Consider the following 54,402-nt stretch of genomic DNA (forward strand, 5'->3'; position numbering starts at 1 on the left):
TACATGTGGGAGGGCGAACGGCCAAACCTGATCTATGCCAATCGCTATCGCAGGTATGAGGGCACCGATACGCCCGGGGATGAGGCATCGTGAACGGTGCTGCGCTGATAGAAACGCGGTTCACCCGCGCCTTCGGTCTGCGCGCGCCGATCGCCAGTGCGCCGATGGCCTTTGCCGCCGGTGGGCGGCTGGCCGCGGCGGTGAGCGGGGCGGGGGCGTTGGGGTTCATCGGGGGCGGATATGGCGATGCCGAGTGGCTGACCCGCGAATGGCAGGCGGCGGGCAACGCGCGCGTTGGCTGTGGTTTCATCACCTGGAAGCTGAGCGAGGCGCCGGGCCTGTTGGAGCAGGCGTTGGCACGCCGGCCGGCGGGGCTGTTTTTGTCTTTCGGTGACCTGGTGCCGCATGCCGAGCTGGTGAAGGCAGCAGGCGTGCCGCTTTTCGCGCAGGTGCAGAGCCTGGCGATGGCCCGCGAGGCGGTGGCGGCGGGTGCCGACGTGATCGTGGCGCAGGGAAGCGAGGCCGGCGGGCATGGCGCGACACGCGGCACCATGGCGCTGGTGCCCGAGGTGGTGGACGCGGTGGGCGACCGCGCGATGGTGCTGGCCGCAGGTGGTATCGCGGACGGGCGGGGCCTGGCGGCGGCGCTGATGCTGGGGGCCGACGGGGTGCTGATGGGCACGCGGTTCTGGGCGGCGGAAGAGGCGCTGGTGGCGCCGGGGTTTCACGCCGCGGCCGTGGCGGCCGACGGGGACGGTACGGCGCGCACGTCGCTGCCTGACCAGGCGCGCGGTTACCAGTGGCCGGGCGATTTCACCATCCGCACGCTGCGCAATTCCTGGGTGCGGCGCTGGGAAGGCGACATGGAGGGCCCGGTGGGCGCCGCCGCGCGCGGGGCTTATGCCAGAGCGATCGCCGAGGGCGATGCCGAAGGCGCGCCGGCGATCGTGGGCGAGGCGGTGGGGCTGGTCGAACGGGTCGCGCCGGCGGCCGATATCGTGGCGCGGGTAGTGGACGAGGCCCGCGCGGCCCTGGCCGGGGGGGCGGCGCGATGCTGATGCTGGCCCGGGTGCTTATTCTGACAGCCGCCACGCTGGCGGCCTGGCTATACGTTGTGCGCTGGCAGGAACGGCGGGCAGGGGCCGAGACCTGCCGGGTGAGCTATGTATCTGATGGGGACACGGTGGCCCTGAGCTGCGGGGGGCGCGAGGTGACCGCGCGCGTGCAGGGACTGGATACGCCCGAGACCCGCGATGCCCGCTGCACGGCGGAGCGCAAAGCGGGTGACGCCGCGACCGAGCGGCTGCGCGAGATGCTGCGCGAAGGCGCCATCGAGATCCGGCGGCGCGGCAGCGACAAATACGGCCGCTGGCTGATCCGGGTGCGCATCGAGGGGCAGGACGTGGCCGAGCGCCTGATCGGCGAGGGGCTGGCCGTGCCCTATCGCGGCGGGCAACGGATCGACTGGTGCAAGCGGCTGGAGGCGGTGTGATGGAGCTGGACGCGGCGAAAGCGCGCCATCCCGGGGCCGAGGCGTTCCGCTTTGGCGACAACGCAAAGCTGAACGCGGAGGTGCTGGCGCTGGTGCTGCGTGGTGCCAAGACGGTGACCTGCGACGCGGTGGCCGGTTTTGCCGCGCGCGGCGAACCGCTGCCCGAACCCGGCCGGGTGGACATTGCCTGTGACTGGGAGTGGCGCCCGGTCTGCGCGCTGCGAACAGTCGAGGTGCTGCGGATGCCATTCGCGGACATGCCGGATGATCTGATCGCGGCGCAGGGCGAGTTTGCCGATCTCGAGGACTGGCGGCGCGGTTATGCCGCCTATCTGGGCCGTACCGTGGGGTTCGAGCCGGGGCTGGAGATGCTGGTGGAGCGCTTCGATCTGGTGGAGGTGTTCGCATGAGCGGCGGACCCGCCCCCCGGGCCACGCGCCCGCCCACCCACCCCGCATGGCCCGGGGGGCGGCGGTCAGAGCCGTCAGCGTTCGGCCCGTGGAGGACGCGGGATTTGAGTATTTGTGACCAAGAAAGAGCGGGGTGCGCGGCATGATCGAGGTCTGGCGCGGGGATATCACGACGCTGGATGTCTGCGCGGTGGTGAATGCCGCCAATTCCTCGCTTCTGGGCGGCGGTGGGGTGGATGGCGCCATTCACCGGGCTGCAGGGCCCGGGCTTTTGCAGGAGTGCCGGGGCCTGGGCGGTTGTCCGACGGGCGAGGCGCGGGTGACTGCCGGGTATGATCTGCCCGCGCGCTGGGTGATCCACACGGTGGGACCCGTCTGGCGGGGCGGGGACGCAGGCGAGGATGAAAAGCTGGCCTCATGCTATCGCGAGAGCCTGCGGCTGGCGCGGGAAAAGGGCTGTGACAGCATGGCGTTCCCGGCGATTTCGACCGGGGTATACGGGTTTCCGAAAGAGCGCGCGGCACGGATCGCGGTGCGGGAATTGAAGGGGGCGGACCTGCGCGTGGTGCTGGTGGCCTTTGACGCAGAGACCGAGACGCTGCTGAAGGCGGCGGTGAAGGAGGGACGAGATGTTTGACAAGATCCTGATCGCGAACCGGGGCGAGATTGCCTGCCGGGTGGCATCGACGGCGCGGGCGATGGGCGTGCGCGTTGTGGCGGTTTATTCCGATGCCGATGCGGGCGCGGCGCATGTCGCAGCTGCCGACGAGGCCGTGCATATCGGCGGCAGCGCCCCCGCCGAGAGCTATCTGCGCGGCGACCGGATCATCGCGGCGGCGTTGGAAACCGGCGCGCAGGCGATCCATCCCGGTTATGGTTTCCTGTCGGAAAATCCCGATTTCGTCCGTGCCGTCGAGGCGGCTGGGCTGGTCTTTATCGGCCCGTCGGCCGAGGCGATCGACGCGATGGGTCTGAAGGATGCGGCCAAGAAGCTGATGGAGGAGGCCGGCGTGCCGGTGGTGCCCGGCTATCACGGCACCAACCAGGACCCCGAGCACCTTTCGGGTGCCGCCGATGCCATCGGCTATCCGGTTCTGATCAAGGCCGTGGCGGGCGGTGGCGGCAAGGGCATGCGGCTGGTCGAAAAGCCGCAGGATTTCATGGAGGCACTGGCCAGCGCCCAGGGCGAAGCGAAAACCGCCTTCGGCAACGCCGATGTTCTGATCGAGAAGTTCGTGTCCCAGCCCCGGCATATCGAGGTGCAGGTCTTTGGCGATGGCACGCGCGCGGTGCATCTTTTCGAGCGCGACTGTTCGCTTCAGCGGCGCCACCAGAAGGTGATCGAGGAGGCGCCCGCACCGGGCATGACCGCGGAGATGCGCGCCGCCATGGGCCAGGCGGCGGTGCGTGCGGCCGAGGCGATCGGCTACAAGGGTGCGGGCACGGTGGAATTCATCGTCGACGGCTCGCGCGGGCTGCGCCCCGACGGGTTCTGGTTCATGGAAATGAACACGCGGTTGCAGGTGGAACATCCGGTGACCGAGGCGATTACCGGTGTGGACCTGGTGGAATGGCAGCTGCGCGTGGCGGCGGGCGAAGGCCTGCCGATGCGGCAGGAGGACCTGTCGATCACGGGTCACGCCTTCGAGGCGCGGCTTTATGCCGAGGACGTGCCCAAAGGATTCCTGCCTGCGACCGGCACGCTGTCACATCTGCGCTTCGCGCCCGGCGCGCGGGCCGATAGCGGGGTGCGGCCGGGCGACACGATTTCCCCCTACTACGATCCGATGATCGCCAAGCTGATCACCCATGGCCCCACTCGCGCGATTGCATTGAAACGCATGGCGCAGGCGCTGAAGGAAACGGAAGTGGCCGGTACCGTGACCAACCTGGCCTTTCTCGGCGCGCTTTGCGCGCACGAGGGATTCGCCAGCGGCGAGGTCGATACCGGGCTGATTGGCCGCGACCTGGACAGCCTCGCGCAGGACCCAGCACCGGCGCCAGCCACGCTGGCGCAGGCGGCGATGGCTGCGCTGGGCCTGATGGCGGCGCCCGACTGGGCGCAGGGTTTCGCGCTCTGGGCCCCGGGCTGGCGGCAGCTCACGCTAGAGCATGCAGACAAACCGCAGACCGTGCGCGTGCAACTGCGCGCGCCCGGGACTGTTCTGGTCGACACGGGCGCGCAGACGGTCGAGGCGCACTGGCAGGACGGCTGGCTACTGGACGGCAGGAAAGCCGTCCCCTGGGCCTCAAGTGCTGATACCATCACGATTTTCGCCGATTTCGGCCAGGCCTTCAGGGTTGTCGACCCGCTGGAGCGGGCTGCGGCGGCAGGGGCCGGCGCGGGCGTGATCGAGGCCCCGATGCCGGGGCTGGTGAAGGCGGTCTTTGCCGAGGCGGGCCAGCAGGTGCACGAAGGTGACCGGCTGGCGGTCTTGGAGGCGATGAAGATGGAGCACGCGCTGCTGGCCGCGCGCGATGGCGTCGTGGCCGAAGTGCTGGTCGAGGCGGGGACGCAGGTCGAGGCGGGCGCGGCGCTGATCCGGCTGGAAGACGAGGCGGATGCGGCGGCATGAGCGATGTGCCGCTCTTTCTTGGCAAAAATACTCATGGCGTCCGGCGTGATCCTAGAGCAAGTTTCGCAGGCGAAAACCGCTTGATGGCAAGCCCGCGTGGCCGCGGCGCCAGCCGCGGCCATGCCCCACGGCGACGGCGCAGCCGGCGCAAAACCTGATGGAAGAGAAAGGGCGAGACATGTCCGAAACACCGATCAGACTGCACAGCGTGGCGGGGTCACGCTCGTTCCGGGTCTTGTGGCTGCTCTACGAGCTTGGGCTGGAACCCGAGGTGATCTCCTATGACATCGCGAAGGGCGATCTGCGGAACCCGGAGTTCCTGGGGCTGAGTCCGGCGGGGCGGGTGCCGGTGCTGGAAATCGGCGGGCAGGTGCTCTTCGAAAGTGGTGCCATCGTCGAATACCTGGCCGAGACGCATCCCGAAGCGGGGCTGGCACCGGGCCCGGGCGAGGAGGAGCGGGCGCAATACCTGACCTGGCTGCATTATGCCGAGACGGTGGGCGTGCTGATCCAGAACCTCAACCTGCAGCAGGTGTTCCTGCCCGATCCGGCGATGCGTTCGCCCACGGTGATCGGGATCGAGGTGAAGCGGCTGGCGATCTCGCTGAAGCCGTTGGAGCAGGTCTTTGGCCCGCAGGACTACCTGCTGAGGCGCGGGTTCTCGGCGGCGGACACGATGATGGGCTTCACCCTCGAGGCGGCGCGGCACTACGTGCATTTCGACCGTTTTCCGAACCTTTCGGCCTATAAGGACCGGATCGAGGTGCGGCCCGCCTATCAGCGCGCGCTGGAGGCCGAGGGGTTGCAGAAATTCTATGACCGGGAATTCTACGACGTGCCCGAGGCATGAGAGACGAGGGGTAAATGGCGGAATACGTTGAAATATTCGAGATGGGCCCGCGCGATGGGCTACAGAACGAGAAGCGGCGGATCCCGACGGCCGAGAAGATCGCGCTGGTCGATCTGCTGAGCGGCGCGGGGTTCCGGCGTATCGAAGTGGCGAGTTTCGTGAGCCCCAAATGGGTGCCGCAGATGGCGGATTCGGCCGAAGTGCTGGCGGGGATTACGCGGGCGCCGGGGGTGCGCTACGCGGCGCTGACGCCCAACATGCGCGGCTTCGAGGGCGCGGTGGCGGCGAAGGCCGACGAGGTGGCGATATTCGGCAGCGCCTCGGAAGGGTTTTCCAAGGCCAATATCAACGCCACGATCGCTGAGAGCCTTGAGCGGTTCGCGCCGATCATGGCGGCCGCAAAGGAGATCGGCATGCCGGTGCGGGGCTATATTTCCTGTGTGACAGACTGCCCCTATGACGGGCCGACCCCGCCCGAAGAGGTGGCGCGGGTGGCGGAAATCCTATGGAAGATGGGGGTTTACGAGATCAGCCTGGGCGACACGATCGGCCAGGGACGCCCCGAGACGATCGACGCGATGCTGGGCGCGGTGCTGAAGGTGGTGCCAGCCGAAAAGCTGGCCGGGCATTACCACGACACCGGCGGCCGGGCGCTGGAGAATATCGAGGTATCGCTGGCCCGCGGGCTGCGCGTGTTCGATGCCGCCGTGGGGGGGCTGGGCGGTTGTCCCTATGCGCCGGGTGCCGCTGGCAACGTGGCGACCGAAGCCGTGCATGACCGGCTGACGGCGCTGGGTCATGACACAGGGCTGGATCGTCAAGTGATTGAAAAGGCGGGAGAAATGGCGCGGAAAATGAGGGGTGAGCCGGATGTATGAGACGCTGAGCATCGAGACCGACACGCGCGGGGTGGCCACCCTGTGGCTGGACCGGGCCGACAAGCACAACGCCATGTCGGGCGAGATGATCGAGGAATTGTCCAGCGCCGCCAAGGCGTTGGATGAAGACGCGGGCGTGCGCGTCGTGGTGCTGGCGGCGCGCGGCAAGAGCTTCTGCGCGGGCGGCGATCTGCGCTGGATGCAGGAGCAGATGGCGGCGACGGCGGGGCAGCGGCGGGCGGGCGCGCGCAAGCTGGCGATGGCGCTTTATGCGCTCAACACCATGTCCAAACCGTTGATCGCCCGGGTGCAGGGAAACGCGTTCGGCGGCGGCATCGGCATGATGTCGGTGGCCGATGTGGCCATAGGGGCCGAGGGCGCGAAGTTCGGCCTGACCGAGGTGAAGCTGGGCCTGATCCCGGCGACGATCAGCCCCTATGTGCTGGCCCGGATGGGCGAGACGCACGCCCGCAAGGTGTTCATGTCGGCCCGCATCTTTGACGCGCAAGAGGCTGAAAAGCTTGATCTTCTGGCGCGCGTGGTGCCGGGGGATCAGCTGGATGAGGCGATCGAGGCCGAGGTACGTCCCTACCTGAGCGCCGCCCCCGGCGCGGTGGCGGAATCCAAGCGCCTGGCGCGTATGCTGGGGCCGCGGATCACGCCCGAGATCATCGATGCGACCATCGACCGGCTGGTGCAGACCTGGGAAGGTGCGGAGGCGAAAGAGGGCATTGCCGCCTTCTTCGACAAGCGCCCGGCGCCGTGGGTCGCGCCCGGGGGTTAACGCCACCGCGCGGTCGAAATCGGGGGGTGACTTGCGTGCCCCCCCCGGCTGACATCCGGCTGCCGGACAAGGCGGGCGGGGTTAACGCGCGTTAAGGTTAATGCGGCGCGCGCTAGCATGCGGGCAAAGGTACGGAATGCCGGAGTTTGGGAGAAATGCCGCAAGGTGCTAGGATCGCGCCATTGGGGCCGATCCCGGCCCGCAAAAATCATTTGGGGGAAGTATGATGTTGAAACGGATTTTCACCGTGATCGCCCTGGCTCTTCTTGCGGCGCTGCCGCTGCGCGCGGGGGCGCAGGAGCGCAGCATGATCGTTCTGGATGGCTCGGGCTCGATGTGGGGGCAGATCGACGGCAAGACCAAGATCGAGATCGCGCGCGAAACGCTGCGCGAGGTGCTGGCGCAGGTGCCCGAGGGCAATGAGCTGGGCCTGATCGTCTATGGCCACCGCCGCAAGGGTGATTGCGGTGACATCGAACTGGCGGTGAAGCCCGCGCCGGGCACGGCGGGCGCGATCACCGCCTTTGCCGACGGGGTGAACCCCAAGGGCAAGACGCCCTTGTCGGCGGGCGTGCGACAGGCGGCCGAGGCGCTGCGCTTTACCGAGGACAAGGCGACGGTGATCCTGGTCACCGACGGGCTGGAGACCTGCGAGGCCGATCCCTGCGCACTGGGCCGCGAGCTGGAACAGCTGGGCGTGGATTTCACCGCGCACGTGGTGGGCTTTGGCCTGTCGGCCGAGGAGGGCGCGCAGGTGGCGTGCCTGGCCGAGGAGACCGGCGGGCGTTACATCGAGGCGGGCAATGCCGAGGCGCTGGGCCGCGCGCTGCAGGAGACGGTGGTGCAGGCCGAAGCCGCGCCGGAGCCCGAACCCGAGCCCGAACCGCAACCGGCGGCGCCGGAGTTCAACCTGACAGCACGGACATACCTTGCCGAGGGGCAGCCGATGCTGGTCGAGCCCGGGATCCGCTGGGACCTGCACGCGGTGGACGCAGCCGGCAAGGTGGCGAAGAAATCGACCGAGGGCCGCTATGGCGCGGAATTCCGGGTTTCGGCGCCGGCGGGCGCCTATGAGCTGGCGCTGCGGATCGGCAAGGTACAGCAGCGGATCGGCCTGACGCTGAGCGAGACCGAGGAGATCGTGCAGGACATCGTTCTGAACGCGGGGATTGTCGAATTGATCGGCAAGCGCGCCGAGGGCGATGCCGAGGCCGATCCGGGCATCCGGGTCGAGGTGAGCCAGGGCAAGCTGAAGGACGGCGCCTATGGTGAAGGCCGGTTCTACATGCCGGCGGGCGAGATCACCGTGAGCGGCCGCCAGGGCAAGGCAACGAGCGAGGAGGTGGTGACGCTGGCTGCGGGCGAGGTGCTGACGCGGGACGTGATCGTGGGCTCGGGCGTTCTGGCTCCGGCGGCGCTTTACGCCGAGGGCGGCCCGGCGGTGGATAGCGGCGAGATCCGCTTTGACGCGCTGAGCGCGGAGACCGACCTGAAAGGCAAGCGCGACCGGATCAACGGCGTTTATGGCGCCAAGCCCTTCGATCTGCCGGCGGGACAATACGTGCTGCAGGCGCGACTGGACCAGGCGACGGTGCTGAGCGCGCCCTTCGAGGTGAAGGCGGGCCAGCGCACCGAGGTGCAGGTGACGCTGAATGCCGGGGTGGCGGGGATCACCGCGCCCGGGGCCTATCGCATCGACGTGTTGGGCCCGCCCGACATCCAGGGCAAGCGCAAGCGGCTGACCGGCAATTATGGCGAGGCGTTGAACCTGACGCTGCCGGCGGGCGATTTCGTGGTCAAAGTGAACTATGAGGACGACCGCGCCGACGTGGAACAGCCGCTGACGATCACCGCGGGCCAGCGGACCGAACTGCGGGTGGAATAGGGCCGTTGCCTCGGGGCGGCGGAGTGGGCGAGTCGCCCGCCGCGCCGCCCTGACGTGGGCCGGAAAACCGGCTTTTGCGATAAATGTTTGCGAATTTCGCGGTGGCGTCGCCGCCGCGGGGGGCGGCGCGGGGATGCTGCAGCGCGGCGGGGGCCTTGTTTTTCAGGGGTTGTGTGCAATGGCATACAGGGCGCTTTCGCGATACTTTCATCTTCTTGAATGTGACCGGGCCTCGGTTGACCCTGCCGGGGGGCGGGAGTAAACCCGGTGGCGAGTTTTTGCGGCCAATCGGCACGCCCCGTGAGGCGTGCGGGAAAGGAGCTGATCCGTGGAAGAGATGCTCAGGGAATACCTTCCGGTTCTTATCTTGCTGGCCATTGCCATCGGACTGGGGGTCGTCCTGATCCTCGCCGCTGTGGTTCTGGCTGTGCGCAACCCCGATCCCGAGAAGGTGAGCGCCTATGAATGCGGGTTCAACGCGTTCGATGACGCGCGGATGAAGTTCGACGTGCGGTTCTATCTCGTGTCGATCCTGTTCATCATTTTCGACCTTGAAATCGCGATGCTTTTTCCGTGGGCGGTGGCGTTCCGGGATGTCACGGACGTGGGGTTCTGGTCGATGATGGTGTTCCTGGCGGTGCTGACTATCGGCTTTGCCTATGAATGGAAGAAGGGGGCGCTGGAATGGTCATGACGGGCGCGAACACGGCCGGTATCGACAAGGAAGTGTCGACCCAGGCGCTGAATGCCGAGCTGCAGGACAAGGGCTTCCTGCTGACCACGAGCGAGGACATCGTCAACTGGGCGCGCACCGGCAGCCTGCACTGGATGACCTTCGGCCTGGCGTGCTGCGCGGTCGAGATGATGCATGCCTCGATGCCGCGCTATGACCTTGAACGCTTCGGCGTGGCCCCGCGCGCCAGCCCGCGGCAATCGGACGTGATGATCGTGGCCGGCACGCTGACCAACAAGATGGCGCCGGCGCTGCGCAAGGTTTACGACCAGATGCCCGAGCCGCGCTACGTGATCTCGATGGGATCCTGCGCCAATGGCGGGGGCTATTACCATTACAGCTATTCCGTGGTGCGTGGCTGCGACCGGATCGTGCCGGTCGATGTCTACGTGCCGGGCTGCCCGCCGACGGCGGAGGCGCTGGTTTACGGCGTGATGCAGCTGGCCCGCAAGATCCGGCGCACGGGGACGATCGTGCGATGAGCGGACTGAGGAACCTGCGGCTTTTGAAGACCCTTCCCGGGAAATCCCGGGACCGGGCCGAGCCGGCTGTGTTCCTCTGTATCGGGGCGCAGAAGGCGGGGACGACCTGGCTGGCCGACAACCTGAAGGGCCACGAGGACCTGCTGATCGCCAAGCGCAAGGAAGTGCATTACTTCGACGTGCTGGACGGGCAATCGCCGTCGACCTTCCGGCGGGCGCAGCGGCGGGTGACCAGCCTACTGAAGAAATTGCCGCCGCGGCCGGGGCCGAATTTCGACGCGGCGATGGAAGAGATCGACTCGGCCTATGCGAACCTGAATATCTATCGCGGCGGCTGGCACGATCACGAACCCTATTTCGACTACCTGCGCGAAGGTTACGGCGGCCAGCGCTATGTCTGCGATTTCACCCCGGCCTATTCGACGCTGAGCGAGATGGGGTTTTCCCGGATGGCCGCCGCGCTGCCGGGAGCGAAATACCTGTTCGTGCTGCGCGACCCGCTGGACCGGCACTGGTCGTCGATGCGGATGAGCGCCTTCCGCCGGGCCAAGGATGCCGACGAGGGCAAGGCGCTGGTGCTGGAAGAGGCGCGGAAATTCGCCGCGAACAGCGCCGAAAGCGTGCCGCTGCGCTCGGACTATGCGCGCACGATCGGTGAGCTGGAGCGCGTGGCGCCCCGCGAGAACATTCACTACGAATTCTTCGAAACGCTGTTCACCTCGGACGCGATTGCCCGGGTCTGCCGGTTCCTGGGCGTGGCGCCGGTCGAGGCGGCGTTCGAGGAGAAATCGAGAGAAGGCACGCCCGTGCGCCTGCCGGAGGACTGCGCCGCGGGTTTCCTGCGCCGCCTGGCCGGGCAATACGAATTCTGTGCCGAGAAATTCGGCGGCGCGCTGCCCGAGCGGTGGCAGGCGCGGATTGCCCAGCTGAAAGAGGCCGCCATTGACTGACGCAGACAACAAGCAGCGAGAGAGCATGGTTGAAACAGCACTGAAAGAGCTGGGCGCCTATGTCGAGGCCAAGCGCCCCGATTGCGTGGCGGGCTGGGAGGTTGCCAACGGTGAGCTGACCGTGACAGTGACGCCGGCCAGTATCGTGGGCTTCGTCGATTTCCTGAAGACCGACGGCACTTGCCGGTTTTCCACGCTGGTGGATATCACCGCGGTGGACCATCCCGACCGGGCCAAGCGGTTCGACGTGGTCTATCACTTCCTGAGCATGTTCCAGAACCACCGCATCCGCCTGAAAATGGCGATCCGCGAGGATGAGGTGGTGCCGTCGATCACCGAGGTGCACCCGAGCGCCAACTGGTTCGAGCGCGAGGTGTTCGACATGTTCGGCATTCTGTTTTCCGGCCACCCGGACCTGCGCCGCATCCTGACCGATTACGGCTTCCGCGGCTATCCGCTGCGCAAGGATTTCCCGACCACCGGCTATGTCGAGCTGCGCTATGACGAGGCGCAGAAGCGCGTGGTCTACGAGCCGGTGAAGCTGGTGCAGGAATACCGCCAGTTCGATTTCATGAGCCCCTGGGAAGGCGCGCAATACATCCTGCCGGGTGACGAAAAAGGCGAGGGGGCCAAGGAATGAGCCTGCCGATCCAGGAAGTCACTGCGCAGGCCCGTGCCTATTGCGAGGCGCTGCACTGGTCGGACGCCGCGGCGTTCGAGCGGATGTGCCATGAGGATTTCCTGATGACCTATGTCGCCAGCGACGGCCAGTCGCGCAAGATCGACAAGGCGGCCTTCGTGGGGCGTGTCGCGGGGCGCGACCCGTTCGCGGGCGATCCGTCCTATCACATCGAGACGGTGGACGTGGCGGGGCCCGACATCGCGCATGTGAAGCTGTGGGTCGACATGCCGCCGCGGCGGTACAAGGATTACCTCGGCTTCTTTCATGTCGGCGGGGAATGGAAACTGATTACCAAGCTGTTCCGGGTTGAAAGCGGCCCGGCGCTTGACGGTTGAGGGGGAACGAGATGGACGGTTCCAAAGGCTTCGATGACGCGCTGACCGGCGAACAGAAGATCCGCAATTTCAACCTGAACTTCGGCCCGCAGCACCCGGCGGCGCACGGGGTGCTGCGGCTGGTGCTGGAGCTGGACGGCGAGATCGTCGAGCGTTGCGACCCGCATATCGGCCTGTTGCATCGCGGCACCGAGAAGCTGATGGAGAGCCGCACCTACCTGCAGAACCTGCCCTATTTCGATCGGCTGGATTACGTGGGCACGATGAACCAGGAGCATCCCTGGTGCCTGGCGATCGAGAAGCTGACCGGGGTGGAGGTGCCGCGCCGCGCCAGCCTGATCCGGGTGCTTTACTGCGAGATGGGCCGCATCCTGAACCACCTGCTGAACGTGACCACGCAGGCGTTGGACGTGGGCGCGCTGACCCCGCCGGTCTGGGGCTTCGAAGAGCGCGAGAAGCTGATGGTGTTCTACGAGCGCGCCTGCGGGGCGCGGCTGCACGCGGCCTATTTCCGGCCCGGCGGCGTGCACCAGGACCTGCCGCCCGAACTGATCGACGATATCGACGCATGGGCCGAGGGGTTCCCGAAATTCCTGGATGACCTTGATGGGCTGCTGACGGAAAACCGCATCTTCAAGCAGCGCAACGTGGATATCGGCATCATCACCGAGGACGATGTGCTGAATTTCGGCATGTCGGGTGTGATGGCGCGTTCCGTGGGCATGGCCTGGGACCTGCGCCGCGCGCAACCCTATGAATGCTATGATGAATTCGAATTCCAGATCCCGGTGGGCAAGAATGGCGACTGCTATGACCGCTACCTGATGCGGATGGAAGAGATGCGCCAGTCGGCCCATATCATGCGGCAGGCCTGCGAGAAGCTGCGCCAGCCGGAAAACCAGGGCGATGTGCTGGCGCGCGGCAAGATCACCCCGCCGAAACGCGGCGAGATGAAAACCTCGATGGAAGCGCTGATCCATCACTTCAAGCTGTATACCGAAGGGTTCCACGTGCCCGAGGGCGAGGTTTACGCCGCCGTCGAGGCGCCCAAGGGCGAGTTTGGCGTCTACCTTGTGGCCGATGGCAGCAACCGGCCCTACCGCGCGAAGATCCGCGCGCCGGGATACCTGCACCTGCAGGCGCTGGAGCATATCGCCAATGGCCACCAGCTGGCCGATGTGGCCGCCATTATCGGCACGCTGGATGTTGTGTTCGGGGAGATTGACCGGTGAAGAAACTTGTTCTTGTGAGTGTGGCCGCATCGGCCCTGTCGGGTTGCATAGTGATGGGCCCGTCGGGCGTGACCCCCGAAATGCACGAAGATTTCGTGTCTGCCGCGGCCTCGATCGGCTGCGTTATGCGCGATGAGAGCGATTACCAGCCGGTCGAGCTGCAGGCGGGGCTGACCCGCGAGCAGACGCTGGCGCTGGTCCAACACCACCTGACCTGGGGCACGGCCGAGAAGCTGCCCGGCGATCAGGGTGTGAAACTGACGACAGGAGCCTGTGCCTGATGCTGCGCCGCCTTCACCACGAACAGCCCGAGAGCTTTGCCTTTACGCCCGCGAACCAGAAATGGGCGGAAGCGCAGATCACCAAGTATCCCGAGGGCCGGCAGGCCAGCGCGATTATCCCGCTTTTGTGGCGCGCGCAGGAGCAGGAGGGCTGGCTGAGCAAGCCGGCGATCGAATATGTCGCCGACATGCTGGGCATGGCATATATCCGCGCGCTCGAGGTGGCTTCGTTCTACTTCATGTTCCAGTTGCAGCCGGTGGGCAGCGTGGCGCATGTGCAGGTCTGCGGCACCACGTCCTGCATGATCTGCGGCGCCGAGGACCTGATGGCGGTGCTGAAAGACAAGATCGCGGCACGGCCGCACGAGCTGTCGGCCGATGGCAAGTTTTCCTGGGAAGAGGTGGAATGCCTGGGGTCGTGCTCGAACGCGCCGATGGCGCAGATCGGCAAGGATTACTACGAAGATCTGACGCCGGAACGGATGGGCGAGATCATCGACGAGCTGTCGGCCGGCAAGGTGCCGTTGCCGGGGCCGCAGAACGGGCGTTACGCGTCGGAGCCGCTGAGCGGGCTGACCACGCTGACCGAGTATGACAGCGGGCACACCCAGTATAACGCCAGCGTGCAGCTGGCCACCGACCTGGGCGAGACCGTGAAGCGCATTGACGGCACCGAGGTGCCGCTGACCACGCCGTGGCTGGAGGCGAAGGCGCGCGGCGGGGCCAAGGCCAAACCGGCGGCGAAGAAGACCACGGCCGCGAAGGCCAAGGCGGCGGAGCCGAAACCGGCGGCGACGGCCAGCGCCGACAAGACCGGCGCGACCAAGCAGGCGGCCAAGGCCGTGGCCAAGGGCAAACCGGCGGTGAAACCCGCGGCCAAGCCCGCCAGCGCCCCGGTGAAGGAAAAGAAACCGCGCACGATGACCGCACCGCGCAAATCCGGTGCCGACGATCTGAAACTGATCAGCGGCGTGGGGCCGAAGCTGGAAGGCACGCTGAACGAGCTGGGCTTCTGGCATTTCGACCAGGTCGCCAAGTGGACCGAAGCCGAGGTGGCCTGGGTCGATGAGCGTTTGAAATTCAAGGGTCGCATCACCCGCGACAACTGGATCGACCAGGCGAAGATCCTGGCGGAAGGCGGCGAGACCGAGTTTTCGCGCCGCAAGAAAGGTAAGTGACGGTAATCAGGGCAAAAATAGCTCCAACAGGTAACGGGGGATGACACGATGAAGAACGAAGGAATTGGCACCTGCGGCTGGGCCGCGTGGATCCTGGGCATTCTGGCTGGGATCCTGGCCTATTGGCTGTCGGTCGAGGCGGTGACCTGGCTGCCGGCGCTGCTGATCGGGATCGCGGTGGCGTGTTTCATCGCGCTGGTCCTGGGCAAGTTCATCTGCGGCTGGGGCATGACCGGCCATGACGGTGCGGCTGCGCATGGCGCGGCAGCGGCAAGCGCGGGCACAGTGGCCGCCGGATCGCATCATTCGGCCCTTGTCGACGAGGCGCTGGCCGAGGCGGAAGCCGGTGATCTGGACGCGGGCGCCGCGGCGGCGGGCATCGACCCGGCCAAGGCGGCCGAGGACAAGGCCAAGCTGGACGCGGCGATTGCCGCCGAGAAGGCCGAGGCGGAGGCCGCGGCAGCGAAGGCGAAAGCCGAGGCCGACGAGAAGGCCAGGGCCGACGCGGCGGCGAAAGCCAAGGCCGAGGCAGAGGCCAAGGCGGCGGCGGACGCCGCGGCGGCGGCCACGCCCGACTATGACAAGGACGGTGAGCACGAAGGCGAGAACGAGGGCACCCAGCCCGAGGCGCTGTCTGGCCCGCGCGGCGGCGAGGCCGATAACCTGAAGGAAATCAAGGGTGTCGGCCCGAAACTTGAGAAGATGCTGAACGAGATGGGGTTCTACCATTTCGACCAGATCGCCGGGTGGACCGCCGACGAGGTGGCCTGGGTCAACGCGAACCTGCAGGGCTTCAAGGGCCGGGTGAGCCGCGACAACTGGGTGGAACAGGCCAAGATCCTAGCCGCGGGCGGGGAGACCGAGTTTTCCCAGCGCGTGGACAAGGGCGAGGTCTATTGAGGCGCTGAATGATGGGGGACGAGGCACGGGAAAAACTGGCGCGCAAGGGGCGGGTGACCGCCCTGGTGATCGCGGGCACCGGTGTTTTCTGGATCCTCTCCACCCTGATCGGCACACGGATGGGGCTGAGCCAACGCACCTTGGCCCTGTTCGATCTTTTCGCGCTGGCGGGCTTCGTGCTGGCCATCGTGATGATTTTTCAAATCTGGCGCGCGCGCCGGGAACTCGAAGGGTAACGCGATGCTGAAGGACCAGGACCGGATCTTCACCAACCTCTATGGCATGCATGACCGCACGCTGGCGGGCGCCAAGGCGCGCGGCCATTGGGATGGCACGGCGAAGATTATCGAGAAGGGGCGCGACTGGATCATCGACGAGATGAAGGCCAGCGGGCTGCGCGGTCGCGGCGGCGCGGGTTTCCCGACCGGTCTGAAGTGGAGCTTCATGCCCAAGGAGAGCGACGGGCGGCCGGCCTACCTGGTGGTCAATGCCGACGAATCCGAGCCGGGCACCTGCAAGGACCGTGAGATCATGCGCCATGATCCGCACACCCTGATCGAGGGCTGCCTGATCGCGTCTTTCGCGATGAATGCGCATGCCTGCTATATCTACATCCGTGGCGAATACATCCGCGAGCGCGAGGCGCTGCAGGCGGCGATCGACGAAGCCTATGAGGCGGGTCTGCTGGGCCCGAACGCGGCCGGATCGGGCTGGGATTTCGACCTTTACCTGCATCACGGCGCCGGCGCCTATATCTGCGGCGAGGAAACCGCGCTGCTGGAAAGCCTGGAAGGCAAGAAGGGCATGCCCCGGATGAAGCCGCCGTTTCCTGCCGGCGCGGGCCTTTACGGCTGCCCGACCACGGTGAACAACGTGGAATCGATTGCCGTGGTGCCGACCATCCTGCGTCGGGGCGGCGAGTGGTTCGCCGGGTTCGGCCGGGCCAACAACGCGGGCACGAAGCTGTTTGCCGTGTCGGGCCATGTCAACAACCCCTGTGTGGTGGAAGAGGCGATGTCGATCAGCTTTGAAGAGCTGATCGAGCGGCATTGTGGTGGCATCCGGGGCGGCTGGGACAACGTTCTGGCGGTCATTCCGGGCGGCAGCTCGGTGCCGTGCGTGCGCGGCGAGAACATGCGCGACGCGATCATGGATTTCGATTACCTGCGCGGCGAGCTGGGCAGCGGCCTGGGCACGGCGGCGGTGATCGTGATGGACAAGTCGACCGACATCATCAAGGCGATCTGGCGGCTGTCGAAATTCTACAAGCACGAAAGCTGTGGCCAGTGCACGCCCTGCCGCGAAGGCACCGGCTGGATGATGCGGGTAATGGACCGGCTGGTGAAGGGCGAGGCCGAGGTCGAGGAGATCGACATGCTCTTTGATGTGACCAAGCAGGTCGAGGGCCACACGATCTGTGCCCTGGGCGACGCGGCGGCCTGGCCGATCCAGGGCCTGATCAAGAATTTCCGCGAGGAGATCGAGGACCGGATCAAGGCCCAGAAGACGGGCCGCATGGGCGCGATGGCGGCGGAGTGAGCGGGATGCGGGCAACCAAGATCATAACCCTGGGCCTGGTGGCGGGTCTTCTGGCGTCCTGCGGGGCGGTTGACAAGCTCAAGCCGAAGAAGGGTCTTTACTTTGACGGGCAGCAGTTCCGCGCGCGGCTTGAGCAGCTGGGCGACGAGCACAAGGAATTCGCCGTGAGCGTGTTCAACGTGAGCAAGAGCCTTGAAGGCGCGCGGCAGGCCGGGGCCTATGAGGCGACCCGCCATTGCATCGAGTATTTCGGAAACTCCGACATCGAATGGGATGTCGGCCCCGAAGACGAGAGCCTGACGGTTCAGGACGACACGATCACATTCCGGGGACGCTGCGAGGGATGGTGACAGACCGCGCATATCCTTTCGCGCATGGGCGAAATGCTGCCGGATCAGGCAGTTACGCGCGCTGTTATTGCATAACAGGCGCGCGCGCATCCATGTCGCACAGGCAACGGGGGGCCATAGTGGCCGCCCCGTCGAACCTGTGCGAAAGGAGTGTTTCGATGCGTGTTCTGACAACTGCGGTTCTGGGTCTGGGTCTTCTGGCGGGGGCCGCGCAGGCCAAGGCGCCGCTGCGCGATGTGTCTGAGATTGACGACAACATGCTGCGCGTCGCGCTGGCGCTTGAGATCAGCGAGAAATGCGGCGAGATCGATGCCCGCACGATGAAGGGCATGAAATATCTTTGGTCGCTGAAACGCCGGGCCAACGCGCTGGGCTATAGCGATGACGAAATCAATGCCTATCGCAAGAGCCCGGACGAGAAGGCGCGAATCCGGGCCGAAGGCGAGGCCTATGTAAAATCCAAGGGGTTGAATCCGAAGAAGGCTGCAGATCTGTGCAAGCTTGGCCATGCCGAGATTGCCAGTGGCAGCGTGATCGGCAGCCTGCTGAAAGCGAAGTGAGTGGAGCATGAGCGACCTGCGCAAGATCATCATTGATGACACGGAGATCGAAGTGGACGGCGCAATGACGCTGATCCAGGCCTGTGAGCAGGCCGGCGTGGAAATCCCGCGCTTCTGCTATCACGAGCGGCTGTCGATTGCCGGTAACTGCCGGATGTGCCTGGTCGAGGTCGTGGGTGGCCCGCCCAAGCCGGCCGCCAGCTGCGCAATGCAGGTCCGCGACCTGCGCCCGGGGCCGGAAGGCCAGCCGCCGGTGGTGAAGACCAATTCGCCGATGGTGAAGAAGGCGCGCGAAGGGGTGATGGAATTCCTGCTGATCAACCACCCGCTGGATTGCCCGATCTGCGACCAGGGCGGCGAATGCGACCTGCAGGACCAGGCGATGGCCTATGGCATTGCCAATTCGCGCTTCCGCGAGGCCAAGCGGGCGGTTGACGACCTTGAGCTGGGCCCGCTGGTGGGCACCTGCATGACGCGCTGCATTTCCTGCACGCGCTGCGTGCGCTTCACCACCGAGGTGGCGGGCATCACCCAGATGGGCCAGACCGGCCGGGGCGAGGATGCCGAGATCACCAGCTATCTGAACCAGACGCTGCACTCGAACCTGCAGGGCAACATCATCGACCTGTGCCCGGTCGGCGCGCTGACCTCGAAGCCCTATGCGTTTACCGCGCGGCCCTGGGAGCTTTCGAAGACCGAGACCATCGACGTGATGGACGCGCTGGGCAGCAATATCCGCGTGGATACCAAAGGGCGCGAGGTGATGCGGGTGCTGCCGCGCAACCATGACGGCGTGAACGAGGAATGGATTTCCGACAAGACGCGGTTCATCTGGGACGGTCTGCGGCGTCAGCGGCTGGACCGGCCCTATGTCCGCGAGGGCGGCAAGCTGCGCCCGGCCAGCTGGGGCGAGGCGCTGGCAAAGGCGGCCGAGGCGATGAAGGGCGCCACCAAGGTGGCGGGCCTGGTGGGTGACCTGGCTCCGGTGGAAGCGGCGTTTTCGCTGAAACAGATGATCGAAGGCCTGGGCGGCAGCGTGGAATGCCGGGTGGACGGTGCGCGCCTGCCTGCGGGCAACCGCGGCGCCTATGTCGGCACGGCGGCGATCGAGGATATCGACGCGGCGCAATATATCCTGCTGATCGGCACCAACCCGCGCGACGAGGCGCCGGTGCTGAACGCGCGCATCCGCAAGGCCTGGAGCCGGGGCGCGAATGTGGGGCTGGTGGGCGAAGCCGTTGACCTGACCTATGATTACGCGCATGTCGGCACCGACCGCGCGGCTCTGCAATCGCTCGTCGATCAGAGCTATGGCGAGGTGAAGGACCTGCCGTCGCTGGTGATCGTGGGGCAGGGCGCGCTGCAGGAGGCCGATGGCGAGGCGGTGCTGGCCGCGGCGCAGGCGATCGCCGAGAAATCCAACTCGGGCCTGCTGGTGCTGCATACGGCGGCGGGCCGGGTGGGCGCGATGGACGTGGGCGCAACCACCGAGGGCGGGCTGAAGGCCGCGACCGAGGGCGCCGACGTGATCTACAACCTGGGCGCCGACGAGATCGAGATCGAGCCGGGCGCCTTTGTCATCTACCAGGGCAGCCATGGCGACCGCGGCGCGCACCGCGCCGACGTGATCCTGCCGGGCGCGGCCTATACCGAGGAACAGGGCCTGTTCGTGAACACCGAAGGGCGCCCGCAACTGGCGCTGCGCGCGGGTTTTGCCCCGGGCGAGGCCAAGGAAAACTGGGCCATCCTGCGCGCGCTGAGCGCCGAGCTGGGCGCGACCCAGCCGTGGGACAGCCTGCCGCAACTGCGCCAGGCGCTGGTCGGCGCAGTGCCGCATCTGGGCCTGATCGACGAGGTGCCGGAAAACGCGGCGCAGCCGGTGAAGGCCGGAAAGCTGGGCAAGGCGAATGTGGCGTTCCGCAACGCCGTGGCCGATTTCTACCTGACCAACCCGATTGCGCGCGCAAGCGAAGTGATGGCCGAGTTGAGCGCCATGGCCCGTGTCCGCGCCGGCGAGAAGATGGCGGCAGAGTGACCCGGCTGATCGGCATATCCCCCCTGGCGCTGGCGGCGCTGGTGATGGGCTGTGGCGAGACCGAAAGGGGCGAGGTGACGCGCTTTGCCCCGGTGCCGGAGAATATCGTCTATCGCGGGGTGGAAACCCGGCTGCTGCATGGCGACCTGGTGCAGTTCGTGGTGGAAACCGGGCCCGAGGCCGAAGCCGTGCATGTGGAGCGCTATGCCGAGTGCGCGGCGGCGCAATATGCGCTGATCCGGGGCTATGGCTTTGCCCGGCATGTGCGCACGAGCGTGGACAAAATCGAAAATGGCTGGCGGGGAGATGCGGTTTACACCATCTCGCCGTCGCTTCCCCGGGGGTTGAAGACCATCGACGCCGAAGTCGTGGCCGGCAACTGCGCGGAGAACGGAATACCGATGGTGTGAGGAACTGATGGCTGAATTCTTGACCACCCCCTTTGGGATCTTCGTGCTGATCGTGGCGCAATGCCTTGCGATCGTGGGCTTCGTGATGATCTCGCTGCTGTTCCTCGTCTACGGGGATCGCAAGATCTGGGCCGCGGTGCAGATGCGGCGGGGCCCCAACGTGGTGGGTACCTTCGGGCTGCTGCAATCGGTGGCGGACGCATTGAAATACGTGGTCAAGGAGGTGGTGATCCCCGCCGGGGCCGACAAGCCGGTGTTCCTGCTGGCGCCGCTGACCAGTTTCGTGCTGGCGATCCTGGCCTGGGCCGTGATCCCGATGAACGAGGGCTGGGTGCTGAGTGACATCAACGTGGCGATCCTGTTCGTCTTCGCGGTTTCGAGCCTCGAGGTTTACGGCGTGATCATGGGCGGTTGGGCCTCGAACTCGAAATACCCGTTCTTGGGCAGCCTGCGGTCGGCCGCGCAGATGATTTCCTACGAGGTGAGCCTGGGGCTGATCATCATCGGCATCATCATTTCGACCGGGAGCATGAATTTCAGCGGGATCGTGGCCGCGCAGGACGGCGCCTATGGCTTCTTCAGCTGGTACTGGCTGCCGCATTTCCCGATGGTCTTCCTGTTCTTCATCTCGGCGCTTGCCGAAACCAACCGCCCGCCCTTCGACCTTCCGGAAGCGGAATCGGAGCTGGTGGCGGGCTACCAGGTGGAATACAGCTCGACCCCGTTCCTGCTGTTCATGGCGGGCGAATACATCGCCATTTTCCTGATGTGCGCGCTGACCTCGCTGCTGTTCTTCGGCGGCTGGCTGAGCCCCGTTCCGGGCCTGCCCGACGGGGTTCTGTGGATGATCGCGAAAATGGCGTTCTTCTTCTTCATCTTCGCGATGGTGAAGGCGATCACCCCGCGCTACCGCTATGACCAGCTGATGCGGATCGGGTGGAAAGTGTTCCTGCCGTTTTCCCTGGTCTGGGTGGTCTTCGTGGCCTTCGCGGCGAAATTCGAATGGTTCTGGGGGGCCTATGCCCGCTGGACGATGGGAGGCTGAGCATGGCGAATATCGATTACAAACGCGCCGCCGGATATTTCCTTCTGACCGACTGGATCGAGGGGTTCCGGCTGGGGTTCAAGTATTTCTTCGCCCCCAAGGCGACGGTGAACTATCCGCATGAAAAAGGCCCGCTGAGCCCGCGCTTCCGCGGCGAGCACGCGCTGCGCCGCTATCCCAACGGCGAGGAACGCTGTATTGCCTGCAAGCTGTGCGAGGCGATCTGCCCGGCGCAGGCGATTACCATCGACGCCGAGCCGCGCGATGACGGCAGCCGCCGCACCACGCGCTATGACATCGACATGACGAAATGCATCTATTGCGGCTTCTGCCAGGAAGCCTGCCCGGTGGATGCGATCGTGGAGGGGCCGAATTTCGAATTCGCCACCGAGACCCGTGAAGAGCTGTTCTATGACAAGGAGAAGCTTTTGGCGAACGGGGAACGCTGGGAAGCCGAGATCGCCCGCAACCTGGAACTGGACGCACCCTACCGATGAGCGACGCAAAAACCCCCTTCGAGCTGATGATGCAGCAGGCACAGGAGATGGCGAAGGCCTTTAATCCTGCGCTGGAGCAGTTTTCGCCCAAGGGGTTCGAGAAACTGTGGCCGACCATGCCGAAGGAGGCCATGGAAATGTGGTTCGGCAAGGGCGTGTCGAAAGACGGGCTGGATGCCAAGACGCGGCTTCTGTTGACGCTGGCGGGCATGACGATGCAGGGCGCGCAGGCCGAAACGCCGTTCCGCATGACCGTGCGCCACCTGATCGAAGCGGGCGCCACGAAGGAAGAGATTGCCGAGACCATCGCCCAGATGTCGATGTTTGCAGGCATACCCGCCATGACCCGGGCCATGGAACTGGCCAAGGAAGTCCTGGCCGAGAACGAGGAAGATGAGACATGACCGTCGCGAGCCTTGCGTTTTACCTGTTTGCCATTTGCGCCATCATCGGGGGCTTTTTCACCGTGGTGAGCCGCAACCCGGTGCATTCGGTGCTGTTCCTGATCCTGTCGTTCCTGAGCGCGGCGGGGCTCTTTGTGCTGCTGGGCGCGGAGTTCGTGGCGATGCTGCTGATCATCGTCTACGTGGGCGCGGTGGCGGTTCTGTTCCTCTTCGTGGTGATGATGCTGGACGTGGATTTCGCCGCGCTGAAGGCGGGCATGGCGCAATACCTGCCCATCGCGCTGGCCATCGGTATCGTGCTGTTGATGCAGCTGGGGCTGGCCTTTGGGGTGTGGGAAACATCGCCCGGGGCCGAGGCCGCGCGCGCGGCGCCCGCGCCCGAGGGGGTGGAGAACACGGCGGCGCTGGGCCTGCTGATCTATGACAAGTATTTCCTGCTGTTCCAGCTGGCCGGCCTGATCCTGCTGGTGGCGATGATCGGGGCGATCGTGCTGACGCTGCGCCACCGCGAAAACGTGAAGCGGCAGGACGTGCTGCAACAGATGTGGCGTGACCCGGCAACGGCGATCGAAATGAAAGACGTGAAACCGGGGCAGGGGCTCTGAGCCCTTGCCGATGCGGATAAAGACAAGAACCGAGGGACGACATGATCGGACTTGAACATTACCTGACGGTGGCGGCGACCTTGTTCGTCATCGGCATTTTCGGCCTCTTCCTGAACCGGAAGAACGTGATCATCCTGCTCATGTCGATCGAGCTGATGCTGCTTGCGGTCAACATCAACCTCGTGGCGTTCTCGTCTTTCGCGGGCGACATGGTTGGGCAGGTCTTTACGCTGTTCGTGCTGACGGTGGCCGCGGCCGAGGCGGCGATCGGGCTGGCCATTCTGGTCGTCTTCTTCCGCAACCGCGGCACGATCGACGTCGAAGACGTCAACGTGATGAAAGGGTAAGGGGCCATGGAACAGATCATTCTTTTTGCCCCGCTCGTGGGCGCCATCATCGCGGGCTTCGGCTGGCGGATCATCGGCGAGACGGCGGCGCAGTGGCTGACCACCGGCATCCTGTTCCTGGTCTGCGCGCTGAGCTGGGCGGTGTTCCTGGGCCATGACGGCACGACCCAGCATATCGAGGTGATGCGCTGGATCCAGTCGGGCACGCTCGATACCAGCTGGGGCATCCGGGTGGACCGGCTGACCGCGATCATGCTGATCGTGGTGACCACGGTATCGGCGCTCGTGCACCTTTATTCCCTGGGCTACATGGCGCATGACGAAAACTGGGGTGAAGGCGAGAGCTACAAGGCGCGTTTCTTCGCTTACCTGAGTTTCTTCACCTTCGCGATGTTGATGCTGGTGACCGCCGACAACCTGGTCCAGATGTTCTTTGGCTGGGAAGGGGTGGGCGTGGCGTCCTACCTGCTGATCGGGTTCTACTACAAGAAACCGAGCGCGAACGCCGCGGCAATCAAGGCCTTCGTCGTCAACCGGGTGGGCGATTTCGGGTTCGCGCTGGGCATCTTCGGCCTGTTCTATCTGGTCGACTCGATCATGATGGACGACATCTTTGCCGCCGCGCCGATGCTGGCCGAGACGCAGCTGACCTTCCTGTGGACGGAATGGAACGCGGCAAACCTGCTGGCGTTCCTGCTGTTCGTCGGCGCGATGGGCAAGTCGGCGCAGCTGTTCCTGCACACCTGGCTGCCGGACGCGATGGAAGGTCCGACACCGGTGTCGGCGCTGATCCACGCCGCGACAATGGTGACGGCGGGTGTGTTCCTGGTCTGCCGGATGTCGCCGCTGATGGAATACGCGCCCGAGGCCAAGATGTTCGTGGTCTATATCGGCGCGGTCACGGCCTTTTTCGCCGCGACAGTGGGCCTGGTGCAGAACGACATCAAGCGCGTGATCGCCTATTCGACCTGTTCGCAGCTGGGCTACATGTTCGTGGCCGCGGGCGTGGGCGTCTACTCCGTGGCGATGTTCCACCTGTTCACCCACGCGTTCTTCAAGGCGATGCTGTTCCTGGGCGCCGGTTCGGTGATCCACGCGATGCATCACGAACAGGACATGCGCAACTATGGCGCGCTGCGCAAGAAGATCCCCTATACGTTCTGGGCGATGATGATCGGCACGCTGGCCATTACCGGCGTGGGCATCCCGCTGACCACGATCGGCTTTGCCGGTTTCCTGTCGAAGGACGCGATCATCGAGAGCGCCTATGCGGGCACCGCCGGCGGCTTTGCCTTCTGGGCGCTTGTCGTGGCGGCGCTCTTTACCAGCTTCTACAGCTGGCGGCTGATGTTCATGACCTTCTACGGCAAGGCGCGGGGCGACAAGCACACGCATGAGCACGCGCATGAAAGCCCGATGGTCATGCTGGTGCCGCTGGGTGTGCTGGCGCTGGGCGCGATCTTCTCGGGCATGGTCTGGTACGGGTCGTTCTTTGGCGACCACAACCAGGTGAACAAGTTCTTCGGCATTCCGGCCCATCACGCCGAGGCCGCGGATGGCCATGGCGAGGCCGCGAAGGACGGCGAGACCGCCACGCATGGCGACACCGCCGCGGCCACCGAAAGCCATGGAGAAACCGCGGGCCACGGCACCGAGACTGCCGCGCACGGGGCAGACGAGGGCCATGCGCCGGCCATGGGGGCCGCGCCCGAGGGGGCGATCTACATGGCGGCCGACAATCACGTGATGGACGAGGCCCACCATGCGCCGAAATGGGTGAAGGTGAGCCCGTTCGTCGCCATGGTGACCGGTTTCGGCATCGCGTTCTGGTTCTACATCCTGAACCCGGCGATGCCCGGCCGCGTGGCCGAGGCCAACCGCCCGCTTTACCTGTTCCTGCTGAACAAGTGGTATTTCGACGAGATCTACGACTTCATCTTCGTGCGTCCCGCCCAGGCCGTTGGCCGCTTCTTCTGGAAGCGCGGTGACGGGCGGGTGATCGATGGCACGATCAACGGCATCGCCATGGGCGCGGTGCCGTGGTTTACCCGCCTCGCCGGTCGGGCGCAGTCGGGCTACATCTTCACTTACGCGTTTGCCATGGTGATCGGGATCGTGATCCTGGTGACCTGGATGGTCATGACCGGGGGAGCACAGTAATGGACAACCTTCTTTCCATTGTCACCTTCATCCCGGCGCTGGCCGCGCTGATCCTGATGGTATTCCTGCGGGGCGAGGATGAAGCCGCGCAGCGCAACGCCAAGTGGGTGGCGCTGCTGGCAACCTCGCTGACGTTCCTGGTGTCGCTGTTCATCCTGGCCGGGTTCGACCCTGCCAACACGGACTTCCAGATGGTGGAAGAGCGCGAGTGGCTCTTGGGCCTGAAATACAAGATGGGCGTTGACGGGATCAGCGTTCTTTTCGTGATGCTGACCACCTTCATGATGCCGCTGACCATCTGGGCCAGCTGGGAGGTGAAGACACGCGTCAAGGAATACATGATCGCCTTCCTGGTGCTGGAAACCCTGATGCTGGGCGTGTTCATGGCGCTGGACCTGGTGCTGTTCTACCTGTTCTTCGAGGCCGGCCTTATCCCGATGTTCCTGATCATCGGCATCTGGGGCGGCAAAGAAAGAATCTACGCCAGCTTCAAGTTCTTCCTCTACACTTTCCTCGGCTCGGTGCTGATGCTGGTTGCGATGGTGGCGATGTTCTCGGATGCGGGCACCACCGATATCGCCATGCTGCTGAAGCGCAGTTTCAGCTCGGAAACGATGAGCCTGTTCGGCTTCCAGATCATCGGCGGGATGCAGACGCTGTTGTGGCTGGCCTTCTTTGCCAGCTTCGCGGTGAAGATGCCGATGTGGCCGGTGCATACCTGGCTGCCGGATGCGCACGTGCAGGCGCCGACGGCGGGTTCGGTCGTGCTGGCGGCGATCCTGCTGAAGATGGGCGGTTATGGTTTCCTGCGGTTCAGCCTGCCGATGTTCCCGGTGGCAAGCGATCTGCTGGCGCCGCTGGTCTTCTGGATGTCGGCCATTGCCATCGTCTATACCTCGCTGGTGGCGCTGGTGCAGGAGGACATGAAGAAGCTGATTGCCTATTCGTCGGTCGCGCACATGGGATACGTGACCATGGGCATATTCGCGGCGAACCAGCAGGGCATCGATGGGGCGATCTTCCAGATGCTGAGCCACGGCTTCATCTCGGGCGCGCTCTTTCTCTGCGTGGGCGTGATCTATGACCGGATGCACACCCGCGAGATCGACGCCTATGGCGGGCTGGTGAACCGGATGCCGGCCTATGCGCTGATCTTCATGTTCTTCACCATGGCCAATGTCGGCCTGCCGGGCACCAGCGGGTTCATCGGGGAATTCCTGACGTTGATGGGCATTTTCAAGGTCAACACCTGGGTGGCGCTGGTGGCGACCTCGGGCGTGATCTTCAGCGCGGCCTATGCGCTGTGGCTTTATCGGCGGGTGGTCTTTGGCGACCTGATCAAGGAGAGCCTGAAGACGATCAAGGACATGTCGGGCCGCGAGCGGGCGATTTTCGCGCCGCTGGTGGCGATGACGCTGATCCTGGGCGTCTACCCGGCGCTGGTGACCGATATCATCGGCCCCTCGGTCGAGGCGCTGATTGGCAATTACGAAACCGCACTGGCGGATGCAGGCGCATCCAGCCAGGTTGCGGCCTCGCACTGACGGAGTGACGTTATGATCCAGGCTGATCTGAACATTATCCTGCCCGAGATTGTGCTGGCGCTCTATGCGATGGGCGCACTGGTGGCGGCGGTTTATACCGGCAAGGACCGGTTCGCGGGCGCATTGATCTGGCTGACCGCGGGCCTGATGGCGGTGCTGGCTGCGTGGATCGGGATCACCGGCGAGGGCACGAACGTGGCCTTTGGCGGAATGTTCCACGATGACGGGTTCGCCCGGTTTGCCAAGGTGGCGATCCTGCTCAGCGGTGCGGCGGTTCTGGTCATGGGGCAGGACTTCATGGCCAAGCGCGACATGATGAAGTTCGAATACCCGATTCTGGTGGCGCTGAGTGCTGTGGGCATGATGATGATGGTCAGTGCCGGCGACCTGATGGCGCTTTACATGGGGCTGGAGCTGCAATCGCTGTCGCTCTACGTGGTTGCCGCGATGCGCCGGGACAGCGTGCGCTCGACCGAGGCGGGCCTGAAATATTTCGTGCTGGGCGCGCTGAGCTCGGGCCTTCTGCTTTACGGCGCGTCGCTTGTCTATGGCTATGCCGGCACGACGCTGTTTTCGGGCATCATCGCCGCCGCGGGCGAGGGCCAGGCGCCGCTGGGGCTGCTGTTCGGCCTGGTGTTCGTGATGGCCGGCCTGGCGTTCAAGGTCAGCGCGGTGCCGTTCCACATGTGGACGCCGGATGTCTATGAAGGCTCGCCCACGCCGGTGACCGCGTTCTTTGCGACCGCGCCGAAGATGGCGGCGATGGGCCTCTTGGCGCGGGTGCTGCACGATGCCTTTGGCGGGGTTAGCGCGGACTGGGGTCAGGTGCTGGCACTGCTGTCGCTGCTGAGCATGTTCCTCGGCGCGGTCGCCGCGATCGGGCAGACCAACATCAAGCGGCTGATGGCCTATTCGTCGATCGCGCATATGGGTTATGCGCTGATGGGGCTGGCTGCGGGCACGGCCTTTGGCGTGCAGGCGATGCTGGTTTACATGGCGATCTATGTCACCATGAACGTGGGGACCTTTGCCTTCATCCTGTCGATGGAGCGCGACGGCCAGCCGGTGACGGATATCGCGTCGCTCAACCAGTATGCCAAGGCCTTTCCGGGCCGAGCGCTGGCGATGCTGGTGCTGCTGTTCAGCCTGGCAGGCGTGCCGCCGCTGGTGGGCTTCTTCGGCAAGCTTTACGTGCTGCGCGCGGCCTATGAGGCCGGGCTGGCCTGGCTGGCGGTGGCCGGTGTGATCGCCTCGGTGATCGGGGCGTTCTACTACCTGCGGATCGTCTATTTCATGTATTTCGGCGAAGAGGGCGAGACGCTGGACCGGGGCACGGCGCCGGTTTCGCTGGTGTTCCTGATGGCGAGTGCGGTGATCATGGTGGTGGGTGTCGTCAACCTCTTTGGCATCGAGACCGCCGCCCAGGCCGCTGCGGCGGCGCTGGTCAACTGAGCCGGAACACCGCATGTGGCAGGCGCCCGTCTGAAACGGCGGGCGTTTTGTATTTGGAGAGGGCGGAATTGAGTATTTTTACCAAGAAAGAGCGGCAGGGGCGCGCATGAGCGACTGGCCGGAGGGATATGGCCGCCGGGTGCTTGCGGAAGTGGACAGCACCATGGCCGAAGCGGCCCGTATCGGGCCGACGCTGGCGGGGCCCGAGTGGATCCTGGGGCTGCGCCAGACTGCGGGACGGGGGCGGCGCGGGCGTGCGTGGACCGATCCGCAGGGCAATTTCGCCGCCACCCTGGTGATGCGGCTCGATGAGCCGCCGGCACGCATGGCGCTGCGCTCGTTCGTGGCGTCGCTGGCGCTGTACGACGCGGTCGCGCAGGCGACGGGGCGGGCCGACGGGCTTAGCCTGAAATGGCCCAATGACGTTTTGCTGAACGGCGGCAAGCTGGCGGGCATATTGCTGGAAAGCGCGGGGCCGGCCGGTCGCGTGGCGCATTTCGCCATCGGTATCGGCGTGAACCTGCGCGAGGTGCCGGGCACGGTGGAAGAGGGCGCGGTGCGGCCCGTGGCGCTGATGCAGGAGACCGGGGTGGAGATTGCGCCAGAGGCGTTCCTGGACCTGCTGGCGCTGGCCTATGACGCCTGGGAGCGGCGGTTCCGCGCCTACGGTTTCGGCCCGATCCGCGAAGCCTGGCTGGGCCGGGCGGCGCGGCTGGGCGAAGAGATTATTGCCCGAACCGCCCGCGAGGAACTGCAAGGCACGTTTCAAACGGTGGACGAAGAGGGCAATCTTGTTCTATCCACGCCCAAAGGCCGCCGGGCGATCGCCGCGGCGGACATTTTTTTCTGAAGGGGGCTGCCATGCTCTTGTGCATCGATTGCGGCAACACCAACACGGTGTTCTCGATCTGGGACGGAGAGAAGTTCCTGTGCACGCTGCGCACATCGACCCACCATGCGCGTACGGCGGATGCCTATTTCACCTGGTTCTCGACCCTGATCAAACATTACGGGATCGACGCTGAGATTACCGATGTGATCATCAGCTCGACCGTGCCGCGGGTGGTGTGGAACCTGCGCGTCTTTGCCGACCGGTTTTTCAACGCGCGCCCGCTGGTCGTGGGCAAGCCCGAATGCCTGTTGCCGCATCTGCCGCGGGTGGATGAGGGCACGCAGGTGGGGCCGGACCGGCTGGTTAACACGGCGGGCGCGTTCGACCGGCATGGCGGTGACCTGATCGTGGTGGATTTCGGCACGGCGACAACATTCGACGTGGTGGCGAGCGACGGCGCCTATATCGGCGGGGTGATCGCGCCGGGGGTGAACCTGAGCCTGGAGGCGTTGCACATGGCGGCGGCCGCGCTGCCGCATGTGGACATCTCGAAGCCGCAGAAGGTGGTGGGCACGAACACGGTGGAATGCATCCAATCGGGTGTGTTCTGGGGCTATGTCGGGCTGGTGAAGGAAATCTGCGCACGCATCAAGGGCGAGCGCGACCGCGACATGCAGATCATCGCCACGGGCGGGCTGGCACCGCTGTTCCAGCAATCCGAGGACCTGTTCGACCAGTTCGAAGATGACCTGACGATGCACGGGCTGACCGTGATCCACGCCTATAACAAGGAACAGGGTAACACATGAGCAAGAGCAAACGGCTGATCTACCTTCCGCTGGGCGGCGCCGGCGAGGTGGGGATGAACGCCTATGTCTATGGCTATGGCGAGGCAGGGCGCGAGCGGCTGATCCTGGTCGATCTGGGCGTGACCTTTCCGGACATGGATTCGAGCCCGGGGGTGGACCTGATCCTGCCCGACATGAGCTGGCTGATCGAGAACCGCGACCGGCTGGAGGCGATTTTCATCACCCACGCGCACGAAGACCACGTAGGCGCGGTGGGCCGCTTCCCCGACCTTCTGGAGGTGCCGGTCTATGCCCGCGCGTTCACCGCCAATATCGCGCGCGGCAAGCTGGAGGAGCAGGGGCTGGACCCGCGGATCGTGCGCACCGTTTCGCCCTGGCCCGAGACGGTAACGGCGGGGCCCTTTACCGTGGGGTTTGTGCCGGTGTCGCATTCCATTCCGGAAAGCGCGGGCCTGGTGATCGACAGCCCGGGCGGGCGTCTGGTGCATTCGGGCGATTTCAAGATCGACCACACCCCAGTGGTGGGTGAACCCTTTGACGAGGGGGCCTGGGAAGAGATCGGCAAGGTGGGCGTGAAGGCGCTGACCTGCGATTCGACCAACGTGTTCTCGCGCCACGAGGGCCGCTCGGAGGCCGAGCTGGAAACCCAGATCGAGGAGCTGTTCAGCCGGGCCAAGGGCCTGGTGGTGGCGACGACGTTTGCGTCGAACGTGGCGCGTCTGAAGACGCTGGCTGAGGCGGGCGAGCGCGCGGGCCGGTCGATCTGCCTGATGGGGCGGGCGATGCTGCGCATGATCGAGGCCTCGGTGGAAACCGGGGTGCTGAGCGGCTTTCCCCGCGTGGTGAGCCCGGAAGAGGCGCAGAGCATCCCGCGCGAGAACCTGATGCTTCTGGTCACCGGCAGCCAGGGCGAGCGCCGCGCGGCGAGCGCACAGCTGGCACGCGGCAAGTATAACGGGATGGAGTTGAAGGAAGGCGACCTGTTCCTGTTTTCCTCGAAAACCATCCCGGGCAATGAGCGCGGCGTGATCCGCATCATGAACCAGCTGTCGGAAAAGGGCGTGGACGTGGTTGACGAGAACTCGGGCTTTTACCACGTGTCGGGCCATGCGAACCGGCCGGACCTGTTGAAGATGCACCAGCTGGTGAACCCGCAGATGGTGATCCCGATGCATGGCGAGCACCGGATGCTGTGTGAGCATGTGAAGCTGGCCAAAGAGAACCGCCGCGACGGGATCGTGGCGGTGAACGGCACGATGATCGACCTGAGCGGCAACGCGCCCACGGTGGCCGAGTATATCGAGACCGGGCGCGTTTACCTGGATGGCAGCGTGCAGATCGGGGCGCTGGACGGGATCGTGCGCGACCGGATCCGCATGGCGCTGAACGGGCATGTGATCGTGACGCTAATCCTGGATGAACAAGACGAGCCGCTTGGCGAGCCCTGGTGCGAGAGCATGGGCCTGCCCGAAACGGGGCGGTCGCGCGCGCCGCTGGTGGAGATACTGGAGGCCGACCTGGGCCAGTTCCTGGGCCGCGCGAGCGAGAAGACGCTGGCGGATGACGACAAGATCGAGCAGGAGCTGAAACGCATTGTGCGCCGCGTGGCGCAGGACGAGATCGGCAAGAAACCCGAGGTGACGGTGATCACGTCGAGGCTGGCCTAGTAGCCAACCCGTTCCGCGATCTGCTGGGCAAGGAGTATGATCGTCTGCCGGGAGCGGTGCGGGACTTTCACGATCACGCCCATCAGCATTATCGCGGCACGGCCTTTTCGGGCGGGGCGCGGCATTGGCTGGCCGGGTTGATCCGAAGCTGGTTCGGGTTTCCGGATCTGGGCGCGGCGCAGGACGTGGAAATCTGGCTGTCACTCGTCGAGGGGCGTGACCGGTGGCAGCGCAGGTTCGGCGCACGCAGGTTTGCCTCGAGCTTCTTTCCCGCACCGGACGGGACGCTGGATGAACGATTTTCACCGTTTCGCTTCGGGTTCCGGCTTCGGGTTGAAAATGATCGGATGTACTGGGACTTTGAACGCTGGTCGTTCATGGCGCTGCCGCTGCCCAGGATATTGGGGCCCAGAATCGAGACATGGGAGGGGGAAAGCGACGATGGCGGTTTCGAATTCTATTCCCATGCCGATTTTCCGCTGATCGGGCGGCTGGTGCAGTATCACGGGGTGGTGCGGCCGGCGGACTAGCCTTGGCATAGTGTGCCGTTGCCGCGGGGTGAAATGCGACAGGTCTCGCGTCGCTGCGGGCAAAGCCCGGAAAACCGTCCTGGGATTCCCTTGAGTCAGGCATCAGGGGAGGAAGCCATGGCATCGTTCATTGATCTCGACCGCTATCCGATTCACCAGAAGGGCGCGGCCCGGGAGGCGCTTCTGGCGCGGGTCAGGAGCGATCTGGCGCGCGACGGCTGCGCGGTGTTGAAGGGGTTCGTGACCCCGCAAGGGGTGGCCGCGGCGGTGGCCGAGGCCGATGCGGCATCGCCCGGCGCGCATCGGTCGTTCAATCGCACCAACGTCTATTTCACCGCTGATGATCCGAACCTGCCGGAGGCAGACCCCCGGCGGCGGTTCTATGAGCGCTCGAACAGTTTCATCCCGGCGGACAATTTCGCCAGGGGCGGGCCGATCCGGGCGGTGCATGATGCGCCCGGGTTTGACGACTTCATCCGCGAATGCCTGGATGAACCGAAGGCGCGGTTTTTCCGCTATGCCGATCCTCTGGCCGATGTGATCGTCAACATGGCGGAGGAGGGCAACGGCTTTCCCTGGCATTTCGACACCAACAACTTCACCGTCACTCTGGCGTTGCAGAACGCCGAGGGTGGGGGCGAGTTCGAATATTCTGCGAGTATTCGGGACGCGCGGAACGAGAATTTCGACGAGGTGGCGAAGGTGCAGGATGGCACATCCGACCAGGTGCGCCAGCTGGTTCTGGAACCCGGAGACCTGCAGATATTCAAGGGCCGCTACAGCCTGCACCGAGTTGCGCCGCTTTCAGGCAAGCGCCGGCGCTACGTGGCGATCTTTTCCTATGTCGAGGAACCGGACATGGTGGGCGCGCCCGAGCGGACGCGCCAGCTTTATGGACGGGTGCTTCCGATCCATCTTCAACGCGCCGGGCTGCGGGCGGACACGCTGATCGACTGAGGTGTCAGTCTGCGCGGCGTTCGTCGAAACTCATCGCGATGAAGCCGGGCATGTGGTCGCCCATGCCGACGACCTTGTTGCCGTCGTCCTTCTTGCCCCGGCGCGGCTGGCTGCGCGGTTCATCCTTGCGGGTGTCGTCCTTTTCGGCGCGCGCCTCGCGCGGCTTGTCTTCCTTGCGGGTGTCGCGCTCGCGCTTGTCGTCGGATTTCGCGCGGCTGCGCTTTGGTTTTTCGGCCTCGCGCTGCGGTTCTTCCGCGGCGGGCGCGGCGCCGGCGACCGGGTTGTCGAGGCGCGGGATCTGTTTTTCGATCAGGCGTTCGACATCTTCGAGGTTTTTCTCGTCCCGGGGCCCGCACAGCGTGATCGCCTTGCCTTCGCGGCCGGCGCGGCCGGTGCGGCCGATGCGGTGAACGTAATCCTCGGCATGGCCGGGGACGTCGAAGTTGAAGACGTGGGAGACCGAGGGCACGTCGAGCCCGCGGGCGGCGACATCGGAGGCGATGAGCAGTTTCAGTTCGCCGTTGCGGAAGCCTTCGAGCGTGCGCGTGCGCTGGCTCTGATCCAGGTCGCCATGGATGGGGGCTGCATCGTAGCCGTATTTCTTGAGCGATTTCGCGACGATATCCACATCCGACTTGCGGTTGCAGAAGACGATGGCATTGGTCAGTTTCTCGCCCTCGGCGTCGATGAGCGCGCGCAGGAGCTTGCGTTTTTCGCTGTCGGCGCGGTCGCGGCGCGAGGGTTTGAACATCACCACGCCCTGTTCGATCGTCTCGGAGGCTGTGGCCTGGCGGGCCACCTCGATCCGCGCGGGGGCGGACAGGAAGGTGTTGGTGATGCGTTCGATCTCGGGCGCCATGGTGGCCGAGAAGAAGAGCGTCTGCCGGGTGAAGGGGGTGAGCGAGAAGATACGCTCGATATCGGGGATGAAGCCCATGTCGAGCATGCGGTCGGCCTCGTCCACCACCATGATCTGTACGCCGGTCAAGAGCAGCTTGCCGCGTTCGAAATGGTCGAGCAGGCGGCCCGGCGTGGCGATCAGAACGTCGACGCCCTTGTCGATCAGCGCGTCCTGTTCCTTGAAGCTGACACCGCCAATGAGCAGCGCCTTGGTGAGCTTCACGTGCTTGGCATAGATGTCGAAGTTTTCGGCTACCTGTGCGGCGAGTTCGCGCGTGGGGCAGAGCACGAGGCTGCGCGGCATGCGCGCACGGGCGCGGCCGCGGGCCAGCATGGTGATCATCGGCAGGGTGAAACTGGCAGTCTTGCCGGTGCCGGTCTGGGCGATGCCAAGGACATCGCGGCCTTCGAGGGCGGGGGGGATGGCCCCTTCCTGAATCGGGGTCGGCGTTTCGTATCCGGCCTCTTCAACGGCCTTGAGAACCTTCGGGTGGAGCTTTAGCTCGGAAAATTTTGTCATGTGTATCCGTGGTTTACGGACACGTCTGGCCCGTAGCGTCTGGTTTGGGTCGGGCCCGGGTGGCCCCGTGGTTTTTCCACATGCGTGACCCACGCAGCCGACATAGCGAAATAAGGCGTTATCGTCAATTGCACCTCGCAATCAGCGGGCAATAGGCCGCGCATGGCGGAATTGGTGCCGGATGCGAAACAATGCCTAGGCAAGTTCGGGGAAATGGCGTGCGCGTTTCGCGTCGAGGCCGAGCGCGTAGCTGCGCAGGAGGCCCTGCGCGCTCAGGCGGGCGCGCAGGTCGGGCGTGGCAAGGCAGACCTCGTCATAGAAGCGGCGCAGGCCCGCTTCGCCTTCGCTGTCTTCGAGGAAGCGGAACAGCTCGTGCATGGTCATGCCGCCCATGTCGCGCGCGCGGTTGGGGGCGAGAGAGGGGCGGTAGGAGCCCTGTTCGAGCCGGTAGCGGTAAGTTTTCATCCAGGCCTGCCAGCTTTGGGCGTGCATGTGGCACAGCTCGGTTCCGGTGAGTTCGACCTGGCCGGGGTTCTGATCTTCGCCCAGCTGGATGTTGTGGATCTTGATGCCGAGCCCGTCGATCCCGGTGCGGATGAAGAGTTTGCCCGCGACATGGGAGAGGAAGCCGCCGTTGAGAAACGCGCCGAAGGTGGGGTAGATCGCCTCGGTCTCGCGCTGGCGCTGGGCCCGGTTGTTGGTCATCGCCTTGAAGATAGTCTGGCCCGGGGGGATGTCGGTAATACCGTCGGTCGACAGCGCCTCGACCGGGCGGATGCGGGCGCAGAGGCAGGTTGCGGGAAGTGCTGCAAGTTGTCCGGACAAGTCACTGGCAGGCCATAGAAACTCATCGACGTCGATATGTGCGAGCCAGTCGATTTCGCCGGCCTTGCGGCGGTAGGCGTGGCGCGCGTTGGCGCTTTGGCGGGCCTGGTGCTTGGCCGGGCGGTTGTCGCTGCGCCAGTTGGCGGCGTCGGCCTTGAAGACGCGGATCTTGGGGTGCTTCTTCAGCGCCTCGAAGGCATCCGGGTTGTCATCGTCGAGATAGAGAAACAGACGGTGTGCACCGAGATCGAGGTGATAGGCTGCGAAATCGGCAATCTCTTGCAGGGGGGCCTTGATGGTGGAGACGATGCCCCAGCGAAGCTGATCCTGCGCCATTCAGTGCCAATCCTCGTCAACCAACTGCGGAAAGAGTTTCCGCGCTTTGGCGTCAAGCCGCAAGTCCCGCGACAGCAGCATCCCGCGCGAGGCAAGCGCGGCGAGGTGGGCGGGCGTGGCGGTGCAGACGGTATCGAAGAAATCCCGAAAGCCGGAGTCGCCCGTGGTCTGCACGATGGCATCGAAAAGTTCCGAAAGGCTTAACTGCCCGTCCCGGGCGGCTGAATAGGAGCCGTTGGCGCGGCGGGTGGGCAGGTTTCGGTGGAACGCGTCCCAACTGGGCGCGTGGGCATGGCCGAGGCGGATGCGGTCCAGCCGCTGTTCGGGCGCGCGGCGCTGGCCGGGCAGCAGGAGGGCGTGGATGCCGGGGCGCGCGTCGGCGAGGCCGGTGCGGAAGAACGCCTTGCCTTCGCCATGGCTGATCAGGCCGTTGCGCAGGTGCAGGCCGTAGTCGGGGTAGAGCTCTTCCAGCACGGCGCGGGGCTGGCCGGCGGCCTGCGGCGGCAGTTTGAAATGGCTGGTGGTGCCGGGGGCGACGGGGGCCAGAAGCTCGGCCGGCATCATGCGGGCCTGGGCGATATCGCGGGGCAGGGCGGCCAGCGCATCGGCCACGGGCATATCGGCGAGGATGAATTCATCGGCGTCGATATGGGCCAGCCATGTGACATCGGTTGCGGCATAGGCGCGGGCGGCATTGGCCATCTGCCGGCGGTGGATTTCGGCGGCGTCCTGCGTGCCGTCAAGGACGCGCAGTGCCGGATGGGTGAGCCGGTGGATCCCAGGCGTTGGCGCATCGAGAAAGAGATGGATACGCGCCGCGCCAAGGGCGATGTGATGGGCGGCGAAGCGGGCAATCTCGCCAAGGGGGGCCTTCACCGTGGTGACGATCCCCCAGGATGGGCTCACACCATCATCTCCTTGGTGGCGGAGAGTTTCACATCCGGATAATCGCGCTCGACCCGGTCGATATCCCATTGCAGGCGGGTGAGATAGACGATGTCGCCGTCATGGTCGTGGGCGATGTGCTGCTTGTTGGTATTGGCAAACTTATCAACGGCCTGGCGGTCGCCGCTCACCCAGCGGGCGCTGGTGAACTGCGATTGTTCGAAGCGCACGGGGATGCCGTATTCCAGCTCGATCCGGCTTGCCAGCACCTCGAATTGCAGGGCGCCGACAACGCCGACGATGAAGCCCGAACCGATCGCCGGTTTGAATACCTTGGCGGCGCCTTCCTCGGCGAATTGCATCAGCGCTTTTTCCAGGTGCTTGGCCTTCATCGGGTCGGTGGCGCGGACGCCTTGCAGCAGCTCCGGCGCAAAGGAGGGGATGCCGGTGACGCGCAGCGCCTCGCCCTCGGTCAAGGTGTCGCCGATGCGCAACTGGCCGTGGTTTGGAATGCCGATGATGTCGCCGGCCCAGGCCTCTTCGGCCAGTTCGCGATCCGAGGCGAGGAACAGCACCGGGTTGGAAATCGCCATCGGCTTTTTGGTGCGCACATGGGTGAGTTTCATGCCGCGTTTGAAATGGCCCGAGGCCAGCCGGACAAAGGCAACCCGGTCGCGGTGCTTTGGATCCATGTTTGCCTGAACCTTGAAGACGAAGCCGGAAACCTTTGATTCCTCGGGCATAATCTGGCGCGGCTCGGCGGATTGGGGTTGCGGTTCGGGGCCGTAGGTGGCGATGCCGTCCATCAGTTCCTTGACCCCGAACGAGTTGATCGCGGAGCCGAACCAGATCGGCGTCATGTGCCCTTCGAGCACCGATTTCGGATCGAGCGCGGGCAGAAGTTCGCGCGCCATTTCGACCTCTTCGCGCAGCTGTTCGAGCAGGTCGGCGGGCACGTGCTCGGCCAGCTTGGGATCGTCCAGACCCTTGATTTCAATCGATTCCGCGACGCGGTTGCGATCGGCCCGGTCCATCAGTTCCAGCCGGTCGCCCAGCATGTCGTAGCAGCCCAGGAAATCGCGCCCCATGCCGATCGGCCAGGAGGCCGGGGTGACGTCGATGGCCAGGTTTTCCTGGATTTCGTCAATGATATCAAAGGTGTCGCGGCTCTCGCGGTCCATCTTGTTGCAGAAGGTCAGGATCGGCAGGTCGCGCAGGCGGCAGACTTCGAAGAGCTTCTGCGTCTGGCTTTCCACGCCTTTCGCGCCGTCGATCACCATGATCGCGGCATCCACTGCCGTAAGCGTGCGATAGGTGTCCTCGGAGAAGTCCGAGTGACCGGGTGTGTCGACAAGGTTGAAGCGGAACGTCTTGAAATCAAACGACATTGCCGAGGCGGAGACGGAAATGCCGCGATCCTGTTCCATCTTCATGAAATCCGACCGGGTGCGCCGGGCCTCGCCCTTGGCGCGGACCTGTCCGGCCATCTGGATGGCGCCGCCGTAAAGCAGGAATTTCTCGGTCAGCGTCGTCTTGCCCGCATCGGGGTGCGAGATGATCGCAAAGGTACGGCGCCGCGCGATTTCGGGCGGCAGAGCGGGGCGGTTTGGAGCGGCGTCAAGCATGAGCGGGCGTATAGGTAAGGTTTTGAGCAAAGGCAAGAAAAGAGGGGGTGATCGGCGTGCACCGCCCGGCTGACATCCGGCTGCCTTGCGATCGGGTCGGCGGGCATTAACCTTTGCCGTCTAAGCCTTGCCACAAGGTTAATGGCCGAGGAGCCCTGAGATGAGCGAGATGAAACGGATGGCGGACGCGCGGATGATCGAGGAGTTGCGGCGGCTGCAGGCCGACCTGGCCGAGGCCTGGGTCGATCGGTCGCTGCCCGAGGACTGGAACGGTCTGGCCTCGCGCGAGCCGCTGCCGCCGGTCAAGGAACGTGTGACGATCCGGTTGGATGCGGACATGGTGCGCTGGTTCCGCAAGCTGGGCCCGGGATACGGGCGGCGGATCAACGCGGTGCTGCGGATCTACTGGGAGGCGCTGATCGCGGGGCGGATCAAGGCGCATTGGGACGAGGACGCGCTGGCGCCGCCCTTCGTGGAATATATCGAACGGATGGCCGAGATGAGCCCGGCGCGGCGCGACCGGGGTTAGGCGTTTCAGCGCGTGGTGGCGCGGCGCAGCAGTTCGGCGGCATCGGGTCGGTCGAGCAGCTTGCGCCCGATCTCGAAATCGAGATGCGCGGCGTCGCCGTGCCGCGGCAGGGAGGCGGCCATCTTCTCGGCCAGGTCTCGGGGCAGGGCCGAGCGCGTGCGCGGGTCGATCAGCAGTGTCTCGGCGGCGATACCTTCGGCAAAGATGATCTGGTGCCGGTCGAAGAGCAGCTGGAAATAGTCGACGAAGCCGCCATCCTGGACGCGGACGCTGTCGCCGTTCACCAGGTGGCGGGCCTTGACCAGAACCTCGGACCGGCCCGCCCCGATCCGGTCGGAGCGTTGGTATATGAACAGCCGGTGATCGGGCGAGACAATGAGTTCGCGCACGTTATGCAGCGTGCCGGCGGTGATGACGATGGGGGCAAACTCGCCCACGGCGCGCACGGTGTGCTGGCCGATCCAGCGAATTTCCTGCGGGCCGTCATCGCGGGTCAGCACCCGGTCGCCGACCCGCAGATCCTGGATCGGGCGCTGTTCGCCGGTGGCCAGCGCGATATGCTTGCCCCGGGTGAAGGACACGCAGGCCACCTGGGCAAAGCGCGAAAGCGCGGTGTCGCGCTCGATCCCGACGAGCAGGTAATCGGTCTTGGGGTGGAGCGGCGCGAGGGGCAGGCCGTAGATCTCGGCGGCGTTGCCCTCGGCGTCGACCTCGACCAGCACCAGGAGTTCGCTCACCTGGCTGTCGCGCGTCATCAGGGTGAGACAGCTGTCGAGCACGACGGTGGCCCCGGGCGCGCCAAGCGCTGTATCGTCGGCGATCACGAAGCGGCCGTCATCGCCGGCATGCAGCGAAAGCCGGCCCAATTCGGCCCCGTAGGCCAGCGCATAGCTGTCTTCGAGCACCAGTTCATCAGCGAAGGAGAGACCATCGCCCATGTTGGCGCCGTTCACCGCGGGCAGCATGGCCGAGCTGTAGACGGGAAGGGAATGGGCCGGGCGGCTGGGGCCGGGGGTCATCGCAACAACATCCTGACTGGTCTCAACAACACGCGACGTAGCGTAGGATTGTGGCAGGATCGGGTCAACGCCCCGGTGATTTGCTGGCAATGGAACGCGGAGTGGGCTTTAGTCGGCAGGGAATCACGAAGGGGAGTGAAGCCATGGATCTGGGGATCATAGGGAAAAAGGCGATCGTCTGCGCCAGTTCAAAGGGGCTCGGGCGCGGCTGTGCCGAGGCGCTGGCCGAGGCAGGGGTGAACCTGGTGATGAACGCGCGCAGCGCCGATGTGCTGGAGGCTGCCGCCGAGGAGATCCGTGCGCGCCACGGTGTCGAGGTGACGACGGTGGCCGCCGATATCGTCAGCGAAGAAGGCCGCGCGGCGGTTCTGGAGGCCGCGGGAGACGTGGATATCCTGGTCAACAACGCCGGCGGGCCGCCGCCGGGCATGTGGTACGACTGGGAGCGCGAGGATTTCGTCAAGGCGCTGGATGCCAACATGCTGACGCCGATCGCGCTGATCAAGGCCTGCCTGCCGGGGATGATGGAGCGCGGCTGGGGCCGGATCGTCAACATCACCTCGGTTTCGGTCAAGGCGCCGATCGGGGTGCTGGGGCTGTCGAATTCGGCGCGTGCCGGGCTTACCGGCTATGTCGCGGGCACGGCGCGTCAGGTGGCGGGCAGCGGCGTGACGATCAACAACCTGCTGCCGGGGATTCATGCCACAGACCGGATCGTGCAGATGGACACCCATGCCGCCAAGACCGAAGGGCGCGACATCGCCGAGATCCAGGCCGCGCGGCAGGCGACGATCCCGGTCGGGCGCTATGGCACGGCCGCGGAATTCGGCCAGACCTGCGCCTTCCTGTGTTCGCAGCACGCGGGCTTCATCGTCGGGCAGAACGTGCTGCTGGATGGCGGCGCGACCAACCTGTCGATGTAAGGCCCCTGCCGCCGGCCCGCCCGTGGCGCGCGGCCCCGCCCACCCACCCGCCGCGCGCCACGGGCGGGGGCTGAGCCGAGGCCGCGGCGCGCGGGTTAGGGGCGGGCCAGATGAGTATTTCGGCCAAGAAAGAGACGCGCGAAGGCGTCGGGTGCCGCCCGCCCGCTGCCGCTCTTTCTTGGTGAAAATACTCAAAGTCCACGGCGCGTTCGGGATCGGCGCCCGCGCTGATGCGCCACGGTTGGCCAAGGCCTGGCCGAGGCCCCGCCGCGACGCGCTTGCGCGGCGCAATCCCTTATTCGGCGGGCTGGAACCCCTCGATCAGCTGCCGCAGGCCGAGGGCGGCGCCGGCGAAGATAGCGGCAAAGGTCACCGGGGCCGAGAAGCTGAGCACCGAGAAAGCCGACAGGCCCTGGCCCACGGTGCAGCCCATGGCAATGACCGCGCCTGCGCCCATCAGTGCCGCGCCGAGGATCTGGCGCTTGAGTTCGCGCGGGTCTTCGCAGGCTTCCCAGCGGAAATGCCCCTTGAGGCCTGAGCCGATGAACGCCCCGACAACGACGCCGGTGACCGAGCCCACGGCAAAGGAGGGCAGGCGGGCCGAGGCGGTCATGAACCACAAAAGCGTTTCGCCCACCGGCGCCGAGAAGGAATGCGAGACCACCGGCACGGGTTCGAAGCCGGTCATTGCCACATAGGCCGATCCGGCCCAGCCGGAGATTATGGCAAGCCCGACCACCGCGGCCCAGAAGATGGATTTCGGGCGGGCGAGAAACTCACGCGAGGCGAGCGCGCCGAGCGCGATCAGGGCGCCGATCACGATGCCGAGCACCGGCAGAGACGCACCGGTCCAGGCCGCGAGCGCATGGGCGATGCCCGGGGCCATGTCGCCCACCACGTCCTCTTGCGGGAAGGCCCAGACACGCAGCCCGGCGAGCGGACCCGAGAGCACGATATAGGCCGACATGCCCATCACCAGCACGATGACGAAGGCGCGCAGGTCACCGCCGCCCAGGCGCGCGATCGAGCCGTAGCCGCAATTTCCCGCAAGCGCCATGCCATAACCGAAGATGAGCCCGCCCAGGATCGAGGCGAGTGGCATCCAGCGAATCGAGAGATAGAAGCTTTGTTCGGGAACGAGCATACCCGCCGCGGTGAGCCCGAATGTGCCCATGATGGCGATGCCGATGGCCAGTACCCACATCCGCATCCGGATCGACGAGCCGCCATAGAGCAGGTCCTCGATCGCGCCCATGGTGCAGAATCGTCCGAGCCGGGCGGCCAGCCCCAGAAGGATGCCGCCGAAGAGCCCGGCGAGCGCAACGAAGGCGTTGTCGCCGATGATGTCGAGCATGAAGGTCCCCCAAAACCCGCCGCGCCGCGGCGGCGGTGCCGACCGGAGGCCGGATCAGCAGTCGTCGTCGCAGAACAGCTCGTAAACGAGTTCGAGTATACGCTTGGGGCGATTGTCGGCCAAGCGGTAATAGATCGCCTTGCCCTCGCGGCGGGGAACCACGAGACCTTCGAGCCGGAGGCGGGACAGCTGTTGGGAAACCGCCGCTTGGCGGGCCGAAAGCAGATCTTCCAGCTCGGTCACCGATTTCTCGCCGGTAACGAGGTGGCACAGGATCATCAGCCGGCCTTCATGGCTGACGGTCTTGAGGAAGTTCGAAGCCGTGGTCGCGTTGGCGACGAAGCGGTCGAGCTCTTCCTCGCTCAGGTCCTTGTCGAATACGGGCAGGCCCATGTCACTTTCACCCCTCTTGCATCACCGGTCCGGCTGGCGGCCGGTGCGCTCCGTTCGTATTGTTTCTTCACTGTCGTGGTGCCTTGGCGGCACGCTTTGGTTTATCCGTTTTTCTGGTCCGGTTTCCCGGCACCGGTAAAGTCCGTCTTCTCTTCAAGCATCATCTTCAGCAGGCCCCAGAAGAAATCTTCGCCCGGGTAGCCCTCGATTCGTCCGATTTCAGCGCCGTCCTCGACCAGGATGAACGTGGGCGTGTAGAGTACTTTGCGGGCAAAGCTCACCCCGTCGGGCGCGCCGTCCTTGAAGTGGACCTGGCGCAGCGGGGCAAAGGCGCCTTCTTCGGTTTTGGAATAAATCGGTCCGATCAGGCGATGCCAGGTTTCGCAATAGCCGCACCCGGGTTGCTCGACCATGATAAGCTCTGCGGCGGCAAGTGGCGCTGCCAGCCCGATCCAGAAAAATGCCGTAAGGCGAAGTGCAGCGCGTTTGAGCATGATGCACCTGATTGACCAAATGTTGCACACATCATAATCTGATAATGTGTTTTTCACAAGGGAGGGGGCCAGCGGTGCTGGATATCACGTATTTCGGTGCGCTGCTGGCAGGCTTGGGCGCGTTTTTTACTCCGTGCATTCTGCCCATGGTTCCTTTCTACCTGAGTTACATGGCCGGGATTTCCATGGCCGAGCTGCGCGGCGATGGCGAGATCGCCCCGGGCGCGCAGCGGCGGCTGGTGACGTCGGCGATCATGTTCGCGCTGGGGGTGACGACGATCTTCATGCTGATGGGGATGGGCGCCACCGCGCTGGGCCAGGCCTTTGCCGAGTGGAAATCGACGCTGGCCTATGTCGCCGCGGCGGTGATCTTTGTCTTCGGGCTGCATTTCCTGGGCATCATCCGGATCGGGTTCCTGATGCGCGAGGCGCGCATGGAATCGAAAAGCGATCCGACGACAGTTCTGGGCGCCTATGTGATGGGGCTGGCCTTCGGGTTCGGCTGGACGGCCTGCGTGGGGCCGGTGCTGGCCTCGATCCTGATGATCGCGAGCGGCATGGGCGACATTTCCAAGGGCGCGCTTCTGCTGGCGGTATTCGGGCTGGGGATGACGGCGCCCTTCGTGATCGCCGCGTTTTTCGCGCGGCCCTTCCTGGCGTGGATGCAGCGGCACCGGGCCAAGATGGTCTATGTCGAGAAAGTGATGGGGGTGATGCTGATTGTCTTTGCCATCCTCATCGCAACCGATACGGTGAATATCATTTCCAACTGGATGATCGAAAACGTCCCGAGCTTCGGCAATCTCGGGTGATCAGGGAGACAGCGGATGAAACGTATTCTGATGGCACTGATGATGCTGGCGGGGCTCGCCACGGGAGCGGCGGCCGAGATCGGCGATGATGGGCTGCACAAGCAGCCGTGGATGCGCGACACCTTCAAGGACCTGCGTGAGGACCTGGCCGAGGCCAAGGCGGAAGGCAAGCGGCTGGTTCTGTTCGTGGAGCAGCGGGGCTGCATCTACTGCAAGAAGATGCATGAAGAGGTCTATGTGATCCCCGAATTGTCGGACTATATCGGCGAGAACTACTTCGTGGTGCAGATGAACCTGCACGGCAACGACGTCGCGGTGGATTTCGACGGCGAAGAGGCCGAGCAATCGGAGCTGATGCGCAAGTGGGGGATTCTCTTTACGCCGACGCTGATCTTCCTGCCTGAAGAGGTGGAAGAGGGCAAAACCGCCGTTCAGGCGTCGGTTGCGACGATGCCGGGGGCCTTCGGGTTCCACACCACTTATGACATGTTCGTCTGGGTCAACGAAAAACGCTATGAACTTGACAATGGCGAGGATTTCCAGCGTTACCACGCCCGGATGTTTAAGGAACGACAAGAAAAGGGCGCGGACTGAGCAAGAAAATTGCGCGGCGCAAATTCACCATTTTGAATTTGATGTTGCGTTCCGATGCGCGTCTGAAATAGTGTGCACACAGATGACCTGAACTCAATAAAGGTTACGTAAGGGAGGAATCATGAAGCTTACGACTATGACATTGGCGGCGGCTTTGGTGGCCGGATCGGCAATGGCCGAAGGGGTTGTGGCCCCGCAGGACGTCAAATTCAACGAGGATGGCGGCGTGGACATGTCGCTGACCGGCAAGCCGGGCAACCCCGAGGAGGGCTTCAAGGTCTATTCCTCGAAGAAGCTGGGCAACTGCATCGCCTGCCACATGATCGCATCGGTCGATGCACCGTTCCCGGGCAACGTGGGCCCGGAACTGACCGGTGTCGGCGACCGCTGGGACGAAGCGCAGCTGCGCGGCATTCTCGTGAACTCGAAGATGACGTTCGAGGGCACCGTGATGCCGGGCTATTACAAGGTCGATGGCTTCATCCGCCCGGGCAATGCCTATACCGGCAAGGCGGCGGACGACTCGTTCGGGCCGTTGCTGAGCGCGGAGCAAATCGAAGACGTGGTCGCGTATCTGTCGACTCTGAAAGAGTAAGACGGGCGCGGGCCGAAACTGACACTATCTGAGGAGAGAGATATGGAATTCTCGAGACGCGATACGCTGGCGCTGGGTGCCGGTGCTGTTGCCCTGACGGCCCTTCCGCTGCGCCTGAGCGCGGCCGCGGCCGATGACCTGATCGCCGAGTTCACCGGCGGTGCTGCCGTTGCAGACGGCGGCGTAAATCTGGATGCCCCGGAAATCGCCGAGAACGGCAACACCGTTCCGGTATCGGTGAGCGCTGAGGGCGCATCGGCAATCCTGCTGATCGCGGCCGGCAACCCGAACCCGAACGTCGCCACCTTCAACTTTGGTGAGCTGGCTGGTTCGAGCTCGGCTTCGACCCGGATCCGTCTTGCGGGCACGCAGGATGTTATGGCGGTTGCCAAGATGGCCGATGGCAGCTTTGCCAAGGCGTCGAAGAACGTGAAAGTCACCATCGGCGGCTGCGGCGGCTAATCAGAGGAGATCAGAGATATGGCAGAAGGTGTTAAACCCCGCGTGAAAGCGCCGAAGTCGGCCGAAGCCGGCGAGGTCGTGACGATCAAGACCCTGATCAGCCACAAGATGGAATCGGGCCTGCGCAAGGACAAGGACGGGAACCTGATCCCGCGTTCGATCATCAACCGCTTTACCTGCGATTTCAACGGCAAGAACGTCATCGACGTGACGATGCAGCCGTCGATTTCGACCAACCCGTATTTCGAGTTCGAAGCCACCATCCCGGAAGCCGGTGATCTGAAGTTCACTTGGTACGACGATGACGGCTCGGTCTACGAAGACACGAAATCGGTCAAGGTCGGCTGATCTGATCGGGAATATCGGGCGCCTTGCCCCGCAGAAGGGCAAGGCGTTTTCAAGGGAGGAAACCGAATGAAATTCAAGACTTTGTCGGTCATCGCCGCGGTCGCACTTGCCATTCCCACGCTGGGGGCAGCTGACGCGGACGACGACAAGCTGGTCATCAACGGCGAGATCGAGGTCACGACCAAGGTCGAGCCGGCGGCGCACCTGGATGGCGCGCTGAGCGAGGTAATGTCGGGCTGGCATTTCCGTAATGACGACACCCAGGCCATGGAAATGGACGACTTCGACAACCCCGGTATGCTGGGCGCCGAAGCGGGCATGGAAATCTGGAACACCGCGGCGGGCACCGAGGGCAAGTCCTGTGCCGATTGCCACGGCGATCCGGCCGAGAGCATGAAGGGCGTGAAGGCGTCCTATCCCAAGTATGACGAGAAGGCCGGCACGCTGATGACCGTTCAGATGAAAATGAACGAGTGCCGCACCGAGCGGATGGGCGCCGAGGCGTGGAAATACGATGCCGGCAGCGCGATCAACGTGGAAGCGATGATTGCCAGCCAGTCGCGTGGCATGCCGGTGAACGTGGCCATCGACGGCCCGGCGGCGCCGTTCTGGGAAAAGGGCAAGGAAATCTACTACACACGCTACGGCCAGCTTGAGCTGAGCTGTGCGTCCTGCCACGAGCTCAACTATGGCAACATGATCCGGGCCGACCACCTGAGCCAGGGCCAGATCAACGGTTTCCCGACCTACCGTCTGAAAAATGCCAAGCTGAACGGCGTGCATTCGCGCTTCAAGGGGTGCATCCGCGATACCCGCGCGCACACCTTCAGCCCGGGCAGCGACGAGTTCATCGCGCTTGAGCTTTACGTGATGAGCCGCGGCATGGGCCTGGGCATCGAGGGCCCGTCGGTCCGCAACTAAACAGATCGAGGGCCCGCCTGGCATGAGTGCCGGGCGGGCCTTTTTCTATTGTAACAAATTCAATGTTGTGCATATGTCCCGCGCAACACGAGAAACAGCCAGGAAAGGGCCCGCAACATGATCTCACGTCGCGATTTTCTTCAGGTCAGCATGGCCGCATCGGCCATGGTGGGCGCCAGCGGTTTCGGAAACTGGGCCCGCCTGGCCGCACAACAGGCGCTGACGCAGGATGACCTGCTGCAGTTCGACACGTTCGGCAACGTGAGCCTGATCCACATCACCGATATTCACGCGCAGCTGAAGCCGGTCTATTTCCGCGAGCCCGAGATCAACCTGGGCGTGGGCGACGCGCGGGGCCAGGTGCCGCATATCACCGGCGCCGAGTTCCGCAAGCTTTACGGTATCGAGGATGGCAGCCCGTCGGCCTATGCGCTGACCTACAATGATTTCTCGTCGCTGGCGCAGGCCTATGGCCGGGTGGGCGGCATGGACCGCGTCGCCACCGTGATCAACGCGATCCGCGCCGACCGCCCCGATGCGCTGCTGCTGGATGGCGGCGACACCTGGCACGGCTCTTACACCTGCTATCACACCGAAGGCCAGGACGTGGTCAACGTGATGAACGCGCTGAAGCCCGATGCGATGACCTTCCACTGGGAATTCACGCTGGGCAGCGAGCGGGTGCGCGAGCTGGTCGAGGGCTTGCCCTTTGCCGCGCTGGGCCAGAACATTTTCGACGCCGAGTGGGACGAGCCGGCGGAGGATTTCGAAAGCTGGAAGATGTTCGAGCGCGGCGGCGTGCAGATCGCCGTGATCGGCCAGGCCTTCCCCTATATGCCGATCGCCAACCCGCGCTGGATGTTCCCCGAATATTCGTTCGGCATCCGTGACGAGCGTATGCAGGAGATGGTGGACGAGGCCCGCGCCGCCGGTGCCGAGCTGGTTGTCTGCCTGAGCCACAACGGCTTCGACGTGGACAAGAAGATGGCAAGCCGCGTGACAGGCATTGACGTGATCCTGTCGGGCCACACCCATGACGCGCTGCCCGAGCCGGTGCTGGTGGGCGACACCATCATCATCGCGTCGGGCTCGAACGGCAAGTTCGTGAGCCGCGTCGACCTGGATGTGCGCGACGGGCGGATGATGGGCTTCCGTCACAAGCTGATCCCGATCTTCAGCGACGTGATCGAGCCCGACAAGGAGGTGGCCGCCCTGATCGACGAGCAGCGCGCGCCCTTCAAGGCCGAGCTGGAAGAGGTGATCGGCACGACAGACGACCTGCTGTATCGCCGGGGCAACTTCAACGGCACCTGGGACGACCTGATCTGCGACGCGCTGATGTCGGAGCGTGAAGCCGATATCGCCATGTCGCCCGGCGTGCGCTGGGGCCCGAGCATCCTGCCAGGCCAGGCGATCACCCGCGAGGATATCTGGAACGTCTGTTCGATGACCTATGGCGAAGCCTATCGCACCGAGATGACCGGCGAGTTCATCCACGTGATCCTGGAGGACGTGGGCGACAACCTGTTCAACCCCGACCCCTATTACCAGCAGGGCGGCGACATGGTGCGGATCGGCGGCATGGGATACCGGATCGACGTGACCAAGCCGCAGGGTGAGCGGATTTCGGACATGACGCTGCTGAAGACCGGCGAACCGATCGACCCGGCGAAGACCTATGTCGTGGCCGGCTGGGCCAGCGTCAACGAAGGCACCGAGGGCCCGCAGATCTGGGACGTGATCGAAAGCCACATCAAGAAGCAGGGCACGATCAAGCTGGAGCCCAACACCAGCGTTGAGGTTGTCGGCGGGTAAGCGCGCCAACAAGTGAATTCGGGGTAGGCCGGGCTTAAGCCCGGCCTACGTCGTTTGAGGGGTCAGGATCATCTCGGCCAGGCGGCGCGAGACTTCGGCCATGCGCAGGTAGCCATCGGCGCCGTGGCCCATCGACAGGTAGAGGCCGGCGAGGCTGTCGCTGGCGCCGAACAACAACTGATCGCCTGGCAGGAACGGGCGGAAGCCGTGCACGGCCTCGATCAGGGGCAGGTCGGCCAGCGCGGGGGTGGCGCGGATCGCGCTGTCGAGCAGGGCGCGCACCGAGGCGGCATCGGGATAGTCGCGCATGTCGCCTTCGACGCGGGTGACGCCAACGATCAAGCGGCCATCGGAGCGCGGGCAGAGGATGCCATCGGGGCGCTTGATCAGCCGGGTGAAGAGCGGGGCGGGCATGCCCAGCGTCAGGATCACGCCGCGCACGGGCCGCGAGGCGGGCAGGTCGGCGGGCAAGCCGGCGATGCGGTCGAAGGCATGGCCGGCGGCCAACGCGACGCGGCTGGCCGGCATGGGGCCCTGGGCCGTATTCACGCCAGTGACGCGGCCATTCTCTGAGGTGACTTCCAGCGCGGCGCGGTTTTCGAGGACCTGCCCGCCACGCGCGCGGATCGCCGTGGCCAGAGCGGCGCAGAGTTTGCGCCCGTCGACCCAGCTGACCTCCCTGAGCCAGCAGGCAATGGTAATCTCTGGCGAGAGGCCCGGTCCCAGCGCGCGGGCGGCGGCGCCGTCCATCAGTTCGACCTGCCAGCCGGCGGCGCGGCGGGCGTCATGATCGGCGGTGATTTGGGCCTCGTCCCCGGCATAGCCGATGCGCAGGAGGCCATCGGTGCGGAAATCCACATCAAGCCCGGTTTCGGATTGAAGATCGGCGATGAAACCGGGGGTGGCGCGCAGGCTGGTCCATTCCAGATCGGTAACCGGCGAGGGATCGAGCCCGGGTTGCAGGTAGCCGGCAGCGGCGTGGCTGGCGCCCTGGCCGATGGTGCCTGCGTCGATCACGGTGGGGGGCAGGCCGCGTCGGGCGAGTTGCCAGCCGAGCGAGAGCCCCGCGATGCCTGCGCCGATGATGATCATTGGACAAGTCTCCTGCCGCGATGCGCCGACGCTAGTCCTGCGGCGGGGGCGGGGCAATGGTTTAGGCGCGTTTGGCGGCCTTCGGTGCGGGCAGGGCGATCAGGTTGTTGGCGAGCATGGTCTGCATCGCCCATGTGCCATAGGCGTCATTGCCGTGCCGGCCATCGCGGTGGGCGTGGTCGCTGGGCAGGTCGGTGGTGCCGGGGGCGTAGTGCTCCCACGGGTTGAAGCAGGTTGCGCCGAGGGCGCGGATGCAATCGGTAAAGATCGCCGTTGCGTCGCGCGCGCCCTGGCGGCGGGCGAAGTTGGGCGGGGCGGCGACGGTGAGGGCGCAGCCGGTCGCCTGCACGTTGGCGATCAGCTCGAGCGGGCGGGCGAGTTCGGATTCGATGAAGGCGCGGAAAACGGCGCGGGAGACCGGGATATCGCCCGCATCGAGATCGAGCGGATCGCCGGCATAGCCGTGGCCGCGCCACTGGAAGCGGGCGTTCATGCGGCCCAGGTTCATGCAGCTGAGGATGACCGGCAGGCCGGCGGTGAAGGGCGAGTTGTGGCCGAGCGCCGCGCCGAGCTTGGCCGCGCTGCGGCCGACCCATTTGCGCCGGGGCGAGGCGAGGCCGGTTTCCCGGCTGAACTCGACATCGGCCTCGAACCAGGCGGTGCCCGATAGGGTGAGAGATTTCACCCCGAGCCCGAGCGCCTTCGCCCCGGCGATGAGTGCGCGGGTATGACTGTCGCCGATGATGATCAGGTCAGTTGGCATTCTGCGCCTCCAGCGCCTGTTCCTCGCAGGCGAGGTCTTCGGCCTTCTGCTCGGCGCGGATGGCGGCCTGGCGGGCCTTGAGCCGCGAGGGCGCGCGTTTGATCTGCGGGGCGGAGAGATCGAGCCCGGCAAAGAAATGTTCCATCACCAGCTGCACGCCATAGGGCGAGACCGAGCGCATGTTGGGTTCGTAGAACTGGCCCCGGGTGGGGGCGGTGGCGATGAGTTCGTAAGACGGGAAATAGGCGATCGCGTCGTCCTGCGCGGCCAGGTCGCCGGCGACGGCGCGCAGCACCGATTTCGAGTAGGTGGTGGCGGCCAGCACGTGATCGCCCGAGGCGGTAGCGGTGAGCGGGACCGGCGAGACGGTGAGAATGATGCGCAGGCCGGGATTGATGGCGCGCAGCCCGGCGATCGCAGTTTGCATCGCCGTCATGATCTGCGGATAGGTGTAGTTGCGAAAGACGTGGCGGGCTTCGTCATAATTGCCGGCGAGCGTGCCGGGGCACATCGCGTAGGGCTGGCCGGTTTCGGCGTTTTCGAACCCTTCGGTCAGGCCCATGGTGAAGACGAAGACATCGGCATCTTCGACCGAGCGGCGGAAGGCATGGGCGGTGCCGCGCAGCATCAGGCGGCATTCGTCTTCGTCATCGAAGCCGTCGGGCTCGATCATCGGGCGCAGGCTGTCGCGGGTGCGGCCGGCCTCGTTCCAGAGTTCGATCCCGTCGCAGAGCGCAGGATCGCGCGCCAGCGCGACCCAGCATTCCAGTGCGCGGGCGGTGTAGATGTTTGCGGTGCGGGCGGAATAGATGCCGTAGTTGAACCGCCGTTCCAGATCGGCGGGGAAATTCGAGGGCGATGGCTCGGCATTGACCCAGCCCAGGCCGCGCGAGACCAGGGCGCGGCTGATATGCTGGGCAAAGCAGGAGCCATAGGTGGCGAATTGCACGTTCGCGGGCAGCGAGAAACCCGTTTGCCACAGGTTTTCATAGCGGTAGAGGCCCGGTTCAGCCACGCCGGTGCGCCAGAAGGCAGTGGCCGGCTGGCGGGAAAACGGATTGTCCTGACCCATGGATACCTGTCCGGTCCGCGCATTGTTCGCGGTTTACTGCTCACGACAAAGTGTCCGGGTTTGGTAACGCCAAGTCAATAGATACGCGGGATTCTAGGAAAACCGGCGCCGCGGTTGCATCGACACGCATCTTTTTATTCGCTAATGTGAATATGTAGGTTTTCATCTGAAGACAAATTCAATATGAGGAATTTGTTTGCGAAACAGGAGGCAGAATCAATGACGGTCAGCTTCAAGGGCAAGAAGCCCTCGCGGCGCGCCTTTCTGAAAGGTGCCGCGGCTGTGGGAGGAACCCTGGCGGGCGCGGGAGCAGCGCACGCTGCCGGTGATCCGCTGATCACCGAGGTGCAACCCTGGAACAACGAGCTTGGCGATGGGGTGGACGTAAACCCCTATGGCAAGCCTTCGGAATTCGAATCTCACGTCAAGCGCCGCACGGTGGAATGGCTGACGGCTGACCCGGTCAGCTCGATCAACTTTACCCCGCTGCACGAGCTGGACGGCATCATCACGCCCAATGGCCTGTGCTTTGAGCGTCACCACGGTGGCGCGGCGCATATCGACCCGGCCAAGCACCGGCTGATGATCAACGGCCTGGTGGACACGCCGCTGGTCTTTACCATGGCGGACCTGATGCGGTTCCCGCGGGAAAACCACGTGTACTTCCTGGAATGCGCGGCAAACAGCGGCATGGAATGGCGCGGTTCGCAGCTGAATGGCTGCCAGTTCACGCACGGGATGATCCACAACGTGATGTATACCGGCGTGAAGCTGAAGCACCTGCTGGAAGAAGCCGGTGTGAAAACCAACGGCAAGTGGATCCTGCCGGAAGGCGCGGATGCGTCGGGCATGACCCGCTCGATCCCGATCGAGAAGGCGCTGGATGACTGCCTGGTCGCATGGAAGATGAATGGCGAGGCGCTGCGCCCCGAGCAGGGCTATCCGCTGCGCCTGGTTGTCCCCGGCTGGGAAGGCAACATGTGGGTGAAATGGCTGCGCCGCATCGAAGTGGGCGACGAGCCGTGGCACCACCGCGAGGAAACCAGCAAATACACCGACCTGCTGGAAGACGGCACCGCGCGCCGGTTCACCTGGGAGATGGACGCGAAATCGGTCATCACCAATCCCAGCCCGCAGGCGCCGATCCTGCACGGCAAGGGGCCGACCGTTCTGACCGGCCTGGCGTGGTCGGGCCGCGGCACCATTCCGCGGGTCGACGTGACCATCGACGGCGGCAAGAACTGGCACGAGGCACGCATGAGCGGCCCGTCGCTCGACAAGTCGATGCACCGGTTCTATTTCGAGTTCGACTGGGACGGCAGCGACCTGCTTCTGCAGAGCCGGGCGCATGACAGCACCGGTTACGTGCAGCCGACCAAGGACGAGCTGCGCAAGTATCGCGGCACCAACTCGATCTACCACAACAACGGCATCCAGACCTGGTATGTCAACAAGCACGGGGAGGCGGAAAATGTCGAAATTTCTTAATGCCTTGACCGCCTCTGCCGTCGCAGCGACGATGCTTGCGACGCCGGTGGCCGCAGAGAAACTGGGCCTTGGCCGCACCGCGACGCCCGATGAGGTAGCCGCGTGGGATATCGACGTGCGCCCCGATGGTCTGGGCCTGCCCGAGGGTTCGGGTTCGGTCATGGATGGCGAAGAGCTCTATTCCGAGAAATGCTCGGTCTGCCACGGCGATTTCGGTGAGGCCGTGGGCCGCTGGCCGGTGCTGGCCGGGGGGCAGGATTCGCTGACCAACGAGCGCCCGGTGAAGACCATCGGATCGTACTGGCCCTACCTGTCGACCGTCTGGGATTACGTGCACCGCGCGATGCCCTTCGGCGATGCGCAGAGCCTGACCGATGACGAAGTCTATGCCATCGTCGCCTACCTGATGTATCTCAATGACCTGGTGGATGACGATTTCGTCCTGTCGAAAGAGAACTTCCTGGAAGTGCCGCTGCCGAACGAAGCGAACTTCTTCATGGATGACCGTGCCGATGGCGAGCTGAAAGAATTCGCCAAGGCCGAGGTCTGCATGTCGGACTGCAAGGATGCCGTTGAGATCACGGCCCGTGCCGCCATCATCGACGTGACGCCGGAAGACGCCGAGGCCCGCAAGGCCCGCGAGGCGAAATACAGCGCCGAGGGCGACGATGCGGCCGCATCGGAAGAGCCGGCCGCCGAGGAAGCGACCGAAGAGCAGGCAGCCACCGAAGAGCCCGCCGCCCAGGAAGCGGCAGCCGAGCCGGCGCTGGACATGGCCCTGGTCGAGGCGGGTGAGAAGGTCTTCAAGAAGTGCAAGGCCTGCCACCAGGTGGGCGATGGCGCGAAGAACCGCACCGGCCCCGTTCTGAACGGTGTCGTCGGCGCGCCCTTTGCCCATGTCGGGGATTTCAAATACTCGAAAACGATCCGGGAAATGGCCGATGAGGGCATGGTCTGGACCGAAGACAACCTGGCGGAGTTCCTGGCCAAGCCGCGCGACTATATCAAGAAAACCAAGATGTCGTTCGCCGGTCTGAAAAAGGAAGACGATATCGCCGCGGTGATCGAATACCTGAAATCCTTCCCCGAATAAGGGGCTTGGACCTGTGAATTTTTGAAGGGGGCCGCGGTTGCGGCCCCCTTTTTATGCAAATCTGCACATATTCGATTATTTTTTGATCTGAATGAAAATCGTGTCATAGTGGTAAGTAACAGGGAGGACTTACCATGCTGACACGGCGGGGCA

General features: G+C 64.9%; 61 protein-coding genes (2 of these 61 running past the window's edge). 50 read left to right on the plus strand and 11 right to left on the minus strand.

Translation table 11 applies throughout. From position 1 onward, the window contains the following. The 38 genes from E0501_RS03390 to E0501_RS03575 form a co-directional block, all read left to right on the plus strand. Positions 1-93: the 3' portion of a hypothetical protein gene (locus E0501_RS03390; RefSeq protein ID WP_137699931.1), read on the plus strand. It extends 414 nt beyond the left edge of the window; the window shows 93 of its 507 coding nt (coding positions 415-507); its start codon lies beyond the left edge, outside the window; the stop codon is at positions 91-93. Continuing rightward, the gene (locus tag E0501_RS03395) at positions 90-1,058 is read left to right on the plus strand and encodes an NAD(P)H-dependent flavin oxidoreductase (RefSeq protein ID WP_328591463.1); all 969 of its coding nucleotides are present in this window, start codon (positions 90-92) and stop codon (positions 1,056-1,058) included. The genes E0501_RS03390 and E0501_RS03395 overlap by 4 nt, the downstream gene beginning before the upstream one ends. Then, the gene (locus E0501_RS03400; protein WP_137699932.1) at positions 1,052-1,492 is read left to right on the plus strand and encodes a thermonuclease family protein; all 441 of its coding nucleotides are present in this window, start codon (positions 1,052-1,054) and stop codon (positions 1,490-1,492) included. The genes E0501_RS03395 and E0501_RS03400 overlap by 7 nt, the downstream gene beginning before the upstream one ends. Then, positions 1,468-1,902: an ASCH domain-containing protein gene (locus E0501_RS03405; protein WP_235857734.1), complete on the plus strand. Its 435-nt coding sequence runs from the start codon at positions 1,468-1,470 to the stop codon at positions 1,900-1,902. Before E0501_RS03400 ends, E0501_RS03405 begins: the two co-directional genes overlap by 25 nt. A 142-nt stretch (positions 1,903-2,044) precedes the next feature. Continuing rightward, positions 2,045-2,539 (plus strand): O-acetyl-ADP-ribose deacetylase, encoded by a 495-nt coding sequence (locus E0501_RS03410; protein WP_137699934.1) that lies wholly within the window; start codon positions 2,045-2,047, stop codon positions 2,537-2,539. Beyond that, positions 2,532-4,478 carry an acetyl/propionyl/methylcrotonyl-CoA carboxylase subunit alpha gene (locus E0501_RS03415; RefSeq protein ID WP_137699935.1) on the plus strand — a complete coding sequence of 649 codons (1,947 nt, stop codon included), beginning with the start codon at positions 2,532-2,534 and terminating at the stop codon, positions 4,476-4,478. The genes E0501_RS03410 and E0501_RS03415 overlap by 8 nt, the downstream gene beginning before the upstream one ends. Before the next feature lie 178 nt (positions 4,479-4,656). After that, positions 4,657-5,328, plus strand: a complete 672-nt coding sequence (locus tag E0501_RS03420; protein WP_137700835.1) for a glutathione S-transferase family protein — start codon at positions 4,657-4,659, stop codon at positions 5,326-5,328. Between the two features lie 14 nt (positions 5,329-5,342). After that, on the plus strand, positions 5,343-6,206 hold the full coding sequence (locus E0501_RS03425; RefSeq protein WP_137699936.1) for a hydroxymethylglutaryl-CoA lyase: 864 nt from the start codon (positions 5,343-5,345) through the stop codon (positions 6,204-6,206). Beyond that, on the plus strand, positions 6,199-6,990 hold the full coding sequence (locus E0501_RS03430; RefSeq protein ID WP_137700836.1) for a crotonase/enoyl-CoA hydratase family protein: 792 nt from the start codon (positions 6,199-6,201) through the stop codon (positions 6,988-6,990). Before E0501_RS03425 ends, E0501_RS03430 begins: the two co-directional genes overlap by 8 nt. A gap of 226 nt (positions 6,991-7,216) precedes the next feature. Next, positions 7,217-8,875, plus strand: a complete 1,659-nt coding sequence (locus E0501_RS03435; protein ID WP_205123440.1) for a vWA domain-containing protein — start codon at positions 7,217-7,219, stop codon at positions 8,873-8,875. A gap of 328 nt (positions 8,876-9,203) precedes the next feature. Continuing rightward, entirely contained in the window at positions 9,204-9,569 is a 366-nt protein-coding gene (locus E0501_RS03440) for an NADH-quinone oxidoreductase subunit A (RefSeq protein ID WP_137699938.1), read from the plus strand. Beyond that, positions 9,560-10,090, plus strand: coding sequence for a NuoB/complex I 20 kDa subunit family protein (locus tag E0501_RS03445; RefSeq protein WP_137699939.1), 531 nt, complete (start codon positions 9,560-9,562; stop codon positions 10,088-10,090). The genes E0501_RS03440 and E0501_RS03445 overlap by 10 nt, the downstream gene beginning before the upstream one ends. Beyond that, positions 10,087-11,040 (plus strand): sulfotransferase, encoded by a 954-nt coding sequence (locus E0501_RS03450; protein ID WP_137699940.1) that lies wholly within the window; start codon positions 10,087-10,089, stop codon positions 11,038-11,040. Before E0501_RS03445 ends, E0501_RS03450 begins: the two co-directional genes overlap by 4 nt. A gap of 25 nt (positions 11,041-11,065) precedes the next feature. After that, the gene (locus E0501_RS03455) at positions 11,066-11,680 is read left to right on the plus strand and encodes an NADH-quinone oxidoreductase subunit C (protein WP_137700837.1); all 615 of its coding nucleotides are present in this window, start codon (positions 11,066-11,068) and stop codon (positions 11,678-11,680) included. Next, positions 11,677-12,057: a nuclear transport factor 2 family protein gene (locus E0501_RS03460; RefSeq protein ID WP_137699941.1), complete on the plus strand. Its 381-nt coding sequence runs from the start codon at positions 11,677-11,679 to the stop codon at positions 12,055-12,057. The genes E0501_RS03455 and E0501_RS03460 overlap by 4 nt, the downstream gene beginning before the upstream one ends. 11 nt (positions 12,058-12,068) lie before the next feature. Beyond that, on the plus strand, positions 12,069-13,289 hold the full coding sequence (locus E0501_RS03465; RefSeq protein WP_137699942.1) for an NADH-quinone oxidoreductase subunit D: 1,221 nt from the start codon (positions 12,069-12,071) through the stop codon (positions 13,287-13,289). Then, positions 13,286-13,570, plus strand: a complete 285-nt coding sequence (locus E0501_RS03470) for a hypothetical protein (RefSeq protein ID WP_137699943.1) — start codon at positions 13,286-13,288, stop codon at positions 13,568-13,570. Before E0501_RS03465 ends, E0501_RS03470 begins: the two co-directional genes overlap by 4 nt. Next, on the plus strand, positions 13,570-14,748 hold the full coding sequence (locus E0501_RS03475) for an NADH-quinone oxidoreductase subunit E (protein ID WP_137699944.1): 1,179 nt from the start codon (positions 13,570-13,572) through the stop codon (positions 14,746-14,748). Before E0501_RS03470 ends, E0501_RS03475 begins: the two co-directional genes overlap by 1 nt. Before the next feature lie 48 nt (positions 14,749-14,796). Beyond that, positions 14,797-15,648 (plus strand): NADH:ubiquinone oxidoreductase, encoded by an 852-nt coding sequence (locus E0501_RS21445; RefSeq protein WP_235857735.1) that lies wholly within the window; start codon positions 14,797-14,799, stop codon positions 15,646-15,648. A gap of 11 nt (positions 15,649-15,659) precedes the next feature. Continuing rightward, positions 15,660-15,884 (plus strand): DUF5337 domain-containing protein, encoded by a 225-nt coding sequence (locus tag E0501_RS03485; RefSeq protein WP_137699945.1) that lies wholly within the window; start codon positions 15,660-15,662, stop codon positions 15,882-15,884. A gap of 4 nt (positions 15,885-15,888) precedes the next feature. After that, entirely contained in the window at positions 15,889-17,187 is a 1,299-nt protein-coding gene (gene nuoF, locus E0501_RS03490; RefSeq protein ID WP_137699946.1) for an NADH-quinone oxidoreductase subunit NuoF, read from the plus strand. A gap of 5 nt (positions 17,188-17,192) precedes the next feature. Beyond that, positions 17,193-17,537 carry a hypothetical protein gene (locus E0501_RS03495; RefSeq protein WP_137699947.1) on the plus strand — a complete coding sequence of 115 codons (345 nt, stop codon included), beginning with the start codon at positions 17,193-17,195 and terminating at the stop codon, positions 17,535-17,537. Between the two features lie 158 nt (positions 17,538-17,695). Next, a complete protein-coding gene (locus tag E0501_RS03500) occupies positions 17,696-18,097 on the plus strand; it encodes a DUF5333 domain-containing protein (RefSeq protein ID WP_137699948.1) in 402 nt (133 codons plus the stop codon). Between the two features lie 7 nt (positions 18,098-18,104). Beyond that, positions 18,105-20,132: an NADH-quinone oxidoreductase subunit NuoG gene (gene nuoG, locus E0501_RS03505; RefSeq protein WP_137699949.1), complete on the plus strand. Its 2,028-nt coding sequence runs from the start codon at positions 18,105-18,107 to the stop codon at positions 20,130-20,132. Between the two features lie 44 nt (positions 20,133-20,176). Then, positions 20,177-20,542, plus strand: a complete 366-nt coding sequence (locus E0501_RS03510) for a hypothetical protein (RefSeq protein WP_137700838.1) — start codon at positions 20,177-20,179, stop codon at positions 20,540-20,542. 7 nt (positions 20,543-20,549) lie between these two features. After that, positions 20,550-21,587 carry an NADH-quinone oxidoreductase subunit NuoH gene (gene nuoH / locus E0501_RS03515; protein ID WP_137699950.1) on the plus strand — a complete coding sequence of 346 codons (1,038 nt, stop codon included), beginning with the start codon at positions 20,550-20,552 and terminating at the stop codon, positions 21,585-21,587. 2 nt (positions 21,588-21,589) lie between these two features. Next, positions 21,590-22,084, plus strand: a complete 495-nt coding sequence (nuoI, locus tag E0501_RS03520; RefSeq protein WP_137699951.1) for an NADH-quinone oxidoreductase subunit NuoI — start codon at positions 21,590-21,592, stop codon at positions 22,082-22,084. Continuing rightward, positions 22,081-22,488, plus strand: a complete 408-nt coding sequence (locus E0501_RS03525) for a carboxymuconolactone decarboxylase family protein (protein ID WP_137699952.1) — start codon at positions 22,081-22,083, stop codon at positions 22,486-22,488. Before nuoI ends, E0501_RS03525 begins: the two co-directional genes overlap by 4 nt. Further along, the gene (locus tag E0501_RS03530; protein ID WP_137699953.1) at positions 22,485-23,093 is read left to right on the plus strand and encodes an NADH-quinone oxidoreductase subunit J; all 609 of its coding nucleotides are present in this window, start codon (positions 22,485-22,487) and stop codon (positions 23,091-23,093) included. The genes E0501_RS03525 and E0501_RS03530 overlap by 4 nt, the downstream gene beginning before the upstream one ends. A 41-nt stretch (positions 23,094-23,134) precedes the next feature. Continuing rightward, entirely contained in the window at positions 23,135-23,440 is a 306-nt protein-coding gene (gene nuoK, locus E0501_RS03535; RefSeq protein WP_137699954.1) for an NADH-quinone oxidoreductase subunit NuoK, read from the plus strand. Between the two features lie 6 nt (positions 23,441-23,446). Beyond that, positions 23,447-25,600: an NADH-quinone oxidoreductase subunit L gene (nuoL, locus tag E0501_RS03540; protein ID WP_137699955.1), complete on the plus strand. Its 2,154-nt coding sequence runs from the start codon at positions 23,447-23,449 to the stop codon at positions 25,598-25,600. Further along, the gene (locus E0501_RS03545) at positions 25,600-27,144 is read left to right on the plus strand and encodes an NADH-quinone oxidoreductase subunit M (RefSeq protein ID WP_137699956.1); all 1,545 of its coding nucleotides are present in this window, start codon (positions 25,600-25,602) and stop codon (positions 27,142-27,144) included. Before nuoL ends, E0501_RS03545 begins: the two co-directional genes overlap by 1 nt. A gap of 12 nt (positions 27,145-27,156) precedes the next feature. Then, positions 27,157-28,596, plus strand: coding sequence for an NADH-quinone oxidoreductase subunit NuoN (gene nuoN, locus E0501_RS03550; RefSeq protein ID WP_137699957.1), 1,440 nt, complete (start codon positions 27,157-27,159; stop codon positions 28,594-28,596). A gap of 106 nt (positions 28,597-28,702) precedes the next feature. Next, on the plus strand, positions 28,703-29,446 hold the full coding sequence (locus E0501_RS03555; RefSeq protein ID WP_137699958.1) for a biotin--[acetyl-CoA-carboxylase] ligase: 744 nt from the start codon (positions 28,703-28,705) through the stop codon (positions 29,444-29,446). A gap of 11 nt (positions 29,447-29,457) precedes the next feature. Further along, on the plus strand, positions 29,458-30,237 hold the full coding sequence (locus tag E0501_RS03560; RefSeq protein ID WP_137699959.1) for a type III pantothenate kinase: 780 nt from the start codon (positions 29,458-29,460) through the stop codon (positions 30,235-30,237). Next, the gene (locus E0501_RS03565; protein WP_137699960.1) at positions 30,234-31,904 is read left to right on the plus strand and encodes a ribonuclease J; all 1,671 of its coding nucleotides are present in this window, start codon (positions 30,234-30,236) and stop codon (positions 31,902-31,904) included. Before E0501_RS03560 ends, E0501_RS03565 begins: the two co-directional genes overlap by 4 nt. Before the next feature lie 56 nt (positions 31,905-31,960). Next, entirely contained in the window at positions 31,961-32,434 is a 474-nt protein-coding gene (locus tag E0501_RS03570) for a DUF4166 domain-containing protein (protein WP_161594542.1), read from the plus strand. A gap of 117 nt (positions 32,435-32,551) precedes the next feature. Beyond that, a complete protein-coding gene (locus tag E0501_RS03575; protein WP_137699962.1) occupies positions 32,552-33,391 on the plus strand; it encodes a HalD/BesD family halogenase in 840 nt (279 codons plus the stop codon). A 4-nt stretch (positions 33,392-33,395) separates the two neighbouring features. On the opposite strand, the gene E0501_RS03580 is transcribed toward E0501_RS03575, so the two are convergent. The 4 genes from E0501_RS03580 to E0501_RS03595 form a co-directional block, all read right to left on the minus strand. After that, the gene (locus E0501_RS03580) at positions 33,396-34,811 is read right to left on the minus strand and encodes a DEAD/DEAH box helicase (protein ID WP_137699963.1); all 1,416 of its coding nucleotides are present in this window, start codon (positions 34,809-34,811) and stop codon (positions 33,396-33,398) included. Between the two features lie 195 nt (positions 34,812-35,006). Beyond that, entirely contained in the window at positions 35,007-35,972 is a 966-nt protein-coding gene (locus E0501_RS03585) for a glycosyltransferase family 2 protein (RefSeq protein ID WP_137699964.1), read from the minus strand. Continuing rightward, positions 35,973-36,878: a glycosyltransferase family 2 protein gene (locus tag E0501_RS03590; RefSeq protein WP_161594543.1), complete on the minus strand. Its 906-nt coding sequence runs from the start codon at positions 36,876-36,878 to the stop codon at positions 35,973-35,975. It lies immediately after the preceding gene. After that, on the minus strand, positions 36,875-38,482 hold the full coding sequence (locus tag E0501_RS03595; RefSeq protein ID WP_137699966.1) for a peptide chain release factor 3: 1,608 nt from the start codon (positions 38,480-38,482) through the stop codon (positions 36,875-36,877). The genes E0501_RS03590 and E0501_RS03595 overlap by 4 nt, the downstream gene beginning before the upstream one ends. A 160-nt stretch (positions 38,483-38,642) precedes the next feature. On the opposite strand from E0501_RS03595, the gene E0501_RS03600 reads away from it, so the two are divergent. Next, a complete protein-coding gene (locus E0501_RS03600) occupies positions 38,643-39,011 on the plus strand; it encodes a BrnA antitoxin family protein (RefSeq protein WP_137699967.1) in 369 nt (122 codons plus the stop codon). Positions 39,012-39,016: 5 nt separating this feature from the next. On the opposite strand, the gene E0501_RS03605 is transcribed toward E0501_RS03600, so the two are convergent. Then, positions 39,017-40,030 (minus strand): Hint domain-containing protein, encoded by a 1,014-nt coding sequence (locus tag E0501_RS03605; RefSeq protein ID WP_137699968.1) that lies wholly within the window; start codon positions 40,028-40,030, stop codon positions 39,017-39,019. Between the two features lie 143 nt (positions 40,031-40,173). Here E0501_RS03605 and E0501_RS03610 point away from each other — a divergent pair, with 143 nt between their 5' ends. Beyond that, positions 40,174-40,953 (plus strand): SDR family oxidoreductase, encoded by a 780-nt coding sequence (locus E0501_RS03610; RefSeq protein WP_137699969.1) that lies wholly within the window; start codon positions 40,174-40,176, stop codon positions 40,951-40,953. 295 nt (positions 40,954-41,248) lie between these two features. Here the strand turns inward: E0501_RS03610 and E0501_RS03615 are convergent, their stop codons facing one another. The 3 genes from E0501_RS03615 to E0501_RS03625 form a co-directional block, all read right to left on the minus strand. Beyond that, a complete protein-coding gene (locus E0501_RS03615; protein WP_137699970.1) occupies positions 41,249-42,307 on the minus strand; it encodes a YeeE/YedE family protein in 1,059 nt (352 codons plus the stop codon). A 54-nt stretch (positions 42,308-42,361) separates the two neighbouring features. Beyond that, positions 42,362-42,700 (minus strand): ArsR/SmtB family transcription factor, encoded by a 339-nt coding sequence (locus E0501_RS03620; protein WP_137699971.1) that lies wholly within the window; start codon positions 42,698-42,700, stop codon positions 42,362-42,364. A gap of 101 nt (positions 42,701-42,801) precedes the next feature. After that, on the minus strand, positions 42,802-43,194 hold the full coding sequence (locus tag E0501_RS03625; RefSeq protein ID WP_170222763.1) for a thioredoxin domain-containing protein: 393 nt from the start codon (positions 43,192-43,194) through the stop codon (positions 42,802-42,804). Positions 43,195-43,268: 74 nt separating this feature from the next. Between E0501_RS03625 and E0501_RS03630 the strand changes: the two genes are divergently transcribed. The 7 genes from E0501_RS03630 (at position 43,269) to soxB (ending at position 48,741) form a co-directional block, all read left to right on the plus strand. Beyond that, positions 43,269-44,006 carry a cytochrome c biogenesis CcdA family protein gene (locus tag E0501_RS03630; RefSeq protein ID WP_137699972.1) on the plus strand — a complete coding sequence of 246 codons (738 nt, stop codon included), beginning with the start codon at positions 43,269-43,271 and terminating at the stop codon, positions 44,004-44,006. Between the two features lie 15 nt (positions 44,007-44,021). Continuing rightward, positions 44,022-44,600 carry a thioredoxin family protein gene (locus E0501_RS03635; RefSeq protein ID WP_137699973.1) on the plus strand — a complete coding sequence of 193 codons (579 nt, stop codon included), beginning with the start codon at positions 44,022-44,024 and terminating at the stop codon, positions 44,598-44,600. A gap of 121 nt (positions 44,601-44,721) precedes the next feature. Then, entirely contained in the window at positions 44,722-45,195 is a 474-nt protein-coding gene (gene soxX / locus E0501_RS03640) for a sulfur oxidation c-type cytochrome SoxX (RefSeq protein WP_137699974.1), read from the plus strand. A 42-nt stretch (positions 45,196-45,237) separates the two neighbouring features. After that, positions 45,238-45,657, plus strand: a complete 420-nt coding sequence (soxY, locus tag E0501_RS03645) for a thiosulfate oxidation carrier protein SoxY (RefSeq protein WP_137699975.1) — start codon at positions 45,238-45,240, stop codon at positions 45,655-45,657. A gap of 18 nt (positions 45,658-45,675) precedes the next feature. Next, the gene (soxZ, locus tag E0501_RS03650) at positions 45,676-46,005 is read left to right on the plus strand and encodes a thiosulfate oxidation carrier complex protein SoxZ (protein WP_137699976.1); all 330 of its coding nucleotides are present in this window, start codon (positions 45,676-45,678) and stop codon (positions 46,003-46,005) included. A 66-nt stretch (positions 46,006-46,071) separates the two neighbouring features. Continuing rightward, a complete protein-coding gene (gene soxA / locus E0501_RS03655; protein ID WP_137699977.1) occupies positions 46,072-46,926 on the plus strand; it encodes a sulfur oxidation c-type cytochrome SoxA in 855 nt (284 codons plus the stop codon). 117 nt (positions 46,927-47,043) lie between these two features. Continuing rightward, on the plus strand, positions 47,044-48,741 hold the full coding sequence (soxB, locus tag E0501_RS03660; RefSeq protein WP_137699978.1) for a thiosulfohydrolase SoxB: 1,698 nt from the start codon (positions 47,044-47,046) through the stop codon (positions 48,739-48,741). A 45-nt stretch (positions 48,742-48,786) separates the two neighbouring features. Here the strand turns inward: soxB and E0501_RS03665 are convergent, their stop codons facing one another. The 3 genes from E0501_RS03665 to E0501_RS03675 all read right to left on the minus strand — a co-directional run bounded on the left by E0501_RS03665 (position 48,787) and on the right by E0501_RS03675 (position 51,668). Then, a complete protein-coding gene (locus E0501_RS03665) occupies positions 48,787-49,833 on the minus strand; it encodes an NAD(P)/FAD-dependent oxidoreductase (protein WP_137699979.1) in 1,047 nt (348 codons plus the stop codon). Between the two features lie 61 nt (positions 49,834-49,894). Further along, on the minus strand, positions 49,895-50,596 hold the full coding sequence (locus E0501_RS03670) for a hypothetical protein (protein WP_137699980.1): 702 nt from the start codon (positions 50,594-50,596) through the stop codon (positions 49,895-49,897). After that, positions 50,586-51,668 (minus strand): GSCFA domain-containing protein, encoded by a 1,083-nt coding sequence (locus E0501_RS03675; RefSeq protein WP_137699981.1) that lies wholly within the window; start codon positions 51,666-51,668, stop codon positions 50,586-50,588. The genes E0501_RS03670 and E0501_RS03675 overlap by 11 nt, the downstream gene beginning before the upstream one ends. Positions 51,669-51,887: 219 nt before the next feature. On the opposite strand from E0501_RS03675, the gene soxC reads away from it, so the two are divergent. The 3 genes from soxC to E0501_RS03690 form a co-directional block, all read left to right on the plus strand. Further along, positions 51,888-53,156 carry a sulfite dehydrogenase gene (soxC, locus tag E0501_RS03680; protein WP_137699982.1) on the plus strand — a complete coding sequence of 423 codons (1,269 nt, stop codon included), beginning with the start codon at positions 51,888-51,890 and terminating at the stop codon, positions 53,154-53,156. Then, positions 53,140-54,249 carry a c-type cytochrome gene (locus E0501_RS03685; RefSeq protein ID WP_137699983.1) on the plus strand — a complete coding sequence of 370 codons (1,110 nt, stop codon included), beginning with the start codon at positions 53,140-53,142 and terminating at the stop codon, positions 54,247-54,249. Before soxC ends, E0501_RS03685 begins: the two co-directional genes overlap by 17 nt. A 134-nt stretch (positions 54,250-54,383) precedes the next feature. Beyond that, a protein-coding gene (locus E0501_RS03690; protein WP_137699984.1) for a thioredoxin family protein crosses the window boundary here: on the plus strand, positions 54,384-54,402 show its 5' portion. Its footprint extends 599 nt past the window's final position; the window shows 19 of its 618 coding nt (coding positions 1-19); it begins with the start codon at positions 54,384-54,386; its stop codon lies beyond the right edge, outside the window.

The organism is Marimonas lutisalis (genome assembly GCF_005434965.1).
Lineage (GTDB): Bacteria > Pseudomonadota > Alphaproteobacteria > Rhodobacterales > Rhodobacteraceae > Marimonas_A > Marimonas_A lutisalis.

What these genes read in the sequence shown, in the direction of transcription:
- E0501_RS03400 (WP_137699932.1), top strand. Translation starts at nt 1,052, where the DNA reads ATGCTGATGCTGGCCCGGGTGCTTATTCTGACAGCCGCCACGCTGGCG.
- E0501_RS03410 (WP_137699934.1), top strand. Translation starts at nt 2,045, where the DNA reads ATGATCGAGGTCTGGCGCGGGGATATCACGACGCTGGATGTCTGCGCG.
- E0501_RS03415 (WP_137699935.1), top strand. Translation starts at nt 2,532, where the DNA reads ATGTTTGACAAGATCCTGATCGCGAACCGGGGCGAGATTGCCTGCCGG.
- E0501_RS03420 (WP_137700835.1), top strand. Translation starts at nt 4,657, where the DNA reads ATGTCCGAAACACCGATCAGACTGCACAGCGTGGCGGGGTCACGCTCG.
- E0501_RS03425 (WP_137699936.1), top strand. Translation starts at nt 5,343, where the DNA reads ATGGCGGAATACGTTGAAATATTCGAGATGGGCCCGCGCGATGGGCTA.
- E0501_RS03430 (WP_137700836.1), top strand. Translation starts at nt 6,199, where the DNA reads ATGTATGAGACGCTGAGCATCGAGACCGACACGCGCGGGGTGGCCACC.
- E0501_RS03435 (WP_205123440.1), top strand. Translation starts at nt 7,217, where the DNA reads ATGTTGAAACGGATTTTCACCGTGATCGCCCTGGCTCTTCTTGCGGCG.
- E0501_RS03445 (WP_137699939.1), top strand. Translation starts at nt 9,560, where the DNA reads ATGGTCATGACGGGCGCGAACACGGCCGGTATCGACAAGGAAGTGTCG.
- E0501_RS03450 (WP_137699940.1), top strand. Translation starts at nt 10,087, where the DNA reads ATGAGCGGACTGAGGAACCTGCGGCTTTTGAAGACCCTTCCCGGGAAA.
- E0501_RS03455 (WP_137700837.1), top strand. Translation starts at nt 11,066, where the DNA reads ATGGTTGAAACAGCACTGAAAGAGCTGGGCGCCTATGTCGAGGCCAAG.
- E0501_RS03460 (WP_137699941.1), top strand. Translation starts at nt 11,677, where the DNA reads ATGAGCCTGCCGATCCAGGAAGTCACTGCGCAGGCCCGTGCCTATTGC.
- E0501_RS03465 (WP_137699942.1), top strand. Translation starts at nt 12,069, where the DNA reads ATGGACGGTTCCAAAGGCTTCGATGACGCGCTGACCGGCGAACAGAAG.
- E0501_RS03475 (WP_137699944.1), top strand. Translation starts at nt 13,570, where the DNA reads ATGCTGCGCCGCCTTCACCACGAACAGCCCGAGAGCTTTGCCTTTACG.
- E0501_RS21445 (WP_235857735.1), top strand. Translation starts at nt 14,797, where the DNA reads ATGAAGAACGAAGGAATTGGCACCTGCGGCTGGGCCGCGTGGATCCTG.
- E0501_RS03485 (WP_137699945.1), top strand. Translation starts at nt 15,660, where the DNA reads ATGGGGGACGAGGCACGGGAAAAACTGGCGCGCAAGGGGCGGGTGACC.
- nuoF (WP_137699946.1), top strand. Translation starts at nt 15,889, where the DNA reads ATGCTGAAGGACCAGGACCGGATCTTCACCAACCTCTATGGCATGCAT.
- E0501_RS03495 (WP_137699947.1), top strand. Translation starts at nt 17,193, where the DNA reads ATGCGGGCAACCAAGATCATAACCCTGGGCCTGGTGGCGGGTCTTCTG.
- E0501_RS03500 (WP_137699948.1), top strand. Translation starts at nt 17,696, where the DNA reads ATGCGTGTTCTGACAACTGCGGTTCTGGGTCTGGGTCTTCTGGCGGGG.
- nuoG (WP_137699949.1), top strand. Translation starts at nt 18,105, where the DNA reads ATGAGCGACCTGCGCAAGATCATCATTGATGACACGGAGATCGAAGTG.
- E0501_RS03510 (WP_137700838.1), top strand. Translation starts at nt 20,177, where the DNA reads ATGGGCTGTGGCGAGACCGAAAGGGGCGAGGTGACGCGCTTTGCCCCG.
- nuoH (WP_137699950.1), top strand. Translation starts at nt 20,550, where the DNA reads ATGGCTGAATTCTTGACCACCCCCTTTGGGATCTTCGTGCTGATCGTG.
- nuoI (WP_137699951.1), top strand. Translation starts at nt 21,590, where the DNA reads ATGGCGAATATCGATTACAAACGCGCCGCCGGATATTTCCTTCTGACC.
- E0501_RS03525 (WP_137699952.1), top strand. Translation starts at nt 22,081, where the DNA reads ATGAGCGACGCAAAAACCCCCTTCGAGCTGATGATGCAGCAGGCACAG.
- E0501_RS03530 (WP_137699953.1), top strand. Translation starts at nt 22,485, where the DNA reads ATGACCGTCGCGAGCCTTGCGTTTTACCTGTTTGCCATTTGCGCCATC.
- nuoK (WP_137699954.1), top strand. Translation starts at nt 23,135, where the DNA reads ATGATCGGACTTGAACATTACCTGACGGTGGCGGCGACCTTGTTCGTC.
- nuoL (WP_137699955.1), top strand. Translation starts at nt 23,447, where the DNA reads ATGGAACAGATCATTCTTTTTGCCCCGCTCGTGGGCGCCATCATCGCG.
- E0501_RS03545 (WP_137699956.1), top strand. Translation starts at nt 25,600, where the DNA reads ATGGACAACCTTCTTTCCATTGTCACCTTCATCCCGGCGCTGGCCGCG.
- nuoN (WP_137699957.1), top strand. Translation starts at nt 27,157, where the DNA reads ATGATCCAGGCTGATCTGAACATTATCCTGCCCGAGATTGTGCTGGCG.
- E0501_RS03555 (WP_137699958.1), top strand. Translation starts at nt 28,703, where the DNA reads ATGAGCGACTGGCCGGAGGGATATGGCCGCCGGGTGCTTGCGGAAGTG.
- E0501_RS03560 (WP_137699959.1), top strand. Translation starts at nt 29,458, where the DNA reads ATGCTCTTGTGCATCGATTGCGGCAACACCAACACGGTGTTCTCGATC.
- E0501_RS03565 (WP_137699960.1), top strand. Translation starts at nt 30,234, where the DNA reads ATGAGCAAGAGCAAACGGCTGATCTACCTTCCGCTGGGCGGCGCCGGC.
- E0501_RS03575 (WP_137699962.1), top strand. Translation starts at nt 32,552, where the DNA reads ATGGCATCGTTCATTGATCTCGACCGCTATCCGATTCACCAGAAGGGC.
- E0501_RS03580 (WP_137699963.1), bottom strand. Translation starts at nt 34,811, where the DNA reads ATGACAAAATTTTCCGAGCTAAAGCTCCACCCGAAGGTTCTCAAGGCC.
- E0501_RS03585 (WP_137699964.1), bottom strand. Translation starts at nt 35,972, where the DNA reads ATGGCGCAGGATCAGCTTCGCTGGGGCATCGTCTCCACCATCAAGGCC.
- E0501_RS03595 (WP_137699966.1), bottom strand. Translation starts at nt 38,482, where the DNA reads ATGCTTGACGCCGCTCCAAACCGCCCCGCTCTGCCGCCCGAAATCGCG.
- E0501_RS03600 (WP_137699967.1), top strand. Translation starts at nt 38,643, where the DNA reads ATGAGCGAGATGAAACGGATGGCGGACGCGCGGATGATCGAGGAGTTG.
- E0501_RS03605 (WP_137699968.1), bottom strand. Translation starts at nt 40,030, where the DNA reads ATGACCCCCGGCCCCAGCCGCCCGGCCCATTCCCTTCCCGTCTACAGC.
- E0501_RS03610 (WP_137699969.1), top strand. Translation starts at nt 40,174, where the DNA reads ATGGATCTGGGGATCATAGGGAAAAAGGCGATCGTCTGCGCCAGTTCA.
- E0501_RS03615 (WP_137699970.1), bottom strand. Translation starts at nt 42,307, where the DNA reads ATGCTCGACATCATCGGCGACAACGCCTTCGTTGCGCTCGCCGGGCTC.
- E0501_RS03620 (WP_137699971.1), bottom strand. Translation starts at nt 42,700, where the DNA reads ATGGGCCTGCCCGTATTCGACAAGGACCTGAGCGAGGAAGAGCTCGAC.
- E0501_RS03625 (WP_170222763.1), bottom strand. Translation starts at nt 43,194, where the DNA reads ATGCTCAAACGCGCTGCACTTCGCCTTACGGCATTTTTCTGGATCGGG.
- E0501_RS03635 (WP_137699973.1), top strand. Translation starts at nt 44,022, where the DNA reads ATGAAACGTATTCTGATGGCACTGATGATGCTGGCGGGGCTCGCCACG.
- soxX (WP_137699974.1), top strand. Translation starts at nt 44,722, where the DNA reads ATGAAGCTTACGACTATGACATTGGCGGCGGCTTTGGTGGCCGGATCG.
- soxY (WP_137699975.1), top strand. Translation starts at nt 45,238, where the DNA reads ATGGAATTCTCGAGACGCGATACGCTGGCGCTGGGTGCCGGTGCTGTT.
- soxZ (WP_137699976.1), top strand. Translation starts at nt 45,676, where the DNA reads ATGGCAGAAGGTGTTAAACCCCGCGTGAAAGCGCCGAAGTCGGCCGAA.
- soxA (WP_137699977.1), top strand. Translation starts at nt 46,072, where the DNA reads ATGAAATTCAAGACTTTGTCGGTCATCGCCGCGGTCGCACTTGCCATT.
- soxB (WP_137699978.1), top strand. Translation starts at nt 47,044, where the DNA reads ATGATCTCACGTCGCGATTTTCTTCAGGTCAGCATGGCCGCATCGGCC.
- E0501_RS03665 (WP_137699979.1), bottom strand. Translation starts at nt 49,833, where the DNA reads ATGATCATCATCGGCGCAGGCATCGCGGGGCTCTCGCTCGGCTGGCAA.
- E0501_RS03670 (WP_137699980.1), bottom strand. Translation starts at nt 50,596, where the DNA reads ATGCCAACTGACCTGATCATCATCGGCGACAGTCATACCCGCGCACTC.
- E0501_RS03675 (WP_137699981.1), bottom strand. Translation starts at nt 51,668, where the DNA reads ATGGGTCAGGACAATCCGTTTTCCCGCCAGCCGGCCACTGCCTTCTGG.
- soxC (WP_137699982.1), top strand. Translation starts at nt 51,888, where the DNA reads ATGACGGTCAGCTTCAAGGGCAAGAAGCCCTCGCGGCGCGCCTTTCTG.
- E0501_RS03685 (WP_137699983.1), top strand. Translation starts at nt 53,140, where the DNA reads ATGTCGAAATTTCTTAATGCCTTGACCGCCTCTGCCGTCGCAGCGACG.